This is a genomic window from Nonomuraea sp. bgisy101, from assembly GCF_057708945.1.
Genome location: NZ_JBYITD010000021.1, coordinates 111,829 through 168,021, shown reverse-complemented (window position 1 = coordinate 168,021; position 56,193 = coordinate 111,829). Strand labels below are relative to the sequence as shown.

Sequence of the window (56,193 nt, the reverse complement as noted above, 5' to 3'; positions counted from 1 at the left end):
ACCCTGCCCGCCTTGTGTGGAGATCCCGTGAAGATCGGCTCGGCGGCGGCACTGACGGCGTTCCTCTCTGGGAGATGGCCTCTGGTCATCGTGCGGGGGGTGCACCACCTCGGCTCGGACAGGACAACCGACCCGTGGTCATGTGAAGCCCGATTCCGAAGAGGGGGGGATCTGGATTTCCAGTCAGCTTTCGCCGTGCATTCTTGGCCGCATTTCGTCAGAGCAGCGGAATTGGGGCGAGGCGAACCGCGCCCACACCCCATCCGATGAACCGAGCCTGAACCTCAGCCGCGGCAGGAGAGTACCGAACCGTCCGTGAACTCCGCCGTCGACGTCACGCACACGATGACATCGGAGAAGTCCGCGCCTCCGCCGCAGGCATATGCACTGCCCGCACCCATGAACGTCGCGCCACACAGCGCGACTACCGCCAAAGCCCGGCTGATCATCTTCTTCATTTCCGCTTCCCCCTTAGAAGGATTTATTCGTGCCGAATGTTTCGTTCAAGGATGGCGTGGGCGATGGGCAATTTGAAGATCGACGGGTGGCAAGATACTGCGGAATCGAAGGCAGCATCATGCAAGCCGAACCGGACTTGTCGCAGGGGGCGATGCGGCCGTCCCTGTCATCGGCGACGTCTCGTGAGTCACGAATCCTCGGTGGACAGCAGACGGCCCAGCGTGTCCAGACCGTGGTGGAGCCGCCGGAAATAGGTGGCCCGGCTGATGTGGAGTTGCAGGGCGAGTTGCTGGTGCGTCCGCGGTCGCCCCAGGTAGTAGTGCCGCAGGATCCATCCCGCCTCGGCGTCCTCCGGCGAGTCGCCGTCCTCCAGGGTGCGCACGGCATCCCGCAGCCACTCCTGGAGGTCCATCACCGTCGCTGTACGTGCGCAAGCCAGGAGCGGACTGTCGGCGAGTCCGGCCTCGTCACGGATGCGCGCCAGGGCCCAGCCCACATCCCGGCCCGTCGGGCCCTGGGGAGCGACCCCGTCCGAGACCGGGACGAGCCGCTCCACCCAGTCGGGCAGCGCGTCCCGGCCGAAATCCTGGCTGTAGATCTCGGGCCTGCGTCCGCACCGGTAGATGTCATCGGTGGTCGTACCGTGCCGCCGGAACCGCAGACCACGCAGCAGCCGCTGGTAGTCGGGGTTCGGAGTGGACACCGTCAGCAGCAGGCCGCGCGAGCGGACCTGGTGAAGTAGGTGCCGCAGGAGGAACGCGTGCAGGCCCCGGTCGGGGCAGTAGGCGGCGCCAAGGACCAGGCTGCCTGCGCCCCGAGGCCGGCCGAACAGCCCGTCGGCATGCTCTTGGAGCAGCGACTCCACGCTGGGCACGGTGCGCTCGGCGACGTGGAGCAGGCCGATGAGGCCGGCGGCTCGGCCATCGCCGTCCCTGAGCAGTTGGAAGCCCGACGGATCGTCGCGCAGCCATTGCTCCACCATGCGGTCCGTCCGCCGGGTGTCCAGCCCTCCGCTCCGGGCCCACCAGTGCATCAGCTCGCCTATGTCGTCCGCGTCCCCCGGGTCGGCGGTGTGAACCAGGCCTGTGGAGGAACTCGCGGGGAACAGCGTCTCGCGCACGGCGTCGTCATCGGACAGGGCCATGACGCTCTCGGCGAGGCGACTGCGGTGCTCAGCACTGGGCTCTGTGGCCAGCAGGCGCTTGCGGTAGGCCAGCGCCCGGGTCCGCGTGCCGCGGTGAGCGGTCGGCTGCCGCCACCGGTGAGCCAGCTCGATCACGCTGCGGAACGGCTCGACCACGGCGAGCCCGAGTTCCGTGCGGGCTACGACGCTGAGCCCGCGCAGGGCGTCGAAGACTTCCGGGTCGGCCTGCAGCAGCGCCTCGTCGCCCGACCACATGGTGGCCAGCCGGTCGAGTGTGCCTCGCCATCGCTGTGCGGGCAGTTCACGGGAGAGCCGCTCGATGATCTCCTGAGTGATCTGATCGGCCACCGTCCCCGGAACGTGCGGCGACGCACCCGCGTGCAGCGCCCTGCACGCCGCGCCGGCGATCAGTGGATTGCCTGCGGCGAGGCGGACGACCAGGTCCTGGCTCTGCGGGGCGTGCAGCTGCGCGTCCGCTGCCAGCTTCCTGATCCGCTCGTCCTCCCATGCGGAAACCCTGAGCACCGTGGCCCCCGACAGGGTCCACTTCGGGTGGGCCAGCAGCGAGCGTCTGCTCACGACCAGCACCGGCCTGCCGTCCTGCTGTCGCCGCGCCCGCACGGCTTCCAGCGCGGAAAGCGCGTCCGGGCTGTCCGCGCTGTCGAGGGCCAGCGGTGCCCTGGTGTCCTCGGCGAGCGCGGCCGGTACGGCCTCCAGGGCGTCCGGCTGCGACAGATCCAGAACCGACACCGAGGCCAGGCTCGACACGAGTCGGGACTTGCCGATGCCGAGGGGGCCGGTGAGGTTGACGAGCGGATGCCGGTCCAGTGCCTCCCGCAGAACGTCCGGACTCACCCGCGGCGCCGGCCCGGCGGCTCGTGTTTCTCCCATCAGATCTCCTTGCATTCTCCGGCGAACGGCCATCGCCGCACACGGCGAACACGTCCTCGTCTGTGTGACGCGGCGGGAAAGCGGTCTGCCGCCCTCCGCTGAGACTGTGAGACTCCCGTGAGACTTGGTTTGTTTGCTTCCCGGCTAGTTTGTGCTCCGTGGTCACCAGGCACCGGGACCGAACTCGCGGGGGGAGACATGCAGGGCCGCACCATGTCCGTACTCGGCCTGAGCGGCGCCGAGGAGGATGTCTACCGCTACTTCCTGCGCAATCCACGCACACCCGCGCACGATATCCACGGGATGTTCCCCTTCGGCGAGGGGGGAGCGACGCAGGCGATCTCGCGCCTGCGTGACCTGCGGCTCCTGCACGGGGACGACGAGAGCACGTGGGCGACAGAGCCCGGTGTGGCCGTGCCCCGTCTGATGGAGAAGCAGTTGGCCTCGATGTACCGGACGATACGCCAGCTCACCAACCCTTGGCCCATACTGCGCTCGCTGCAGCGCGACCGGCAGGACCCGCTGCCGGAGCTCTCCGAGACGGCCGACGGCGCGGGCGTGACGTTCCGCCGGCTGGAAGACCCGCGGGAGGTACGCGCCCACATCGACGAACTCGCCTTCAGCGCCCAGGAAGAGGTACTGGCGGCCGAGCCCTACGACACGCTGCCGCAGGAGAACATCACGCACAGGCGGCCCGTCGACGTCCGCTGTCTGCGGCGCGGCGTACGCATCAGGAATCTCGTGCGCACGACCGCCCTGGAAGATCCGCACACCCTGAGCCATCTGCGAAAGCTGCACGCCGACGGTGCGCAGATCAGGGTCGCGAACGAACTGTCGCACCAGATGCTGGTCTACGACAGCCACACGGCGCTGCTCCCGATCGACGTCCACGACACCGCCAGGGGTGCCCTTCTCATCGAGGAGAGCACCCTGGTGGGCGGCGTCGTCAGCCTCTTCGAGAGGCTGTGGGCGGCGGCGACGGACTTCGCCACGCTGACGGCCCCCGGTGCCGGGCGGATCACCCGGCTCTCCGAGACGCAGCAGCGTGTGCTGACCTGCATGTGCACCGTGAGCAAGGACGAGGTGGGCGCCCAGCGGGCCGGCATGTCGCTGCGCACCTACCGCCGGCACATAGCGGACCTGCTGTGTGCGCTCGATGCCGGCAACCGCGCACAAGCAGCGTTGACGGCGCGCGAGCGGGGCTGGGTGTGACCGCATGCGGGGCCTCGCCCATCGTACGTGGTGATCTTGTACTCGACCGCCGTGAGGGAGAGGGTCAGCTCACGGATCCGACGGCGGATGGTGTCGCGATGTTCGAGCAGCACGTCGAGCCGCCATGGCAGCCGGCCTAGATCGGCCGGACCGACGCAGGGACGCCCTCGAAGTCGGCGCTGCGGGCGGTCTCGGCCCACTGCTCGACCTGCTCCAGGCCACGCCGGTAGACACCCGAGATACGCTCGACCGCCTCGCGCCCGAGCGGCAGCCGCAGCGGCACCTCGTCACTGTGCGCGAGGGACACGATGATCTCGGCCGCCCGCGCCGGGTCGCCTTCCTGCAGGCCGTCGGTCCCCGCCATGTCCGCGCGGACGGCGGCGAGCAGGTCGCGGTAGGTCTCGGACGCCTCGGCGAACTCGAGCACGTCGGCCGCGTTGAAGTCGGTCCTGAACCGGCTGGGCTCGACGATCATCACGCGGATCCCGAACGGCGCCACCTCCCCTGCCAGGGCCTCGGACCAGCCTTCGAGGGCGAACTTCGACGCGGAGTACGCCGACACGCCGGGGAACGACATCCGCCCGCCCTGGCTGCTCATCTGCACGATCGTCCCCGTGCCCCTGCCCCGCATCGCCGGCAGCGCCGCTCGGACGAGGGCCGCGGGGCCGAACAGGTGCAGCTCCATCAGCTCGCGCAACCGCGAGTCACTGACCTCCTCAACCGCTCCCACCACGGCCCGGCCCGCGTTGTTGACCAGCACGTCCACCTGCCCGAAGCGGTCGAGCGTGCCCTGCACGAGGTCCGCGGCCGCGGCGACGTCTCGGGCGTCGAACTTCGCGATCAGGAAGGTGTCCGGGTACGCGGCCTCCAGGTCGGCCACGCTCTCGGGCCGGCGCACCGCCGCCACCACGTTGTCGCCCGCCGCGAGCGCCGACTCCGCCAGTGCGCGCCCGAAACCGCGGGACGCGCCGGTGATGATCCAGGTCTGTGTCGTCATGGCGAGAACGCTATGGTTTCGAGCGCGCTCGAACGCAAACCCGCGCGACCACGAACACTGAGACGTCGTCGTGGTGAGCGGGTGGCGAGACGCCGGAAATGATGTCGCCGGGCATTCGGCTGAAGCGTAAGGTGCGGGCGTGCATCCTGCTGATTTCTATACAGGCATCGTCGCCGAGTTATACGGGCCGCTGAAGTCCGTGGCCCAAGATCCAGAGCCCTACGCGGCGTTCGTCCAAGAGGCTGGTTCCCCGGCTCTGGAGCTGGGGTGCGGGGACGGCGATCCATTGCTCGACCTGCGTCGGCGCGGCCTCGACGTCGAGGGTGTCGACTCCTCGGCGGACATGCTGCAGCGGTGCCGTCACCGGGCGCGGAAGCAAGGCGTCGATGTCGTCGTCTACCACCAGCGCATGGAGGCGCTCGATCTGCCACGCCGCTACCGTGCGATCTTTCTTGCCGGGCCGACTTTCAACCTGCTCCCCGACGACTCCATCGCTCTGGCCGCCCTTCACCGCATCCGCGACCATCTCGCCGTGGGCGGCACCGCCCTGGTGCCGCTGTTCGTCCCATCGCCCACACCTGCCGAACGGATCGGCCGGGTGCGCACCGCTACAGCGGACGACGGTGCAGAGTTGCGGGTCTCGGTGGTGTCCGAGGAGCGTAGCGATTCCGCGCGGACGCAGACGACGGTGTTGCGCTACGAGCGGTGCCGCGACGGCGAGAGCACCGTCGTGGACCGCCCCTGGGTACTGCACTGGTACACCCGCTCAGGATTCGAGAGCCTTGCCGCAGCCGCCGGCCTGATCGCGGTCTCGGTCCTGGAGTCGCCAGGCGCCTCCGACCTGCAATTCCAGCTGCAGGCCGCCGGTTAAGCTGCTGTCGAGTTGTCAGGGTTGCCTGCTGGTCGCCGCCCAGTCGAGGAGCGCCTGAGCGGTCTCGAAGCGGCGGCTGGAGCTGCTCTCTCCCAGAAGCACGCCGACCAGCTGACGGCCGTCCCGGTCGGCGGCGAAGGCGAGGGTGTAGCCCGCGGCGCGCGTGAATCCGGTCTTCAGGCCGATGGTGCCCGGCGTGCGGAGGAGGCGATTCGTGTTCCGCCAGGAGTAGGCGCGGTGCTCCGCCGTCTCAGGGATCGAGCGGTGCCGGGTGGAGCCGACCTTCTTGATCAACTGGTTGTTCAGCGCCGCCTGGGCGAGCCGCACCTGGTCGCGTGCGGTGGAGTAGCCGCCGCCCTTGGTGGGCATCCCGTCGACGTTGACGTACAGCGTGTCCTTCATGGCGAGCTCGCGGGCGTTGGCGTTCATCTTCGCCGTGAACGCGTCGACACCAGGCCCGTACGTGCGGGCGAGCGCGTGGGCGGCGTCCGCGCCGGAGGGCAGCATCAGGGCGTACAGCAGGTCCTCCACGGTGAGCCGGTCACCGGCGCGCAGGTACGCCACCGAGGCGCCGCCCCTCGACGCGTAACGCACGTCCTTGGCGGTGACCTCGACCACGTCGGTCGGCTTGGCCTGCTTCAACACGGTGTAGGCGGTCATCACCTTGGTAATGCTGGCCACCGGGACCCGAAGATCGGCCTTCTTGCTGAAGTAGACCTTGCTGGTCTTGGCGTCGATCACATGGGCGGCACGGCCGAGCACCGCGGGGGCGTCAGCGGAGGGGGCGGGAACGTGGGCACGGGGGGCCGGTGAAACGACCGAACCGGCCGGTGGGGCGGCCTGTGCGACAGGGGCGACGGCGGTCACGGCGCCTGCGGTGATGGCGACGCCGAGCAGCGCGCGGCCCAGCCGGTTCTTGAGGTACGTGGGCATGAAGGGGTTGTGCTCCTAGCTTCCATGCCGCCTACCGGGTTAGCTGACGGGTTCGGGCTGGGAAGTGCCCTACGGACGCGGCTGAGCCGGCGTTCGATTCACCCCAAGGGAAGTGGGTCCCCGGTTCCGTGGATACGGATTCGGCGGCCGAGTGTCGTCCTGCGGATGAGCCTCAGGAGACGCGCGGTCCGGGCAATGCAATGGCAACGGACGAGTCGACGGCTCGCTGCACAATGCACTAAAAATAGCCAAACTGCACAAAAGGGGCAAATACTCCACACTCGCTCCTGCCCGATCCGCTACGCGTCGGCGATCGACCCCCAGCCGTCGTTCCAGATGTTGTCCCAGTCGGCCTTCACGATGAGCTTGTACGCGCGGTGATCGCAGCACCGAGCCGGCAAGGTGCGACACCGACCGCCAGCAGGCGGAACCGGCTCGATCCGCGCCCCAGCCGCGTCCGTTGACTCAGCGTCCCCGGTCATGTCGGAGCGGGGACGGTTCGAGGTCGAGCGCGAGGTGGAGTTGGCGCGTCCACCAGCGCAGCTGCGCGGTCGGGTCGCTCGCCGCGACGCCGGTGAGGCCGGCGCTGCGGCGGAAGGCACTCCCGTAGAGAGGCTCCATCGCCATCGCTTGGTGGAGGGCCGCGACCGCGAGCCGCGTGTCCTCGATCGAAGCCGCGGACGGCCGGAGCCTGTGGAGTGCGTCGACAAGCGGGTTCAGCATCCCGTCGCCATGCTCTCGCCAGCCCGCAGCATGCAGCGCGACCGCCAGCTCGCCGTAGCCCTGCCGGTACAGACCTGCGAGTGACTCGACGAGCTCCAGGAGGTCGGCGCCCTGCTCCAGCCACGACGAGAGAACGTCCTGCACAGCGGCTCTCAGTTGGCGTCCACCGTGTCGAAGCAGTTCGCGCAGCAGGTTGTCGCGGCTCTGGAAGTGGTGTGTCACGCCGGCGTCGGTCATGCCGACCCGGGCGGCGACGGCACGCACCTGGACCGCCGCGACGCCTCCGTCGGCGAGCAGCGCTGCCGCGGCGTCGAGGATCAGCCGGCGAGCCTCTTCAGGCGGTCTTCGTGTACGGCGTGTCCCCACGACTCCAACCTTACCTTGACCGGCCAAGGCAGCGGGTCGTATCGTACCTTGACAGCTCAAGGTAAGGGGTGCGGACATGCCTGTGGTCGACCTCACGACGTCGCGAGGGAACGAGGTTCCGGCCTCCCGTGAGGGCCTCGCTCGACGATTCGGTGCCGTCCCTGGCGGCAGGCGCCGGGACGAGCCGGGCTCCGACCAGCGATGACCGAAGTCACCCTCGCCCGAGGAGACGTAACGCTGCGAGGCACGGCCACCGGCATCGGTCCGACCGTCATCCTGCTCCACGCCGGCGCCGAACGTCGCGGTGTGTGGACGCCGGTCGCGGCGGCGCTCGCCCTGTCCGGGCTCCGGACCGTGGCCTTCGACCTGCGCGGTCACGGCGACAGCTCGGGACGGGCAACGACGCTGCGGGCCATCGAGCAGGACGTGACCGCGATGATCTGCCGAGAGCCGGCACCGGTCGTCGTGGTCGGCGCCTCCCTCGGCGGGCTGGCCGCCATCGCGTCCCTCGCCGACCCACGCGCGGCACGACATGTCGCCGGGTTGGTACTCGTCGACGTCGTACCCGATCCCGATCCCGATCGGGTTCGCGCCTGGCTCGATGCCCGTGGCCTCCGCCACATCCACGCCGAGCTCGTCGAGGACATCCTCGAACGCGGTCCCGAGCTTCTGGCGACAGCCGCGAAGATCGAGCTGCCGATCCTGCTCGTTCGTGGCGGGCCGCGCTCACCGCTCATCGACGCTGAGGTGGAGCGCTTCCGCGCCGCCAACCCTGCGGTCACGGTCTCTCAGGTGCCTGCCGCAGGTCACCTGGTAGCTCGTGATGCTCCCGATGAGCTCGCCCGCATCGTCGCGGACCGCGCGTCGACGTGGCTCGCCACCGGGACGACCGCCCGTCGTGCCTTCGCGCTGCAACGCTCGCTGGGCGCCGACCGGCTCGACCACCCAGGTGGAACGCTGCTCGCCCACCTGCACAGGGTGCACGCCCTCACCGTGGCGTGGTCCGCCGCGCCACGCACCCAGCTGGCCGCCATCTGCCACGCGACCTACGGCACCGACGGGTTCCCGCACGCGCTCATGGCGACGACGGAGCGGCGACGGCTCGAACGCGTCATCGGGTCCGATGCCGAGTCGCTCGTCTATCTCTATGGCGCCTGTAACCGATCCCACACCTACCGCGGCCTCGGGCGCCAACCGCTTCCCGTCCGTGATCGCTTCACCGGCGACATCACGCCGATCCATGAGGCCGACCTCGTCGACTTCGCCGTGCTCACCATCGCCAACGAGCTCGACGTCGCCCGCTTCGCTCGTCTTCCACGCACGGCCCTGAACGAGATCCGCCGCCTCGTGGCCGCGCTCGCCGCCTACGCGCCCGTCGAAGCCGCGCGGGCGCTCGACGACGGCGCCCTCGCGTGACCATCGAACAGCCATGGACGCTCGCCGACCCGCCGGGGCTGTCCGGCGTTCGTGCCGGCGACGACCTTGTGGCTCCTCGGCGGCGGCGATCCCCTGCCTAGCCCGTGGTGAGATCGCGGCGGCGCATGCCGTACAGACCGAGGGCCGTCAGCGCCGCGGCGAGTGCGACCAGGACCACCGTGGCCACCGGGGCGAACGCCCCCAACGGGTGCCAGGGAAGGTGGGACAGCACCGACGTGTTCACCAGCCATCCCTGCACCCTCCAGTAGGGCCCCAGGATCTGGACGAACGCGCTGTACACGAGCACGACCCAGGCCGCGCTGATGGCCCGCGGGGCGAGCCCGAGCAGCGCGGCGGGTACGGCGAGCAGCACCAGCACCTCCGGGATGCGGAGCAGGCATGCCCGGACGACCTCGCCCGCGAGGGCGGGGTCGCCGCTCGACGCGGCGGCGCCGGCGCCGAGCGCGAGACCGTACACCGCCAGCAGGACGACCACGGCGAGCGCGGAGACCAGCAGGGACGACCCGAGCCACGTCGATCTGCCGGTCGGCCCGGCCAGCACTGGACCGAGACGGCCGCGCACCTCCTCCGCCCGGAGCCGGAGAACCGACAGGACCGCGAAGACGCCGGTGTAGAGGGACCCGGTGAACACCATGAGGCTGAGCCAGGCCCGCCCGAAGTCCGCCCCGGCGAAGATGGGGAGAGCGGTGGTCGACATTCCACCGGTCATGCCGCCCAGGACGAGTCCCACGGTGACGAACGCGGCTCCCCACCAGCCGATGGCCCCCTGCTGGAGCCTCAGCGCGAGCGTGAACGGCGAGCGCAGCCACGAAGGCGCCGTGGCCCGGCCGGGACGTGGGGCCACGAAGGCGGCAGCGAGATCTCTGCGGCTCGCCAGGGCGTAGGCGCCCGCGACCAGGAGCCCGGCGAGAAGAGCGGAAAGACCGAGCGGCCACCAACGATCGCCGGCCAGCACCCGGGCCTGCTGTGACCAGCCGATCGGCGACAGCCAGAACAGCGGACCGCCCTCCTGGCTCTGCATCGCTCCCGCACCGCGGAGAATCCACGCTCCGAAGAGCACCGCGCCCGCGAGCCCGCCGGCGCCTCTGGCGTACTCGGTGAGCTGTGCGGTGACCGCGGCGACCGCGGCGAACACCAGCCCGGCCGCGGCGAGGGAAGCGCCGAACAGCAGCGCGCCGCCGGTGGGAAACCCGATGCTGATCGCCGCGACGGCGGTGAAGACCGCGAGCGCGGCATCGCCCAGCAAGGCGACGATCAGCGCCGCGGTGAGCTGGGCGTGCCGGCCGACGACGGCCGCGCGGATGAGTTCGGCCCGGCCCGTCTGCTCTTCTGCCCGGGTGTGCCGGGTGACGAGCAGGATGTTCATCAGCGCGGCGGCCAGCAGGAACTCGACCCAGTAGGCGGCGAGGAAGTACTTCTGCGTGGTGACGGCCTCGGCGTCGAAGAAGGGCCCCGCGAGCACCCTCATGAAGGAAACCTGGATCAGCTCCGTGGCTTCGGCCAGGGCCTCCGGCGTCGGGACGACCGCGGTGGTGGCCGCGTAGTAGAAGCGCGGGACCAGGACTGTGATGGCGAGCACCCAGATCGGCAGCTTGATCCGGTCGCGGCGCAGCGCCAGCCGTACCATGGCGCCGGTGCCGGTCAGGTGGCCGCTCGCCGCTCTCGATCCGGTACGGCTGTGCGCAGGGGAGACCGTGGCGGTCATGCCGCCTCCTTGATCCCGTAGTGCCGGAGCATGAGCTCCTCCAGCGTCGGCGGGTGGCTGACCAGCGAGTGGATGCCGAACCTCGTGAGGTGCAGGACAGCCGCGTCGAGGTGTTCGGTGTCCACGCTGAACCGCACGCCGCCGCCCTCGATCTTCGCGTTGTGGATGCCGGGCAGCCGGTCGAGGCCGCTGACCGGTGCGGCGGTCTCGGCCACGATCGTCGTCCTGGTCAGGTGCCGCATCTGCGCCAGCGTCCCCGACTCCACGACCTTCCCCTCCCTGATGATGGTGACCCGGTCGGCGAGGGTTTCGACCTGGGCGAGGATGTGACTGGACAGCAGGATGGTGTGCCCGGCGGCCTTCGCCTCGGCGACGACCTGCTGGAACACCGCCTCCATCAGCGGGTCGAGCCCGCTCGTGGGCTCGTCGAGGATCAGCAGCTCCACGTCGGCGGCGAGGGCGGCGACGAGGGCGACCTTCTGGCGGTTGCCCTTGGAATAGGTCCGCGCCTTCTTCTTCGGGTCGAGCTCGAACCGCTCGATCAGCTCGTCCCTGCGCCTGTTGTCGAGCCCGCCGCGCAAGCGGCCGAGCACGTCGATGGCCTCGCCTCCGGTGAGGTTGGGCCACAGCTCCACATCGCCCGGCACATACGCCAGCCGCCGGTGCAACGCGACGGCGTCCGCCCAGGGGTCGCCGCCCAGCACCCTGGCGCTGCCGGAGGTGGCTCGCATCAGGCCCAGCAGGATGCGGATGGTGGTCGACTTTCCCGCCCCGTTCGGGCCGAGGAAGCCGTGCACCTCGCCGGTGCGTACGGTGAGGTCGAGCCCGTCGAGGGCGCGTGCCGGTCCGAAAACTTTGACGAGTCCGGCAGTGGCGATGGCAGGGGTCATGGGTTCTCTCCGATGGCGGGTCTTTTGCGCATGGCGAGGAGGCGACGGTTCGCTCAGGAAGCGGGGAGGGTCACTCGTGCGTCGAATTCGCGGTCCGGGAGGGACTTCTTGAGGCTGAGGAGATTGTCGGCCTGCCAGCCCACGACGTAGCGGGTGTCAGGCCGGGGCGACTCGACGGCCTCCCTGATCGCCGTCGCGACGACGCCGGGGTCCGATGCCTGGTCGCTCGCGCTCACCGACACCTCGGCGGCGCGTGCCATGGCCTCGGCCATCTGCCGGTAGGCCCCGTTTCCGGAGATCTCCCGCAGTTGCCGGGCGGTCGCGGCCTCGAAATCGGTCCTGATGATGCCGGGCTGGATGACGACGACGTCGATGCCGAACTGTCCGGTCTCCATGCGGAGCGTGTCGGAGAAGGCTTCCAGGGCGTGCTTGGAGGCGTAGTACCAGGCGCCGAGCGGGAGCGCGAGCTCGCCGCCGATCGAGGACACGTTGACGATCGTGCCCGATCGTCGTCGCCGCATCTGCGGCAGGACGAGCTGGATCAGCCGGGCCGGTGCGTACACGTTGACCTCGAACAGGTCTCGTGCCATCGCCAGGGGCGTGTCCTCGACGGCGCCGTGGACGACGCCTCCCGCGTTGTTCACCAGGACGTCGATCCGCTGGTGTTCGTCCAGGATGGTACGGACCACCCGCTGGAGGTCTTCTTCCTTGGTCACGTCCATCGGCAGGGGGTGACCTCCCGCTTCGCTGATCGCCGCCATCTTGTGCACCCGCCGCGCCGCGCCGTACACGATGTGGCCGGCGCGCAGGAGTTCGAGTGCGGTGGCCTGGCCGATGCCGGACGAGGCGCCGGTGACGAGGCAGATCTTGGCAGCCATGCCAGGGTCTCCTGAGATTCGATGGAAGGTGTACGGCCGCCGCGATCGCCACGGCCATCGTTCACGCATCGGGAAAGCTACGACCGCGTTCGAGGATTCAGCAAGGGGCGGACGGTGTCACCGCAGTTCAGGCCGCCTCGATTGGCGCAACGACCTTGCAGGCAAATGCAACAGCCGCCTGCCGTGTCGCAATCAGCCGCGCCCGGCGACATACTTGTGCATCCGCGACGACCGGGAGGAGTCCATGCCGGGAGGCCACCTGACGTACGAGGATCGCCGCAAGATCGCCGAAGGGCTGGCGGAAGGGCTCGCCTATGCGGAGATCGCCCGTCGCCTGGGGCGGCCGAGGTCGACCATCGGCCGCGAGATCGCCCGCAACGGCGGCCCGCACGGCTACCACGCCGCCCGGGCGCAGCAGGCGACCGAGTGGCGGGCCCGCCGCCGGCCGAACCCGCCACTGAGCACGCCCGCCCTCGTGGACGCCGGCGGGCGTGACCCCCAGGCGGTGCGGGAGTACGAGCAGAAGCTCACCGGCCTGATGTCAGGAGGGTGGCCGCCGATGGCGGCCAAGGTGCTTGTCTGCCTGCTCACCAGCGACAGCGGCAACATGACCGTCGCCGAGCTGATCGAACGGCTGCGGGTCAGCCCGGCGTCCATCTCCAAGGCCGTCGGCTCGCTCGAGCAACTGGGGCTCGTCAAACGCGAACGTGACAACCGGCGTGAGCGGTACTTCATCGACGATGAGGTCTGGTACAGGGCGTGGTTGGTCGGCACCCGGTCGATGGCGATGTGGGCCGACACCATCAGGGAAGGCGTCGAGGTCCTCGGCGCCCGGACCCCGGCAAGCACCCGGCTTCACACCGCAAGCCGGTTCTTCCAGCTCCTCAGCTCCGACATGGCGCGGGCGGCCGAACACTACCGGCAAACCTTTTCCGGCACCGGTGACGACACGCACTGACCACACCTCGCGTGGCCTGGCGGCTAGGAGTCGTCGAGGTTCCGCCTGTCGCCGGCGAGCGAGCCACGCCGGCCCAGCCGCCATCCGGCCGCTGTCCAGCACGTTCCCCAGAGCAGGAAGAACGGCGACCACAGCAGCAGGTCCCAGCGCGCCAAGGTGCGGGCCAGCGCGGCGTGCTCGACCGGCGCAGGGCGAACCCCGGTCAGCAGCAGGGCGTCGCCGACGAATCCGAACCCCAGCGCCCCGATCGAGCGCGCGATCATGAAAATGCCCAGGATCCAGGTGATCGCGAGCAGCAGCCGGCGTGGGACGGCCGCACCCCAGGGCCGCACGGTGGCCAGCGCGACGATGACACCGACCACCGCGGCACCGGCCAGCAACCAGTGGCTGGCCACGAACAAGGGATCACGGGCGAGAAGCTGTTCGCGCAGCTGCGGAGGCAGCGGGTCCTTGTCAGCCAGCGCATTGGCCCCCAGCGCCTGGGCGAGCTTCATCGACCCGTAGGCCGCGGCGCACGCCGCCGCCCCGTACGCGCCCACCCGCGCCCGATCAGCCCGCGACATGTCTCGTCGCCGCGGCGTAGGACCGGATCATCTCCAGGAGCAGCCCGATCACCAGGATGCCAAGGACTCCGTGGTACCACTGCCAGCCCACGCCCATGCCGACGAACGCGTCCACGATCATGATCCCCGCGCCGCCGCCGACCGCCAGCGACATCCCGACGAGCACGAGCAGCATCAACGTTCTCGGCACCCTCCGCCCCAGCGCCGTGACCGTGGCGACGGCGACGCAGGCGCCCAACACGCCGGACGCGGTCGCGAGCCACTGTGCGGCGGCCGCGTCCATGAAGTAGCTTCGGGTCTCGGCGGCCGACACGGGTGGGCCGCCGGGGAACCCGAGCCGGTCCTGTAGCGCGAAGGCGGCCTTCCCCGCGGCGTAGCCGAGGAACAGCACCGCCACCGCGTAAGCCGGCCAGCTTCGTGGGCGATCAGCAGCAGTCATGACTGCGACGGTAGAGGCCGCGCACCGGGCATCACTCCCCACAGTGAGGGAGGCGCCTCCCCTCACGGGGGGAGTTCCAGAACCTCCCCCTGGATCGAGTCGGCGCTCGCCACGGCCCGCGGGCTCAGGCCGATCCGGCGCAAAGCGGCCGGGTGAGCCGCGCGGCGCGCTCCGAGCCGGTGAAGCCGATCCCGACTCCGCCGGCAGCGGATCCAGATGACCATCCACCGCGCGCCGGCGTCGGGTTCACCGAGCCTTGATCAAGGCTCTCAGGTCTCCTGTGGGATCTCGACACGGACCGGATCGGTGATGGCGGGAGGCGTTCCTGGGAAGGCGCCGGTGAGCAGGGCGGCGACCGTGTAAAGGTTCCAGGCCAGTGCAGGCTGCTTCACGACAGGTTCGGAGAAGAAGGCCTTCAACGCGTCGCCGCGTACGAGGGCGGTCAGGGCGTCTGCTCGCTCGAGCACGAACTCTCCGAGAAGAGCCGACAGACGGGGCCCCGGGCTGGTACGCCAGTTCCAGGGGTTGCCACGCTTCGGAGCAGGTGGCGCGGAAGTCCTCACGGGCGGCTTGCGCTGCCACCATCGGCGCTGTGCTTTCGCCTGCCCGGTTCGGAAGCGCCATGGCTTGCCCTCGAGTTCGACCTCCTGCAGGCCGGGAGCCAGTCGGCTGGTCAACTCGTGGACGACCTCTTCCGAATGCCGCCATCGCTGATCGAGCGACAGCGCCTCGATCACCACGCGATTGTCGAGGAACGGCTGAACCGGATCCCCGCGCCGCAGGGATCCCACTCTCGCCGCGGCATGCCAACGTCCCACGCGGTACGTGACATACAGGTGGTCGAGCACTTCCCACGGGTTCTCGCCGACTCGCCGCAGCCATGGCTCCGCGAGCATGCGGGCGTGCTCGTTCGCCTCGTCGGTGAACAGCGGTTCGTTCTTGAGGAAGAAGTCACCGACCCTGCGACGCATCGCCCTGTCGGTGGTCTGCCCCTGACCGTAGAGGAAGCCACCCCTGAGGATCTCACCGCTCTGCCCGGACATGGTCGGCATGGTGGAGTATGGCCGGTAGTCGACGATGCTCTCGTACGCCGAGGTCATGCCTTCGCAGGCCCGGATCACCTCATAGGTGCGCACGCTCGGGTGCGGGACGAGCACGGCGTCCTTCGCCTCGGTCTGCACGGGTGGGATGACCGCGTGGTGGATACGCAACCGAGCGGCGAGCTCCCTGGCGATGATCACGTCGGGGTGGGTGTCGAGACCGTTGGTCGTCGCGCGGAAGGGGACATGGCCCGCGTGCAGAAGCGCCGCCATCAACCGGCTGTCGCGCCCGCCCGTCAGCGCCAGGTTCACCGGCTCGGGGACGGCCTGCAACGGCTCGACGGCGGCGACGAGGGCGTCACCCAACCGCCTGATCGACTGGCGTTTGGCTCTCGCCGACGTGGGCGCCGGTAGCGCCGGCGGCAGGGGACGCGAGGCGATCCTCCTGCGACCGTCCTTGATCGTGATCACGGAGGAGGGTCCAAGCGCCGTCACGCCTCGGTATGGGGTCTCGTCGGAGAGGAAGTACCCCTGACGGATCATGGTTTGCAGGGCGACCTCGTTCCAGGCGACCTTTCCTGCGTTCGCCACGAGGTGCACGTGCAGAGCGCGGGTTCCCACCAGGTGGAGGTCGTCGTTCTCGGCGTGGAAGACGGACAGAGCCCTGGTGCTCGCGGTGGCGGCCTGGAGCTCGCCCTCCGTCACGCGGACGACCGAAAGGCAACCGGAAAGATCCGCCATCATCGCGCCCAGATCGGAAGCTTGGATGAGACGCCGTACGTCCCGCTGGGAGGCGAGCGTGCCGCTGATGCCCAAGCCGCGGTGCGACCCCCGCGCGATCAGTGGCGGGCGTCCCTCGGCCCCTTCCTCGTTGGACCAGGCGAGCAACGCGGCGCCCCCGCCGACCCACTCGGCGGCGTCGACGGTTTCCTGCGGCACAGGAAAGACGTCACCGAGAAGCGAACGGGCCAAGGAGAGAGACCGCCTGACATCCACCCCCGGACGCTTCGCGGCCATCCCGAGGAATACGCGCATGGAGACTCCATCTCTACGGGACGAAGGACGTCGGCGCGGACCGTCCCCGCCCGGACGGGTGCCGGACAGGACACCATGGGCGGCGCTCCTGCCGTCCGGGCGGACGAGCGCACGCGCGGCCGTGAAGCCGATCGGCCGGGACCGCGGCCACCAGGCCACCGCCTGAGGTCATGCGCGCCTCTCCATCGTCTGGATCTTCATGACTGATTGCCGCGAAGCGGCGTTCGAGTTCGCGCGGTGGCGGCGAACCGGGGCGCGGCGGGACGAGACCGACGACGAGAGTGGCGTCACTGACAAACAATCTTGTATATCTGGGACCATGGTTGCGCCACTCCTGCCCGGAGACCCTCGTCAACTCGGCTCCTACTGGCCGGCCAGACGGCTCGGCGCGGGCGGCCAGGGCGTGGTCTACGAGGCCTACGACAGCTTGGGCGAGCGGGTGGCGGTCAAGGCGCTGCGCGAGGACTTCATCACCGACGCCTACCGTGACCAGCTGCGCAAGGAGGTGGCGGCGCTCAACCGGGTGGCCCCCTTCTGCACCGCGCGATTGATCGAGGCCGACCTCGACCACGTCCCGCCGTACCTGGTCAGCGAGTACGTCCCCGGGCCCGATCTGCAGAACCGCGTGGACGAGGAGGGGCCGTACCGCCAGGACGACCTGCATCGCCTCGCGGTAGGGATCGCCACCGCGCTGTCGAGCATCCACCAGGCCGGCGTGACGCACCGGGATCTGAAGCCGGCCAACGTCCTGCTCGGCCCGGACGGTCCCCGGGTCATCGACTTCGGCATCGCGCGCACCGAGGAGATGTCGCGGAGCGCGACCGGGCAGCTGAAGGGCACGCCGCGATGGATGGCCCCCGAGCTGTTCCGCGGCCTTCCCGCCTCCCCCGCCGTCGACATCTGGGCGTGGGGCGCCGTCGTCCTGTTCGCGGCCACGGGCAAGCCTCCCTTCGACGGCGACAGCATGCCCGGGCTGATCAACCAGATCCTCCGTCACCGGCCCGGCTTCGACGTGCTGCAGGAGCCGCTGCGGTCCCTGGTGGCACGGGCGCTGTCTCACGACCCTGCCGGGCGCCCCACGCCGGGGCAGCTGCTGGAAGGCCTGATCGGCGGCCGGGGCACGCTCGAGGAGGCCACCGCAGTCGCTGGGACCCTGTCCAGGGCGACGGCACCTCCGTCGCTGGCGCAGCTGGCCGAGCAGGTCTATGCCGGGCTCGCACCCGCCGAGCAGGCGTTCATGCCGCGCGTCCTACTCCGGATGATCTCGGCCGCCCCGGATGCCAGGCACACACTGCGCAAGGTCGCCGCCGTCGAGTTCCTGGACATGGAGACGAGCGAGCAGAGCGTCTGGCGCACCCTCGACAGGCTGGCCCAGGCGGGACTGATGGTCCGCGACGGCGACTTCTTCACCCTCGCCACCCCCGCTCTGGTACGGGCCTGGCCTCGGCTGCGCGATTGGGTCGCCGACGAACGAGAGATCCTCGACGCCCACCACGGGATCGCCGACGCGGCGCGGCGCTGGCAGAGCCGCGGGCACAAGAGCGGCGACCTGCTACAGGGCAGCTCCCTCGACGAGGCGCTCACCCGTGTCGCGACCGGCCGCCGGCACCTCACCCTCAACCTGGTCGAACGCTCGTTCCTCGACCAGTCCGTGCGCGCCGCGCAGCACAGGCGGCGCTACCGTACGCTGCTGAGCGCGGTTCTGGCGGTCCTTCTCGTCGCGACCACCGCGACGGCGGCCATCGCGATCGCCCAGGGCATCGAGCTGGCGGCCACGAACCAGGCCGTCTCCCGGCAGCGGGACATCGCCATCGGCGACCGGGTCGCCAACCTCGCCCTCACGATGCGGCGCGTCGATCCCGCCACCGCCAAGCAACTGGCCGTCGCCGCCGCGACTCTGGCGCCCGACGGTCACGCGGCCAGGAACGCGCTGGCCACCCTCTACAACCAGACGGAGCAGTACACCTACCGGCCACCCGGCGTCGACGGCCGCTGGCGGATGAGCGCGGACGGCACCCGCAGGCTGACGGCCTACGCGCGCGGCCACGAGGTGAAGCTCGCCGACATCGATTCGCGCCGGGTGATACGGACGATCACGTTGACCGGAGAGCCGATCGACGACGGCGCGCTCGGTCACGTCCTGTCCCTCACGGCGGACGGCACGGCCATGTCGCTGGTCAGGAAGGACGGCAGCGTCGGCGTCTGGGACACGGCGACCGGACGGCCACGGCCGGTGACGATCCGCGTCCCCGAACCGTACGCCATGCTCGACCCCATGGGCACCCGCCTGCTGAGCTTCTCGGCGACGCAGGCGATCGTGTGGGACGTGGCGTCGGGCCGGCCCGTGCTCACCATCCCGCACCAGCTCCTGGCCGCGACCTTCACACCGGACGGACGATCGCTGGTCACCCTCCGCGGCGGCGAACTCGAGCACTGGGACATCGTCAAGGGCACGAAGCGGTCCCTGCCCAGGCTCGGCGAGGACGCCGAGCGGATCAGCGGTATGGAGGTCAGCCCGGACGGCCGCCGCCTCGGTGTGATCAAGGGCGATCGGGTGTGGATCGTCCGCCTGGACAAGGAGGACATCAGCCGGCGGCAGCTGCAGAAGAACGACGGCCGCATCGGGATCGCCTTCAGTCACGACGGCAGGTTCGTCGCCGTCGGCGGCACCGTGTGGGGCACCGAGGGCGTCCACGACCAGTCCTCGGACCTCGTGGGCGAACGCAACGAGCCCGTCTTCAGGTACACCGGCGGCTGCGCCAACCCGGTCTTCGGCCCGGCAGACCGCACTCTGCGCTGCGCCGACCACTCCACCGACACCGTCTCCGTCCTCTCCCTCAGCCCCGTCACGGACTCCGTCAAACTCACCGACGCCCTCGTCCTTCCTGCGGCCGTTCTCAGCGAGGACGGCTCGACTCTCGCCATCGAGTCCGGCCATGACCTGGAGATCTGGGATCCGGTACGGCGCGCCAAGCGGGGAGCGCTGCCGCTCAACGGCGTCGAGGGCACCAGCGAATCGCTGTTCACGCTGTCAAGAGACGGAAGACTCCTGGCGAGCAGCTTCCGCAGAAGCGGGAAGGTCGAGATCTGGGAGATCGCCTCGGCGACCAAGAAGGTCACCTTGCAGACCGGTCACGCGATCAGCGACCGGCTGCCTCTCAGGTTCTCGCCCGACGGCCGGACGCTCGCGGTGCTCACCAGCCCCACCCTCGGCTCGACCTCCCTCGAACTGTGGGACGTGGGCTCGGGAACGCTGCGGGTGAAGTCCGCCGGAGCCCAGGTGGATCCCGATCAGGTCATCGTGGGCGAACCGCGTGTCCTGTTCAGCCCCGACGGGCGCACCGTTCTGTCCGGCCCGGACCAGGGCATCGTCGATGTCGCGACCGGCGCGAGAGTCCTGGCGCCCAACCTGGACCTGAGCCCGGCCAAAGCCCGCAGCCGCGACGGGCTCGTCGCCGTGGTCGACAAGGACAAGGTCGGGTTCTGGGACGCGCGGACGCTCCGGCACAGGTACGACGTGCTTCCCGGCGCGGACCTGGGCAACGCCGCCGCCTTCTCCCCCGACGGGAAACTGCTCGCGCTGGCCGACAGGACCGGCCGGATACGGCTGTGGGACGTCGCGAACAGGCGTGCTCTGGGCCTGCCGCTCGCCGGTTTCCTGACGCCCAAGGCCAGGACCGGCCCGGACACGGTCACGGCCATGGCGTTCTCCGCCGACGGCGCGGTGCTGGCCGCTGTCGACGACGCCGGCCGCCACCGCACCCACCTCGTCGCCCCCGGCAAGGTCAAGAGCGCCCTCTGCGGCCTGTTCGGTCCACTGTCCGAGGCTGGCTGGAAGACCTACATCGCGGAGATCCCCTACCGGCGTACCTGCTGACCACCATGGCAACCGTCAAGGACCCAGAGGGGTGCAGTCGAGGATGACGTGTCCGAGCGCGGTCCTGTGAACGCCGGCAAGGTCGAGCCCGGCTCCGGCGGTGAGGGCGATGTAGTCCTCGACGGTGCGCTCGCGACCGCCGCTGAGCACGAGCATGCGCAGGTCCATCTCGGCGAACATGGCCGGGTCGTCGCCGGAACCGCCGTGTGACTCGATCACGACGACCCGTCCGTGCTGCCCGGCCGCGTCGGCGCACCGACGCAGGATCAGCAGGGCGTCGTCGTCGCCCCAGTCGTGCACCACCCGCCTGAGCACGTACACGTCACCCCCGGCGGGCAGCGGATCGAAGAAGCTCTGGCCGACGAACTCGCACCGCGAATCCACCCCGTGCGAGGCCAGGTACCGCCGGCCTCGATCCACGGTGTCCGGCAGATCCACCAGCGTGGCCCGGACATCCGGGTTGTCGCGCAGCACTTCGGCGAGCAGGGCGCCGGTGCCACCGCCGACGTCGACCACGTGCCGCGCACCGGACCAGTCGTACCCCTTGGCCGCATCGGCGAGGTAGTCCGCTCCTGAGGCCATCATCGCGTCGAACGAGGCGCTCATCTGCGGGTTCGCGGCGAGGTAGCGCCAGAACGGGGCGCCGAAGACCGCCTCCCACGCCGGTCGCCCTGTGTGGACCGTGTGCAGCAGACCGGTGAACGCCAGGTCCATCTGCCCGCCGAAGCCACCCAGGTCGAGCCGCGCCCGCATCCCGGAAGGATGGTCGGACGCCAGCAGCGCGGCGGGCTCGTTGACGGCGAACCTGCCCGGCTCCCGTTCGATGAAGACGCCCCGGCAGGCCAAGTGGCGTAGCAACCGGCCCAGCGCGTCCGCGTCGGTGTCGGACCTGCGTGCCAGTTCCTCGACGGGCACCGCGTCGTCGGCCATCAGATCGGTGAGCCCCAGCGAGGCCGCGACCCGCACCGCCATCGGCGTGACCAGGTCCGTGACGGGTGCCAGTACTTCCCATGCCGCTTCCCACGCCGACGTCCGGCCCCGCTCGTCGTGATCGTCTTCGGTCACGACCCCTCCTCTCGCGGGATCAAGGCTGGCCTGCCCGCCCCGACCGAACACTGCCGATCTTGACCGCTGGTGATTCGTCGGGCGGCCGAGCTGTTCACGCTCTCCCGGCCGACGATATACCGCGCCCCCTGCGCGGTCTCCCCCCGTCCGGGCGATCGTCACAGCAGTCCGGCGGCCTTGAGATCCCGGACATGGGCGGCCAGGCGCGATCCGAGGGAGCGCAAGGCTTCGTGATCGCCGTCGATCAGCGGGCCGCTGACCATGGTGGCGGTCGCCGCCACGATCATCTGGCTGGTGAACCGGCCACCCTCGGTCGTGGCTCCGAGGATGTCGGCGACGTGATCCCCCAGACGCCGCTGGAACATCGCGCGGTGCTCCATCGCCTCCGGGCCGGCGGCGTAGACCTCGGTCACGCACAGGCGAGCGTTGGCGGGGTCGTCGGTGAGCGTCTCCAGAAAGGCCGTCATGGCCCGGTCGAAGCGCTCGAGCGGGCCTCCGTCTCCTGCCGCGGCCATGAGGATCCGCTGTTCCAGCAGCGCCGTAGAGCGCTCGAACGCCGCCATGAAACAGTCGAGCTTGGAGGTGAAGTGCTGGTAGAAGCTCTGCCGGGAGATGACGGCGCGCTTGATCACGTCCTCGACGGAGGTCTTCACGAACCCCTTCTCGCTCGTCACCTCGGCCATGGCCGTCATCAGCCGGTCGCGTTGCGCTCTGGCCACCTCGTCGGGAGGTAGTGCGTACCTGCCGCGAGGAAGACGACGGATGGAGGAGCTGTCCATACAGGTCACCCTAACGATCGACAAGCCGGCGCGATCGCCGCGGGCGCCCCTTCGACGGCGCGTGCCGCCTCGCGTCAGCGATGACCGAGCTCGACGCGCGTACCCGAGTGGGGGCCGTCCGCCGCATCGCCGCCGAGGCCGGCCGGCTCCGGGCACGGGACCTCGGCGGTCAGTGTGAACCGGCCTTCGTCCCGTTCCACGGCGAGGCGCCCGCCCGCCTCCTCCAGGCGGCGGGAGAGGTTGGTCAGGCCGGTGCCCTCCCGCAGGGGAGAAGCGGTCGCGCCGTCGTTGGAGACCGTCAGGCGTACGGCGTCGCATACGGTGATCGCGCACCGGGTGGCCCGCGCATGCCGTACCACGTTGGTCACCGCCTCGCGGAGGACGACGGCCATGAGGGAGTCGACCTCGGGCAGCAGCCGTACCGGTGGAAGGTCGACCGTGACCTCGACGCCCGCGGCCGCGAGCATCGAGCGGGCCGTGGCCGCCTCCTCCCGCAGGGAGAGGAGCGCCGGGTGGCCGGTGATGGAGCGAACGTCGACCAGCGCCTGCTCGGCGAGTAGAGGCCTCACCGTCCACGACCACCGATCGGCGGTGGCGCCGCCTGGGAGGGTCCCGCGCCGGCCCCGGGAAGCGCCGGCTCTCCGTCACGCGCTAGGGTTTGCTCATGCAAGCAAAATCTGGCTCGCCCGAGCAGATGACGTTCACCGAGCAGGCTCGACGCGCCCAGATCATCGAGGCGGCCGTCGAGGTGATCGCCGAGGTCGGCTCCGCCGGAGCCTCGTTCGCGAGGATCGCCGAGCGGGCCGGGCTGAGCAGCACAGGGCTGATCACCTACCACTTCGCCAACCGGCAGGATCTGATCGACTCCATCGTCCGGGAGGTCATGACCGCGTTCGCCGGCCACGTCGGCCCGCTCGTCGCCGCCGCACCGACCCCCGCCGCCGCGCTGGACGCCTTCATCGGCGCGAACGTGGATTTCATCCGGTCGCACCGCCGGCATCTGCTGGCCGTACTGGACATCGCCGCCGGTTCCCGCGACACCGGGGACGGGGCCTCCGCCTCCGCGGCGGTCGCGCGCGCGGATCTCGACGCGCTCCAGGAGCTCCTGGAGAGGGGGCAGGCGCAGGGAGAGTTCCGCGCGTTCGACCCCCGGTCCGTCGCGATCGCGATCCGCTCCCTTCGCGACGGGATCCTCGGTGCGCTCACCGTGGATCCCGATCTCGACCTGGACGCCTACGGAAGCGAGCTGCGCACCGTGGTCCGTCTCATGACCGCCGTCCCACCGTACGCACAGGGAGAGACGTCATGACCCGTTCGCCGGACAAGGCCGCACTGGACGCACGCCCGATCCCCGGCTGGTACCAGGACGCGAAGCTGGGCGTCTTCATCCACTGGGGCCTCTACTCGGTCCCCGCCTTCGCCGATCCAGCGGCCGGCGACTTCAACGACTTCATGCGCGACCTGACCGCCATGAAGGACACCGGGGGCGACATGCCCTACGCCGAGTGGTATCTCAACGCGCTGCGCGTGCCCGGCTCACCGACCGCCCGGCACCACCAGGCGACGTACGGCGACGACTTCCCCTACACCCGCTTCCGCGACCAGTTCGACGCCGCCGCCGCAGAGGTCGACTTCGGCGACTGGGCCCGGTTCTTCGCCGGCGCGGGCGCGCAGTACGTGGTCATGGTCACCAGGCACCTGGACGGATACCCCCTGTGGCCCACCAAGGTGGCCAACCCCCACGCGCCCGCCGGATACCGGGCGCGGCGGGACCTCGTCGGCGACCTCACCGCGGCCGTCAGAGCGGAGGGGCTCAGGATGGGCCTCTACTATGCGGGCGGCATCGACTGGACGTTCACCGACAGGCCGATCCGGACCATGACCGACCTCATGGAGCAGCAGGCGCTCGGCGAGGAGTACGCGCGGTACGCCACGGCGCAGTGGCGGGAGCTGATCGACTCCTACCGGCCGTCCATCCTGTGGAACGACATGGGCTGGCCGGCGGAGCAGGACCCGCACGAGCTCTTCGCGCACTACTACGACTCCGTGCCTGAAGGGGTGGTCAACGACCGCTGGATCCAGTCGAAGATGCCCCGCAACCGCCTCGCTCGCGGCCTCTACCTGCGTTTCATGGGGACGATGCTGAAGCTCATGACCCGTGGCGGCAAGGAGCTGCCGACCCCGGTCCCGACGTTCCACTATGACGTCCAGACCCACGAGTACCGCTCGCCCGAGACCGTGCTCCCCCATGCCTGGGAGCTGACCCGGGGCCTGGGCACCTCCTTCGGCCACAACGCGCAGGAGAGCGCCGCCGACCTGCTCACCGGCACCGAACTCGTCCACCTGCTCGTCGACGTGGTCAGCAAGGGCGGCAACCTGCTCGTCAACGTCGGCCCTGACGGACACGGCGGCATCCCCGAGATGCAGCGGCGGCCGCTCCGCGAGCTCGGCGCGTGGCTGGAGACCAACGGCCGGGCGATCTTCGCGACGCGCCCGTGGACCCGGACGCGGACGACCACCTCGGAGGGCCATCCCATCCACTTCACCAGCAAGGACACCACCGTCTACGCCACCGTCCTCGCCGACCGCCTCCCCGGGCCCCTCGTCATCCGTGACCTGACGCTCTCTCCTGGCACGCATGTCCAGCTCCTCGGCGCGGACGGCGATGTGGACGTGGCATGGACGCGGCGCGGAGCCGACGTGGAGATCGCGACGCCGCAGCGGCGATCTCCCGCTCACGTGCTGGCGATGACCACGGCAGGCTGAGAGAGCGAGGGCGTCACCGCGCCGTGCCGTAGCGGCTGAGCAACGGCTTGCTCCTGTCCCAGGGCTCCAGTCGCCCACGTTGCTCGGCCTGCCTCCGCGCGATACCGGACAGGGCCTCCAGAACCACCCTGCTCCCGAGCATCGCCGTCACATCGGCGTGATCGTGACTCGGGGCGACCTCGACCACCTCCACGCCGACGATCGGCAGCTCGTAGGACAGCCTCCGCACCGCGTCCAGCAGCTCGCGCGAGGTGAGCCCGCCGGGTTCGGGTGTCCCCGTGCCCGGAGCCATCCCGGGGTCGACGACGTCGATGTCCACCGACAGGTAGACGCCCGCGCACTCGTCGAGGGCGATCCGCGACGCCTCGGTCAGGCAGACGTCCAGGCCGCGTTCCACGATCTCGGTCATCTCGTACGAGCGCATCCCCTGGTCGGCCATCCACTGGAGGGTCTCGGGGCCGGGCCAGTAGCCACGCAGGCCGATCTGCAGGAACCGGTCACCGCGGACCGCGCCCGACTCGATGAGGCGCCGCATGGGCTGGCCGTGCCCGATGAGCGAGCCGTACGAGCTGTCGCCGGTGTCGGCGTGGGCGTCGAAGTGGAGGACGGAGGCCTGACCCCAGCCGACGCCCCGGGCGACGCCGGTGATGTCGGGCAGCGCGACGGAGTGGTCCCCACCCAGGACGAGCGGGATCTTGCCGGCCGCTGAGACCGTGTGTACCGCCTGCTCCAGCGCCGCGAGGGACCTCTCCGCGTCACCGCTGAACATCATGACATCGCCGGCGTCCATGACCCGCAGGTCGAGCAGGCCGTCGACGCCCAGGGCCAGGGACGGGCGGGTGCCGTCGTGCCCGAGGTAGCAGGCCTGCCGGATCGCCCCGGGCCCGAAGCGGGCGCCGGACCGGTAGGAGGTGCCCCCGTCGTACGGGGCGCCCAGGATGACGACCTGGGCGTCGCTCCAGGAAGAGGGCTGCTCGAGGTCGCAGGAGGGCACACCGAGGAAGGTGATGTCCGGACCGTACATCGCACCGTAACGGGTCATGGCGGATCCTTCATGTTGAGTCGGCGGTGGCATCCTCACAGCCATCGGCGCCGCCCGGAATCCCTCGGCTTTCGACATCGCCTCCATACTGTCTATGGAGCTCTGCGGACAGCCGCTCGACAGCGGGAGGACGGCGGCCGGCGAGAGTGACGAACTGGATGCGGCGCGCCCCGATGCCCTGGACCGTGGCTCGGGCCACGACCTCGTGGCCCTTCTCCAGGGCGAGTTCGGGCACGAGCGCGACGGCGCCGCCGGCGCCCACGAAGCCGTGGATCACGCTGTAGTTGTCGGCTCTGAGCACGATGCGGGGGCGGAAGCCCAGGGAGTGGCAGGTGGCGAAGAGGGTGTGGTCGCTGGGGTCGTAGGAACCGCTCGAGATGATCCAGCCCTCGTCCGCCAGCAGCGCGAGGTCGACGGGCTCCGCTCCCTCCGCATGGCTGTGGCCCGCGGGCAGGAGCAGCCGGTAAGGATCGTCGAAGAGGGTCTCCACGTGCAGGTCGGCACCGTACTGACTCTTCCCTTCGCCGATGCCGTAGGTCAACGCGCAGTGCAGGGATCTGGCGCGCACCTGCGTGAGCAGTTCCAGCGGTTCGGCCTCGGTCAGCTCGATCCGCACGTCCGTGCCTTCGGTGGAGCGCCGCAGGGCGCCGGGCAGCAACCGTGACGCCGCGGTGGTGAACGCGCCGATCCTGAGGGTGGACACCCCGTGCTCGCGCCGGGCCTCGACGTCCGACTCCACGGCCTCGATGCGGTCGAGCACGACGCTCGCGTGCTCCAGTACCAGCGCTCCGATGGGCGTCAGGACGGCGCCGGTCGGGCTGCGCTCCACCAGCGAGGCTCCCAGATGGGCTTCCAGCGCGCCCAGGTGGTAACTGATCGTCGGCTGCCCGTAGTGAAGCTGGCGGGCGGCCCCCGCCAGCGACCCGTTGACGGCGATGGCGCGCAGGACCTGGAACTGACGGAGGTCGATCATCCATACATGCTATGGAGTCTTCGTGAGGAGGGTCTGCGACGCCCCGCGCGTGCCGGAACCCGCGCCGCGGCACCGGAGTCAGGAGGCGGACGACGACCGCGGCTCGCCGATCCCGGCGAGAGCGGCCGCGAAGCGGGAGCGCGGCGCCTCGGCCGCGACGCGGACCGCGTCCTGGAGACGATCCACGTCCGTCAACTCCGGCATGATGGCCACGCTCAGCCCTGAGCGCCGCAGGCGCCGTAGCTGGGCGCTGCCCGTCGTGGGCAGGGACATCGGCACGCCCAGCAACAGTTCCGGGTCGGGACGGCACAGCCCGAGCAGCCAGAAGCCACCGTCCGAGGCTGGGCCGTACACCGCGTCCCTGGTCCTGAGCGCGGCGACCGCGTCGGCCAGCAGGTCCCCGGTCACCTGGGGCGTGTCACCACCGATCAGCACGATGGGCAGCGGGCATCGCCGGTGGGCGTCCTCGAAGGCGGCCGAGAGCCGTTCGTCCAGCCCTCCACCGCGCTGAGGGATGACGGTGAAGCCGTCGCGGAGCCACGAGCCGGGCGGGCCGTCGAAGGCCAGGACCCGTCGGCGCACCCGGACCGCGGCCACGGCGGCCAGCGTGTCCTCCAGCGCCGCCGCCGCCAGGAGGGCGGCCTCCCCTGAGGTGAACGGAGGGGTGAGCCGGGTCTTGACCTTGCCCGGCACCGGCTCCTTCGCGAGGACGACGATCTGCGCGGCGGCCGGCAGGGGCGCGATCACGCTCGGCCCGTCCCGCCCTGCTCGGCCAGAACCCGCCGCATGTCGGCGAGCGCCCGCAGCGTCCCGCGTACGGTGCCGGTGACCTTGGACCGGCCGGCACGGGGAAGGTAGTCCACCTCGGTCTCGGCGATGCGCCAGCCGGCCCCCGCCGCGCGCAGCACCATCTCCAGGGGATAGCCGAACCGCCGGTCGGTCAGCCCCAGTGCCAGCAGGCCTGCCCGCCCGCAGGCCCGCATCGGACCGAGATCGTGCAGCGGGACCCCGGTACGGCGCCGCACCCTCGCGGCCAGCACGACGTTTCCGAGGCGGGCGTGCAGCGGCCAGCGGGCGCCTGCGCGGGCCATCCGGCGGCCGAGCACGAGATCGCACCGGCCCGCCAGAACGGGGCCGGCCGTCCTGGGCAGCTGACGCGGGTCGATGGAGGCGTCGGCGTCCATGAAGCACACCACGTCAGCGGTCGCGGCCAGCAGCCCTGCGTGGCAGGCCGCGCCGAACCCGCGCCGCGGCTCGCTCACCACCAGCGCGCCGAGCGCGGCCGCGACGCGCGCCGAGCCGTCGGTCGAGCCGTTGTCGACCACGATCGGGCGGTAGCCGTCCGGCATCCGCCCGAGCACCCACGGCAGGGCCGCCTCCTCGTCCAGGCACGGCAGCACCACGTCGACGCTCACACCCTTCACGGTAGGACAGGACCGGGCGGTGAACCGTTATGCGGTGGTGACGCGTGTTCAAAGAGTTCCCAGCTCAGAGCAGCCGTGGGCCTACCGTGGGAAGGTGGTCGGGCGTTCCGGGGACCGGCAGGGCACGGCGGGCGAGGCACCTGCCGGGCGGCACGCGGCCGTCCACAGCAGGCGGGTGCGGGTCGCCCTCGCCGTCTGGGCGGCTCTGATCGCGTCGTCCTTCGCCGGGGGTGCGATCCTGCGCGCACGAGGTGCGCTCCCCATCGACCGCCTGGCGCCGCTGCACGCCGACCTCCGTCTCCTGACGGTCACGCTGCTGCCCGCCGCCGCCTTCGGGGCCGTCGCCGTTCTCGCGCTGCCGCCCCTCGTGGCGCGGACGCGCTTCGGCTGGGCCCTGCTCGTGTCGTACGGTTTCGCGCTGGCATGGGCGGTGCTGCTGGCGGTCTCGGCCGACGGCCTGGCGGCCCCGCTCACGCATCCGGCCGACTATCTCGCCGTGCTGCCCTCCGTGGGCGACGACCCGCTGGGCTGGCTGGCGAGCTTCACCGAACGCCTGCCCGGCTACCCGACCCACGTGCGCGGGCACCCGCCGCTGGCCGTGCTCCTGTTGTGGGCCCTGGCGGCCGCCGGGCTGCGCGGGCCGACATGGGCGGCGCTGCTGGTCGTCACGGCCGGCTGCTCGGCCACCGTGGCGATCGCCGTGACGGTGCGGCGGCTGGCAGGGGAGACGGTCGCCCGCCGGAGCCTTCCCTACCTGGCGTTGACCCCTGCCGCGGTCTGGATCGCCACCAGCATGGACGCCCTCTTCGCCGGCGTCGGCGCGTGGGGCGTCGCCCTGCTGGTGCTGGGCCGGGCCTGGATCGGCTTCGGGGCGGGGGTGCTGCTCGGCGCGCTGCCGTACCTCAGCTACGGGCTGATGCCCTATCTGCTGATCCCCGTGGTGGCCGGCGTGGTCGTCAGGGTGCCGCGCGCGACCGTGCTCGCAGCCCTGGCCGGGGCGGCGTCGGTGACGGTGGCCTTCGCCGCGGGGGGCTTCCTCTGGCCCGCAGGGGCGCTCGCGACGTACGCCGAGTGGGCGCCCGATCCTGGCGCCGCCCGGCCGTACCTGTACTTCCTGGTGGCCGACCTGGGCGTGCTGGCCATGGTCACCGGTCCTGCGACGGCGGCCGGCCTGGTACGGCTCGCGCCGGACGGCGTGCGCGCCGTCGTGGCGGCGGCAGGGGTGGCGGTGCTCGCGCTGGACGTGAGCGGAGTGACGCGTGGCGAGGTCGAGCGCATCTGGCTCCCCTACGCGGTGTGGATCGGCCTGGCGGCCGGCATGTCGTCAGGCCGCCGGTGGCTCGCGGCCCAGGTGGTCACCGGGCTGCTGCTGCAGGCCCTGGTCTTGTCGCCCTGGTGAGCCTGGCACCGGGGGGTGTGACGACGCTCCGATCATGGCCGGGGGCGTTGAGCTACAGTTTTTCGAAGGAGGCGACGGTGACCTGCAGACTCTTCGCCGTGTCGGCGCCCGTCGACGCCGTCGGACCGCAGGGCGGCACGCACGACGGGGTGTCCCGTTGAGCACGCGGCCGATCAGCGACTACGCCCTGCTGTCGGACTGCCGGTCGGCGGCGCTGGTCACCTCCGACGGCTCGGTGGACTGGCTGTGCTTCCCCCGCTTCGACAGCCCGGCGATCTTCGCCCGCCTGCTCGACGAGAACGCCGGCCATTGGTCCGTCCGCCCCATCTGCCCCGCCGAGGTCACTCGCAGGTATCTGGAGAACACCCTCGTTCTCGAGACGACCTTCCGCACCCGGGACGGAACCGCGGTGCTCGTCGACACCCTCGCCCTCGGCAGGCGGGAACGCGGGCACGCGCTGGGCGCCTCCTCGCCCGGCGTTCTCCTGCGCGAGGTGACCTGCGTCGAAGGACGGGTGTCACTGGAGGTGACGTACGCGCCACGCCCCGAGTTCGGGCTCGTCCACCCGCTGATGGAAGCGGTCCGCGGCGGCCTGATCGCGCGCGGCGGCGCCAACGTGCTCGTCCTGTCGACCCCAGTGGAGCTGCGGGTGAGCGGCTCCACCGCGCACGCCACCGTCACGCTGCGGGCGGGGGAACGTCTCCCCCTGGCCCTGCAGGCCAGTTGGGGCTGGGCGCCTGAACCGGCCCGCTGTCACCCGAATCGCGTCCACCGCCGTGTCAAGGACACCATCGCGGGCTGGCGGTCGTGGTCCGAGCTCCACGCGGGCTATCGGGGATCCTGGCACGAGCAGGTCAGCCACAGCGGGCGGGTGCTGCGAGCGCTGACGTTCGCCCCCACCGGGGCGATCGTCGCCGCGGCCACCACCTCTCTGCCGGAGAGCGTCGGCGGAGAGCGGAACTGGGACTACCGCTACACCTGGATCCGTGACGCCAGCTTCACGCTGCAGGCACTCACCACCGCCGCGTGCGTGAAGGAGGAGACCGCGTTCTTCGACTTTCTCGCCCGTGCCTCGGCCACCCAGCTCGACCGGGGCGTTGATTTGCAGATCATGTACGGCGTGGGCGGCGAGCGCGACCTGAGCGAACGGCTGCTGCCGCACCTGACCGGCTGGCGGGGCAGCTCCCCCGTGCGCGTCGGCAACGAGGCGTGGCGTCAACGCCAGCTCGACGTCTACGGGGAGTTGCTCGACGCGGCCCATGAGCTCCATCACGACACCGGCCGACTCGACCCCCTCACCCGCTCCTTCCTGGTCGGCGTGGCCGAGACGGCCGCCCGCCGCTGGCACGAGCCCGACCAGAGCCTGTGGGAGATCCGCGGGCCGAGCCGGCACTTCCTGCACTCCAAGTTGATGTGCTGGGTGGCGCTGGATCGCGCCATCTCGCTGGCCTCCGTCCTTGGGGCCGCCGACCGCGTCGCCGGGTGGGAGCGCACCCGGGCGCAGATCCGCGCCGCGATCCTGACGCAGGGCTGGAACGAGCGGGCGGGCGCCTTCACCCAGACGTTCGACACCGAGGATCTGGACGCGTCCGTGTTGATGCTGCCCCTGGTCGGGTTCCTGCCCGGTGACGACCCCCGCGTGCAGGCCACCGTGGACGCCGTGGCCGCGCGCCTGACCGACGCGCGCGGCCTGGTGCACCGCTACCACGCCGCGGACGGCCTGCCTGGCGGGGAAGGCACGTTCCTGCTCTGCACCTTCTGGCTGGCGCAGGCCCTGGCCATGGCGGGCCGGTCCGCCCGTGCCAGGAGCGCCTTCGAGACCGCCGCGTCATACGCCAACGACGTCGGCCTCCTGGCCGAAGAGGTCGACACCGTCAGCGGGGAATCCATCGGCAACTTCCCTCAGGCGTTCAGCCACATCGGACTGATCAACGCCGCCAGGACCATCCACGACACGACATCGGCCGACGTCGCCGCCTCATAGGACAGCGCGGCCCGGCCTGCCGGGCGCCCGGGCCGACGTTCGTGTTTCGTCAAGCCCGAGGTCGTTGGCCACGGATATGCCTGGGTATCGGATAGGTGACATTCCGTTATCGAGGAGGTGCTGATGGCCGACGCTTCGGTCGACGCCGTGACGCTGCCACGGGGCGGTCGCGGCATGCTGGCCTTCATCCGCGTGGCGGTCGCCCTCCTGTGGATCCAGAACGCGGGGTGGAAGACGCCCGGTGACGACTTCGGGAGGATGGCGCGGCGGGGCCTGTATCTGTTCACCGGCTATGCTGTGGAGCATCCCGTCTTCCCGCCGTTCACGTGGCTCGTCGAGCATGTCGTGCTGCCGAACTTCGTCGTCTTCGGCTGGCTGACGCTGCTGGTCGAGACCTCACTTGGAGCGTTCCTGCTCGCGGGGCTGGCGACCCGGTTGTGGGCCCTGGTCGGGATCGCGCAGACGCTCGCGATCACGTTCTCCGTGCTCTACGCCCCGCACGAGTGGCACTGGTCCTACTTCCTGATGCTGCTCGCCCACCTGGCCCTGTTCGCCACCGCCGCGGGCCGGTTCCATGGTGCCGACGGGTTGCTGCGTCCCTCCTGGAAGAGATCGGCGAACCCCATCGCCCGGTGGTTGGTGAGGTTCTCATGAGGGCCGCGGACAGGTTCGCGCTCGCCCTGGGCATCGCGTCGGTGCTGAGCGCCGTCTTCGTCTTCGTCCACGGCGACCCGTGGCAGCTGGTCAAGATGACCGCCCAGGCGGTCCCTGTGGCGATCGTGCTCGGCATCCTGGCCTGCTTGGCCGGGATCCTGCGGCGCCCGCCGATGCAGACGGCCGTGGGCGCTCTGTTCGTGCTCGCCGCCCTGGTGGTTCTCGCGGAGCTCGCCTTCGGATGGTCGCTGACCGGGGGCAGCGCGTCCACGTCGAGCCTGTGGCTGGGATTCGGCATCGGGCTGTTGTCCGCCGGCCGTACGCCACGGGAGCGGTGAGAGGGCGCCACCTGCTCCGCCGTACCATGAAAAGGAGTGACATGGATCTCTCTGACCGTCTCGAACCCGTCCTGGACAGCGCGCGACAATCCGCCAGGGAGGTGGACGCCGACGGCAGCTTCCCGGTCCAGGCGCTTGACGCCTTGCGCCGTTCCGGCCTGCTGGGGCTGACCCTCCCGCCCAGGGAAGGCGGTCTCGGCGGTGGTCCCGAGGAGCTCGTGGAAGTGCTGAGCGCCCTCGCGGCCGTCTGCGGCTCCACCGCGATGGTCTATCTGATGCACGTGAGCGCGGCGATGGCGGTCGCCGCGGCGCCGCCGGCCGGCCACCCGACGCTGCTCCCGCGACTCGCCTCGGACTCGCTGGCGACGCTGGCCTTCAGCGAGGTCGGCTCGCGCTCGCACTTCTGGGCTCCGGTCTCGCGGGCCGGCCGAGAGGGAGACAAGATCGCCCTGCGTGCCGCCAAGAGCTGGGTCACCTCGGCGGGCCATGCGGAGGTGTACGTGATGTCCACCCTGGCCCCGCAAGCCGACGAGGGGGCCGTCGATCTCTACGTCGTCCTCGCGGACAGCCCCGGGGTCGAAGTCGCGGGATCGTGGCGGGGGCTCGGCCTGCGCGGCAACGCCTCCTCCCCCATGCGCTTCGAGCTGCTCGCCCACGACGGCGACCGGATCGGCGAGCCGGGCGGCGGCTTCGATCTGATGCTCCAGTCGGTGATGCCGTGGTTCAACGTGGGCAACGCCGCCGTCTCGCTCGGCCTGGCGCAGGCCGCTCTGGACGCGACCGTCGCGCACGCGAGCGGCGCCAGGTTCCAGCACACCGGCGAGGGCCTGGCCGACCTGCCGACCATCCGCGCGCAGCTGTCGCGCATCGCCTTGGACCTCGCGATGGCCCGCGCCTATGTGGAGAAGGCGGCCCGCAGCCTCGCCGCACCCGATGACTCGACCATGCTGCACGTTCTCGGCGTCAAGGCGGCCGCCAACGACATGGCCCTGCGCGTCACCGACACGGCGATGCGGGTCTGCGGTGGCGCCGCCTTCTCCGAACACCTGCAGCTCGAACGGTTCTTCCGCGACGCCAGAGCCGGTCACGTCATGGCCCCGACCGCGGACGTCCTCTACGACTTCTACGGCAAAGCGATCACCGGACGGGAGCTGTTCTGATGCTGACGATCGGAGCGGTGGCCTACACGCCCAATGTCGTCCCCATCTGGGAGGGCATCCGCGACTACTTCGAGGGCAGCGGCGCCGAGATGGACTTCGTGCTGTTCTCCAACTACGGCAGACAGGTCGACGCCCTCCTCGCCGGCACCGTCGACATCGCCTGGAACACCAACATGGCCTGGGTCCGGACCGTCCTCCAGACCGACGGCGGCTGCCGCGCACTGGCCATGCGCGACACCGACCTGACCTTCGCCAGTGTCCTGGTGGCCCGTGCGGGCAGCGGCCTCGACGGGCTCGACGACCTGCACCATCGCCGCATCGCGCTCGGATCCCGTGATTCGGCCCAGGCGTCGGTCCTGCCTGTGCACTTCCTCACCCGGGCCGGTGTCGCCGATGTCGAGTTCCTCCGCATCGACAGTGACCTGGGCAAGCACGGCGACACCGGCCGCAGCGAGCTGGACGCTATCCGCGCCGTGCTCGACGACCAGGCCGACGTCGCCGCGATCGGCATCACCACATGGGAGGCCATCGGCAAGGACGAGCTCATGCCGGGCGCGCTCGAGGAGGTGTGGCGGTCCGAGCCGTACTGCCACTGCAACTTCACCACCCTCCTGCCTTCCGCGCGCACGGAGCCATGGGTGGAGCACCTTCTCAAGATGGACTGGCACGATCCCGCCCACCGGCGCATCCTCGAGCTTGAGGGGCTGCGCCGCTGGGTCCGGCCCGAGCTGGACGGCTACGCCTCGCTGTTCGAGGCGGTGGAGCGGCAGGGACTCGCGCCGACATGGTGATCCTCGACCTGGTCGAGCGGATGGGCGCGCTCCCCGTCGGGGCGACGGCCGAGGTCCCTCTCGCGGCCGGCGAGGCCGAGCTCGTCGAACGCTGGTGCGCGCGGACAGGGAACGAGCTCGTCGAGATCGGACACGGCGTGGCCGTGGTCAGGCGGGGCCGTCCACCCGACCCCGTGGAGGATCTCCCTGCCGACCGGCGGCCGGGCGCCCGGCTCTGGCTGTACACGAACTTCGACTGCAACCTCGCCTGCGACTACTGCTGCTCGCGTTCCTCGCCGCAGACCGCGCGCCGCGCGCTCGGGCTGGATCGGGTGCACCGGATCATGGCGGAAGCCGAAGGGGTCACCGAGGTCTTCCTCACCGGCGGAGAGCCGTTCCTCCTGCCGGACCTGGACGAGATCGTGCGGGCCTGTACCGACCGCTTCCACACCACCCTGCTGACCAACGGCATGCTCTTCCGCGGCCACCGGCTCGACGTGCTGCGTGCCATGCCGCGCGACCGGCTGGCGCTGCAGATCAGCCTCGACTCGCCTACCCCCGACCGGCACGACAGGCACCGCGGGCGAGGGAGCTGGAACCGCGCGGTGCTGGGCATCAGGACCGCGCTCGACGAGGGGTTCCGCGTCCGCGTGGCGGCCACCATCGCGCCAGGGGAGGACACGGACGCGGACGCGTTCCACGCCTATCTCGACGGGCTCGGCATTCCCGTCCAGGATCGGGTCATCCGCCCGGTGGCCAGGCGGGGATCCGCCGGTGAGGGAGTCACCCTCACCGTGGACACCCTCGTCCCCGAGGTGACGGTGACGGCCGAAGGCGTCTACTGGCATCCTGTGGGCGCCGATCACCTCGACCAGCTGGTCACTCGCGAGATCTTCCCCCTCTCCGCCGCGATCGAGGAGGTACGGCGCCGCTTCGCCGAGTACCGGCGCGGCTCCATGGAAGCGGCCGCGAGCTTCCCCTGCGCGTGAAGCGACGCCCTCGTCTTCACCGATCGGCCTCGCGGCACGGGACGCGGCACGACCGGCCGGAGCCGGTCACATCAGATAGCGGAGCCACAGGTAGGGCGCGACCAGCGCCACCGTCACAAGGGTGACCACCAGTCCGTAGCGGGTGAACTGCCAGAAGCTGATCGGAGTGCCGTTGCGGGCGGCGATTCCCACCACCACGACGTTGGCGGCGGCTCCCACCGCGGTGGCGTTACCGCCCAGGTCTGCGCCGAAGGCGAGCGACCACCACAGCACCTGCGCGGTCTGGTTGCCGCCGCCGGCCTGGACGAGTTCGGACACGATCGGGCTCATCGTGGCGACGTACGGGATGTTGTCGACGATCGCCGACAAGCCGGTCGACACCCAGAGCAGCCCCATCGTGGCCAGACCCAGGCGGCCTTCGGTCGCGCCGACGGCCGCCTCGGCGATCTGTCCGATGACGCCGGTGTTGACCAGCGCCCCGACCATGACGAACAGACCGGCGAAGAACACCAGGGTGGGCCACTCGACCTCCTCGATGGCCTCGCCCGTGGTGACCTTCGTGGCCGCCACCAGCACGCCCGCGCCCAGGATCGCCACCACGGACGGCTCGTAGTGCAGCACGGGATGGAGCACGAACGCCACCATCACCAGGGTGAGCACGGCGAGCGACTGCCACAGCAGGCGGCGGTCGCGGATCGCCTCCCGCTCGTTCAGCGACATGATCTCCGCGGCGCGCTCGGGGTCGTAGACGAAGTACCTGCGGAACAGGAACCTGCACAGCCCGACGAACACCCCCATCAGCACGATGATCATCGGTGCCAGGTGGATGAGGAAGTCGTTGAAGGTCAAGCCTCCCCTGCTGGCGATGATGATGTTGGGCGGGTCGCCGATCAGCGTCGCCGTACCTCCGATGTTGGAGGCCATCGCCTCGGCGATCAGATAGGGCGCGGCGGACAACGCCAACCGTTCACATACCAGGAACGTCACCGGCGCGATGAGCAGCACGGTGGTGACGTTGTCGAGCACGGCCGACGCCGACGCGGTGATGAGCACGAGCAGGACCATCAGCCTGAACGGCTCGCCCCTGGCGCGCTTGGCCGCCCAGATCGCCAGATACTCGAACACACCTGTCTGCTTGAGCACACCGACGATCACCATCATGCCGAGCAGCAGGAAGATGACGTTCCAGTCGATCCCGGTGTCCTTGGAGAAGAACGCGGCACCGGCGTCGGTGGCATGGACGACCAGCATCAGACCGGCGCCGCCGAGTGCCGCGGCCACCCGGTGGATCTTCTCCGTGGCGATGAGCGCGTAGGAACACAGGAAGATCGCCACCGCCAGCCATGCGGTGACGGTCACGTGGAGACCAGCCTGTCCATCAAGGCCTGTAGGGTGACCGCTCCCAGCAGCCTGCCCTCGGCCACGACCGCCACGACCGGGCTGTGGGTGCGCGCCATCAGCGCCGCCAGCTCCAGTACGGTCGCGTCGGGGTCGGCGACCGGCAGCTCCCGCCGCTCCCTGGGCAGAGCCTCGCGCACGGTCCGGTCGTCGAGCACGCGCATGAACCGGTCGGCGTGCGCCTCGTCGACGACCCGGGCGAGCGCGGGGTCGTCCTGGCAGTATCGCGGAACGGCCAGGCGGAGCACCTGCGTGCCGGGCAGGATCGTGTACGGCGCGCCGTCGGCGTCGACGACGATCAGGCCGGGCAGGTTCTGTTCGGCCAGCAGCCCGGCCGCTTCGAGCACCGGCGTGTCGAGTCCCACTGTGGGGAAGTCCTCAAGGAGATCACGCGCACGCATGGGTCCGGCCTCTCTGTCGGAGATGGACACGACATTGCCGACCAGACTTCCCGGCGCACCTGAGAAGAACCTATCAACAGACGCTGAGCATCCGTCCAGGAGGAGACGAGCTTCCCTGAACCGATCCCCGTTTGAGCAGGTGGATCCCATGGCATTACCGAGACTGAAGACCCGGCACGCACTCGCACCAGTGCCCACGACGAGGTAAGGGACCGGCAGCATGGCCTACGACGATCTCAGAGCGCTGTACGTCAACTGCACGCTCAAGAAGAGCCCGGAGCGCAGCCATACCCAGGGACTGATCGACCTCAGCGCGCGCATCATGGAGCGGCAGGGCGTCCAGGTCGACCACCTGCGGGCCATCGACCACGACATCGCCACCGGCGTGTGGCCGGACATGACCGACCACGGGTGGGACAGCGATGAATGGCCCTCCATCTACCGGAGAGTGCTGGCCGCGGACATCCTCGTCCTCGCCGGGCCCATCTGGCTCGGGGACAACAGCTCGGTCACCAAAAGAGTCGTCGAGCGGCTGTACGCCTGCTCCAGCCTGCTCAACGACGCCGGGCAGTACGCCTACTACGGACGCGTCGCGGGCTGCCTGATCACCGGCAACGAGGACGGCGTCAAGCACTGCGCGATGAACCTGCTCTACAGCCTTCAGCACCTGGGCTACGTGATCCCGCCCCAGGCCGACGCCGGGTGGATCGGCGCGGTGGGCCCCGGCCCCTCCTATCTGGACCCGGGCTCGGGCGGACCGGAGAACGACTTCACCAACCGCAACACCACGTTCATGACCTGGAACCTGCTCCACCTGGCCCGGATGCTGAAGGACGCGGGCGGCATCCCCGCGCACGGCAACCAGCGTTCGGAATGGGACGCCGGATGCCGCTTCGACTTCGACAACCCCGAACACCGTTGACTTGTCGATCGCGGCGTTCACGTCCCGATCATGGATGGCGCCCCACGGGCAGGACCATTCCCGCACCTTCAGCGGCATCGTCTCGGCCAGCGTCCCGCAGGCCGAACACAGCCTCGACGACGGGAAGAACCGGCCGACCTTTTGCGAACCCCCTGCCATACAGCTTCGCCTTGTACTCCCTTGGGGCGTGGGCGAGGTCAGCGGCGGGCTCGCCGGCTGGGGGCAGGCCCGGCCTGCGGTGCCGGTGGTGCGGGCTCCGGTACGGCCGCGGCCGGTTCGGGCAGCGTCCGGAACAGCAGCCAGCTCAGGGCGGGCATCACGATCAGCGGCGCGAGGGCCGCCTGCAGGGAGGCGGCGTCGGCGATGCCGCCGAGGAGGGGACCGGCCAGGCCGCCGACGCTGACGGTCAGGCCGAGGGTGATGCCGCTGGCGGTGCCGACCCGCGTGGGGAGGTAGTCCTGGCCGAGCGTGACCTGGAGCGAGAACGGGATGTAGAGGCCGACGGAGGTCAGGGCCACGAACAGGTAGAACGCCGGGCCGGGGACGAACACGACGCCCGCCACCGCGAGGACGGTGATCAGGTACGCCCTGCGCACGGCGGTGACCCGGCCCCAGCGGTTGGCCAGGCCGCCGCCCAGCACCGTGCCCACCGCCCCGCCGAGGTAGAGCACGAACAGCGCGGCGGTGCCCGCCGAGGTGCCGCCCCCGGTGCGCTGCTGGGCGTAGAGCGAGACGAACGTGCTCAGGCCGACGAAGACGATGGACCGGCAGACCACGGCCAGTGACAGCTTGACGAACGAGATCGTGTCGTCGGCCTCCGCCGCGGCCTCGGTGCCGGAGCCGGTGCGTGGTGTCTTGTCCAGCGTGCGCAGGACGGGCAGGCACAGCACGCTGCCGGCGAGGGCCGGCACCATGAGCAGCGGCGAGAGCCGCAGGCCTCCGGTGGCGACAACGGCGGCGACCATGAGGGGCGCGACCGCGAAGCCGAGGTTTCCGCCGAGGGAGAACCAGCCCATCGCGCTGTGGCTTCCCCTGCTGGCGATCCGGGCGACACGGGCCGATTCGGGATGGTAGGCGGCGACCCCGATCCCGGACACCGCCACGAACGCCAACGTCAGGGGGTAGGAGCCGGCGAGGCCGCTCAGTGCGATCCCCAGCCCGCCGAGGAGCGTGCTCACCGGTAGCAGCCAGGGCAGCGCCCTGCGGTCGGTCAGCGCGCCGAACAGCGGCTGCGCGACCGAGGACAGCAGTGACGCGGCGAGCACGACGCCCGAGGCTGCGGCGTAGCCGTAGGCGCGCTCGGCGATGAAGAACGGGACGAGCGAAGCCACGGCGCCCTGGTAGACGTCCACGCACGCGTGCCCGGCCGACAGCAGGATGATCGAGGTGTTCCTTGGCACCTCACCATGCTCACCGCCCGGCGGCCTGTCGCGCTTTCGATAATCTGCCAATCGGTAACGGAAATCCGCCACGCGCCGCGCCGGCCGGACGGCGGCTCGTTTGACACCCGGGCCTGTGCCACCGCCCCGGCCGGCTGATCCGGGCGGTGACGGCATCACCTCCCCATCGACGTTCGGATCGCCGACACCACGCTGCGCGACGGCAGCCGCCTGCCGGAGACGGGGAGCGGCGTGAACGTCAGGAGGCCGCGCACAGCGTGTCGCCCAGCTGGGAGCGTTCGTAGAACACCTCGCGTCCGCTGCGCCGCTTGGTGATCAGGCCGTTTTCCCGCAGTACCTTCAGGTGCTGGCTGACCGCGCCCGGCGCCATCGACAGCCGCCGCGCCAGGATGCGCTGGCGCCCCGGGAACTGCAGGGCACCTACGCCGGTGTCTCCGGGATGAGCTGGGCGGCAGGCGCGGTCCTGTCGCCGCTGATCGGCACGGCGCTGCTGCCGCTGGGACCGGGCGCGCTGTGGGCCGGTGTCGGCGTCGCCGGCGCCGTCTCGGCCGCCGGCGCGCTTCTCCTCGCCGGCCCCGTCGGCCGGCGCCGCCAGCGCTTCCGGCGGATTCGCCAGAGGTGACGCGCAGGAGACGGTCACGTTCCCCGGAGGGGTTCACCTCCGCTTCGTTCGTGGCGCGTACGACCACAGGACGGCCGGGCATGAGCGCCGTCCCGCCTGACCGGGGCTCACGAGTACGGTTCGCACACCGTGAACGAGACTCTCCTGGTGGCCTTCGCCGGGGTCAGGAGGTGGAAGACGACCGTGTGCCTGCCCGGCGAGAACGCGCCCATCGGGTTGCGCTGGTTCTTGTCCGTGCCGTTGGTCACCCAGCTCGTCTTCCACCCTTCGTCCTCGCCGTCCACGACCCACCGGTAGCCGTATTCGGTCTGCTTCCCCGCCGGGCCCTTGAGCAGGGCGACGGGGAAGAGGCTGGGCGACCAGCAGCCCTTTTCGGTCTCCAGCCCGTCGAGCGTCAACGACACCAGCCGGATGCTCGCGGTCGAGGTCGTGGGCTTGACCGGGGAGGTCGTGGGCCTCGCGGTCGAGGGCGTGGGCCTCGCAGGGGAGGTCGTGGGCTTCTTCGGGGAGGTCGTGGGTCTGGACGTCGGCCGCCGCCCCGAGGGCGTGGACGTGGGACGGGCGGTCGCGGGCGGCTTCTCGGAAGCCGGATCGGATGTCCCTGCCGCGACGCCGGAAGAGGCGGTCGCGCCGCCGGACGAGGCCGTCGCGGGGGTGGCGGTCGTCTTCCGAGCGGGCATCCACGCGATCGCCCCGGCCACCAGCGCGGCCGACACCCCCAAGGCTCCGACGCCCGCCAGCACCGCCCTCCCACGCCGCCGGCCCGCCATGCCGCCCGCGGGTCCGGCCGGACGGCCTGCGCGGCCGCCTGCCGTACCTCCTCGGGGGAGCGTGGCTCCCGTCGCGACACTGGGCTGGGCGCCGAGGAGCCGGAGCAGGACGTCCTGCATGGTGGGCCGCGCCGCGGGGTCCTTGGCCAGGCAGGCCAGCACGACCGGACGCAGCGGCCCCGGCAGGTCGCCCAGATTCGGCTCGTCGTGAAGGATGCGGCGGATCACCGCGGGCAGCGAGTCGTTGCCGAAGGGCGGCGTCCCTGTCGCGGCGAACACGATCACCGACGCCCAGGCGAAGACGTCCACCGCCGGACCGATCGGCTCGCCCGCGAGCTGTTCGGGCGCCATGTAGGAGGGCGTGCCGACGATGCTGCTCGTCACGGTCAGCGATTGGCCGGCGGCGCGGGCGATGCCGAAGTCGATGACGCGTGGCCCGTCGCGGCCGAGCAGCACGTTGGCGGGCTTGAAGTCGCGGTGCACCACCCCTGCGCGGTGGATCGCGGCCAGCGCGGTCGCCGTCGCGACCGCCAGCCGCTGCAGGTCGGCGCCACCGTGCCGGCCCGCCTGGTGAAGCGAGGGTCCTTCGACGTACTCGGTCACGATGTACGGCCGGCCGCCCAGCGAAGCGTCGAGCACCTGGGCGATGCAGAACGGCTCGACCCGGCGCGCCGCGTCGATCTCCTTGGCGAAGCGGTGGTCACCCGCCAGCCCGTCCTGCAGGACCTTGACGGCGACCGGCCGCCCGTCGGGCGCCTGTCCCAGGTAGACCACGCCCTGGCCGCCCTCGCCCAGCCTGCGGTGCAGCCGGTAGGGGCCGACGGCCGGGGGATCCTCGGGCAGGAGCGGGGCCGTCACTCGGTGCCGACCGGGCAGATGGTGAACGAGAGCGTCTTCGACGCCGTCGAGGGCGAGGTGAGGCGGAGCGTGACGCGGTGCGGGCCGTTCGGTTCGACGAGCGGGCCGACGAGCTGCTGGGTGTGGGAGTCGGCGATGTAGGCCTCCGAACGCTCCACCACCCGGCCGTCCAGTATCCATTGGTAGCTGAATCTGGTGTGCAGCTTGGTCCCCTCGACCAGGCCGAAGGTGTTGGACTGGCCGATCTGGCAGTCCTGGGTGTTGGCCGTCCTGGCGCCCTGGGCGCGGATCGACACGATGCGGAGCGAACCGCTGCCGGAGGAGGCGGACCTGGTCGGTGCCGCCGATCGGGTCGTCGGGTCGGTGGCGGGTTCCCTCGTCTGGCCGGTGGTCGGCTTCTCGCTCGGCTCGGGTGTGGACGGCGTCCTGGTCCGCCTGGAGCGCTGGCGCGTCGGCGTCGGGCTTGGCTCGCCGGTGGTGGTGATCGCCAGCGGCTCCATGGTCGGGCGCGGCGTCTCGGTGCCGGTGCCGCTCGTGACGCCCCAGATGACGGCCCCCGCGGCGGTCAGCGCCGCCAGGCCGGAGGCTCCCGCGACGACCCGGCCGAGTACCCCGTGACGCGGCCTCGCGGTCCCGTTCCCGCCCCGCGGCCTTCCTGGGACCGTGTCGGGGCCGGTGCGTCCCACGTCGCCCGGACGGCCGGCGCCCTGGCCGCCCAGCAGTCGCAGCAGCACGTCCTGCATCGACGGCCGGTGCGCCGGGTCCTTGGCCAGGCACTCGAGCACGATCGTGCGCAACGGTTGCGGGAGGTCGCCGAGCTGCGGCTCGTTGTGCAGGATCCGGTTGATCACGGCGGGGAGGGAGTCCTCGCCGAACGGGGGGCTTCCCGTCGCGGCGAACACGATCACCGAGGCCCATGCGAACACGTCGGTGGCGGGCCCGGCCGCCGCCCCCGCGAGCTGCTCGGGCGACATGTACGCGGGCGTCCCCATGATGCCGCTGGTCGCCGTCAGCCCCGATTCGACGGATCTGGCGATCCCGAAGTCGATCACCCGGGGCCCGCCGTGCCCGAGCAGCACGTTGGCGGGCTTGAAGTCGCGGTGCACGACACCCGCCTGGTGGATGGCCGCCAGCGCGGTCGCGGTCGCGACCGCGAGCCGCTGCAGGTCGGCGCCGCCGTGGCGGCCCGCCTGCTGGAGTGAGGGTCCTTCGACGTACTCGGTCACGATGTACGGCCTGCCGCTCCGCGAGGCGTCGAGCACCTGCGCGATGCAGAACGGCTCCACCCGGCGCGCCGCGTCGATCTCCTTGGCGAAGCGCTCGTCGGCCAACCCGTCCCGCAGCACTTTGACGGCGACCGGCCGGCCGTCGCGCCCTTGGGCCAGGTAGACGACGCCCTGCCCGCCCGCGCCCAGTCGTCCGAGGAGCCGGTAGGGCCCCACGGCCGCGGGGTCGCCCTCCCGGAGTGGTTCGGCGTGGGGCATGGGACTCCTGTGACGGCTGCTAGGTGATCTTCAGCACGATAGCGGGAAATGTCAGGATTGGTGGGCAAGTCGTGTCAACCAGGTCCGTCTCCCTCTCCTGGCCACGACGTTCGTGCTCCAGGACGTTCCCTGGAGCCTGCCGTTCGTGTCTTGCCGGACCCCGACCCTGATGCCCGGAGGCGGCCGTCGACGCGGCGACCCGCATGGCCATGACGTGCCCCTCGTCGCCGGTGAGAGTGGCGGCGACCGCCGGTCGCCGCGAGTAATGACTTCTTTTCTTTTTACGAGTTTCACCGGGAAACTTCCCGGAGCTTTGCTGGAAGCGTCCGAATCTTGTGAGTCCTTCTTGACTGAAAAGTTCTCCAAGGACGCACCTCACCGCTGCCGGCGCTTGTCCGTCATCACGTGCTCACGACCGAGCGCGAAAACCGCCTGAGGCGATTGTCGGCATGTCGTGAAGGCATGTGCAGGAGGTCGTCATGGCTCGCTCGCGTATCGTTTTCTCGCTGTCGCTCGTCGCGGCCATCGCGCTGGTGGCGCTCGTCATCGGAGTGGTGGGCGGCCGGGCGACGAGTTCGGCAGGCCAGGCGACCGGAGGAGGCGCCGGCGGCGCGGCGAGCGGCAAGAAGATCGACGTGGTCATCAAGGCGAGCGACTCCTCGTTCTGGCAGACCATGATCGCCGGAGCGAAACAGGCGGGCGGCGACTTCGGCATCAAGGTGAGCACCTTCGGCCCGACGTCCGAGACGAACATCGACCAGCAGGTGCAACTGGTGGAGAACTCCATCTCCCGAGGCGCTGACGGGCTGGTCATCGCGCCGAACTCCTCCAGCGCCCTGAACTCGGCGATCGACTGGGCGCGCAAGGCGGGGCTCAAGGTCATCACCGTGGACAGCCGCGTGACCACCGCCTCGGAGGGGTTCATCGGCACCGACAACCTCAAGGCCGGCATGCAGGCGGGCAAGCGCATGTGCGAGCTGCTCAAGGCACAGGACAAGACGAGCGGCAGCGTCATGATCGAGTCGTCGGTGGCCGGCATCCAGTCGCTGCTCGACCGGGACGCCGGCTTCAAGCAGGGCCTCGCGACCACCTGCCCGCAGGTCAAGGTGGCGCTGCAACGCTTCAACAACAACGACATCAACACCGCGGCGTCGCAGGTCAACGACGCGCTGACCGCCAACCCCGACCTGGCGGGTGTCTTCGCCGACAACAACACCTCAGGGGTCGGCGCGGCCCGGGCGATCCAGGACAACAACGCCACCGACACCATCCCTGTCGTGGCGTTCGACTCCGACCCGCAGGAGAACGCCGCGCTGGCCGCGGGCACGATCGACGCGCTGGTCGTGCAGAACCCCTACTTCTTCGGCTATCAGGGCGTCCTGGCCGCCGGGATGGCCACGGTCGGCCGCATCCCGCCGCGTGACATCGATCCGGGGGCGGTCGTGGCCGACAAGAAGAACATGAACGAGCCCGACGTGAAGCAGCTGCTCCACCCGCCGACGATGAAGGCGGAATGATGGTCCAGCCTGTCGTCGAGCTGCAGGGCGTCTCCAAGGCCTTCGGTCCCGTCCAGGCGCTGACGGACGTCTCGCTCCGCCTGGTCCCCGGCCAGGTGAACTGCCTCGCGGGGGAGAACGGCGCGGGGAAGTCGACCCTGATCAGGGTGCTGACGGGCGCGCTGCGCCGCGACAGCGGCGGCTACGAGATCGAGGGCCGGCCGGTCACCGCGCCGACTCCCGCATCGGTGCGCGCGGCCGGCGTCCAGGCCGTCTACCAGGAACTCAGCCTGCTCCCGCACCTGTCGGTCGCGGAGAACCTGTTCATGGGCCGCCTTCCCGCGCGTACGGGGATCATCGTCAGAGGCCGGCTGTACGCCCGGGCCAGGGAGGCCCTCGACGAGGTCGGCCTGACGGACCTCAGCCCCGACGCGATCGTGGAACGGCTCCCGGCGGCCACGCGCCAGCTCGTGGAGATCGCCAAGGTGCTGACCGCGGACTCCGTCAAGGTGATCGTGTTCGATGAGCCGACCACGGCGCTCACCGAGGCCGAGTCGGAGCGGCTCCTCCAGCACATCCTGCGGCTTCGTGAGCGCGGGATAGCGATGCTCTACGTGACCCACCGGCTGGAGGAGATGTTCGAGATCGGCGACTGGGTGACCGTCCTGCGGGACGGGAGCTTGTCCGAGCAGGGGCCGATCGGTGACTACGACGAGGACCGGCTGATCACCGCGATGGTGGGCCGGGAGATCAGCTCGCTCTACCCGGAGACCCACCGGCACGCGGGGACGCCCGCGCTGCGTGTCAGGGGACTGCGCAGGTTCGAGCGCTCGCCGAGCATCGACCTCCACGTCGGGGCCGGAGAGATCCTCGGTATCGGCGGGCTCCTGGGGTCGGGCCGGAGCGGGCTGTTGCTGTCCATCTTCGGCGCCACGCCCGTCGTGGCGGGTGAGCTGGAGGTCGAGGGCAGGCCGGTGAAACCGTCCGGCCCGCGCACCATGATGAACGCCGGGGTGGGACTGCTCACCGAGGATCGCAAGGTGCTGGGGCTGCTGCCGGAGCTTTCGATCAGGGAGAACGTCACCATCGCCAGCCTGCGCAGCGGCTCCCGCCGTGGTCTCCTGCCCGGCCGCGAGCAGGCCGAAGCCGCGGACCGGCTGCTCGACAGCCTGAGGTTGCGGGCCGGCTCCTACGACCAGCCGGTGTCGACGCTGTCCGGCGGCAACCAGCAGAAGGTCCTGCTCGCCCGATGGCTGCTCACCAAGCCGAAGATCCTGATGTTCGACGAGCCCACGAAGGGCATCGACGTCGGGGCCAAGGGCGAGCTGTACACGGTCATCGGAGACCTGGCCGCGAAAGGGCTGGGAATCATCGTGGTCTCGTCGTACCTCCCGGAGCTGCTGGGGCTCGCCGACCGCATCCTCGTGCTGCGCGACGGGGCGGTGGCGGGCGAGCTTCCCGGATCCGCCACCGAGGAGGACGTGCTCCGCCTGGCCAGCGGCAGCGGAGGCGGCGAGATCCCTGCCGCCGAGAGCGGGGCCCCTGCGACCCAGGACAGGGCTCCATCGGTCGTGGACGAGGTCAGCGCGCCTCGGAGCACGACCCCACCGGCGCCGGACGACCCAGGAGGGGTGAGCCGAGATGCCTAAGCTGGTCTGGCGTGAGCCGATCGAGACCACCACGATCACCAACAGACCGCCGGGCGGTGAGGGACCAGGGCCGGAGGCGGGGCTGGAGACGGTGCCCAGGGCCAGGCTGTCGCCCGAGGCGGAGGCCGGGCCCCGCCGGCGGGTCATCACGCTGGGCGACATCGCCGGACGGGAGAGCGGCGGGCTCGTCGTCCTGCTCGTGGCGATCGGCGCTCTCACGCTCGCGAGCGACGAGTTCCTCACCGGCAACAACCTGTCCAACCTCGCCCGTCAGGTCGCGATCTTCGGGATCATCGCGGTCGGCCAGCTTTTGGTCATCCTGACCGCAGGCATCGACCTGTCGGTCGGGTCGATTCTCGGCCTGTCAGGCGCCTCCACCGCGCAGCTCCTGGTCGCCGGGATGCCGATCCTGCCGTCGATCCTGCTCGGGGTGGGAATCGGCACCGGGCTCGGCATCGTCAACGGCCTGCTGGTGACCAAGGCCCTGCTTCCGCCGTTCATCGCGACCCTGGGAATGCTCGGCATCGCCCGCGGCATGGTCCTGCTCAGCACCGACGCCCAGACCATCCAGGGCGTGCCGGAGGCGTTCCAGACCATCGCCAACGGCACGATCCTCGGCATCCCCAACCTTCTCATCATCGCCGCGGCGGTCACCGCCGTGATGTGGTTCGTGCTCACCAGGACGGTCTTCGGCCGCTACATCTACGCCGTCGGCTCGAACCCCGAGTCGGCCCGCCTCGCCGGCGTTCCCGTCCGCATGGTGACGATCTCGGTCTACATGATCTCGGGCCTGCTCGCCGGTCTCGGCGGGGTGCTGCTCGCCTCCCGGCTGGGTGCCGGTATCCCCACCGCGGGCACGGGCTTCGAGCTCAGCGCGATCGCCGCCTGCGTCATCGGTGGCGCGAGCCTGTTCGGCGCGAAGGGCAGCGCGATCGGGGCCGCCACCGGAGCGCTGATCATGGGTGTCCTCAACAACGGCGGCAACCTCCTGGCGATCAACGCCTTCTACCTCCAGATCGCCATCGGCGTGCTGATCCTGGTCGCGGTCGGGTTCGACCAGCTGAACAGCAGGCGGTCGGCCACCGGCGGTTGATCGACGATCCCGCGATCCGGTTCGACGCCGCGGCCCGTGAGGCGGAGACCGCCTCCGGTCGGATCCTGCGCGCGGAGACCGCGGTCCGCTCGTGGTGGGCGAGGGTGTGCTGGGGGCGGCGGTCGCCGTGGGCGACGTGGGCGACGTGGCCATCGGCCCGGCCCTCGCGCCCCAGGCAGGCGAGCCTCCGGGGCGCGTGGGCGCGGGCGGTGTCACGACGTCAGGCGCGCGGAGCGATGCCTTCTATCTCCACCAGCAGGTCCGACCGGCAGATGTCGACGGTGAAGTAGGCGATCTCCGCCGTGTCGGAGAAGGCCTCCTCGCACTTGGCCGCGACGACGGGCACGTCCTCCTCGTGACGGACGTAGACCTTGACGAAGCGGAGGTCCTTCAGGGTCCGGCTGTCATCGATCCCGTTGGCCAGCAGGTTCTCCCTGCCGATGACCGTCGCCATGTTGCCGAAGGTCACGTCGCACTGCTTCTCGACGTCGCCCGCGTGGACCGTCCTGTGGCCGAGGATGCTGGCCGTACCGGCGACGAAGAGGTCTCCGGCGCCGTCGAGGCCGTCCGGAGTGAAGGAGGTGGCGCGGGCGAACTTCGGCGGACGAGGACCGTACCGGGGGGGATAGGAGGGGGCGGGAACCTGAAGAGGGTTCTCGAGGTTGCGCACCCGCCCGGTCCGCGACGCCAGCAGGTACCAGCTGATGCCGCCTCCCAGCGAGCCGATCCCTGTCGCGGCCGGCATGTCCCCGGCTCGCCCAGGAAGGCCGTCCACCGCCTCCGCCCGGCCGAGGCAGAAGTCCCGGTAGATCTCCAGGCCGTCCGCGTTGGCGCGATTGATGTCGTTGATGAAATGCCAGATCCGCAGGACGTTGGGATAGTCGAGTTTGGCGATCAGATCGAAGGCCGCCCGATAGGCGTGACGGACCGGCTCCCTGTACGACCCGGTCCCGGCAACCTGGCCGGCGCAGAAGAGATAGTCGCCGTCGTGGGCGTAGGCCAGGTCCTGGTACATGCCCGACGTGACGGGAGAGTCCGTCTCCCACACTTCGGTGACGAGATCGTTCTCGTCCTTGGCCAGGTGAACTCCTACGCCGGCCACGCCTGCGTGGATCGCGGGAGCGCTGTGGTGGTCGAGGAAGGCGACCCGGCCGAGAACGTGACGTCCGGACGGCGCGGGTACGCCGGAACGGAGTAATCGGCAGCCGAGTCCATGCGTGTGCGTCGCCATGTGCGCTCTCCCCCGCCTGTCAGCCCGCCGCCTGCGTCCGCAGTTGTCGCCGGCTGAGTTTTCCCGTCGAGGTTCGCGGGAGCTCCGCCACGAAGATGATCTCCGATGGCACCTTGTACCAGGTCAGCCGCTCCTTGGCCGAGTCAGCCAGCTCGCCGCGGATCGTGGCGTGACCGCTCTCGTCACCCTTGGCGATGACGTAGGCCAGCAGCCTCGACGTGCCGTCCCCCGCCCGGGTCGAGCAGACCGCCGCCTCGATCACGAGCGGATGCTGCGCGAGCACGTCCTCGATCTCCGCGGGGTGCACGTTCTGCCCGCCGACGATCTCGATGTCGTCCGCCCTGCCGTGGATCCGGATGTAGCCGTCGTCGTCCACGGTGGCCGTGTCACCCGTGGGCCACCACGTGCTCTCGCCGTGCCGCGGGACCTCCGACGGGGAGCCGATGCCGGGAGCGATGGTGGGCCCGGCGACCTGGAGGTTGCCCTCGCCGCCCGCCGGCAGGGGCTCGCCCTCGTCGTCGACCAGCCGCACCCGGAAAGGGGACAGGCAGCGGCCCACCGTGCCCTCCCTCGCTTCCGCCGGGCTGTTGGCGGCGAAGACCTGCCCCACCTCCGTGGTGCCGAGGACGTTGAGCAGCCGCCCGCCCAGCACCTCCCGCAGGTCGGCCTCCAGGGCGGGGGCGAGCACCTCGCCGGCGGTGACGGCCAGCCGCAGGCCGTCGAGCGGCGAGGGGTCGGGCTCGGCGAGGAGCCTGGCGTAGAAGCTGGGCTGGGCGTAGAACACGGTGACGCCGAGGTCGCGGATCGCGGCGAGCGCGGCCACGGGCGCGGGCCGCTCCGGCGCGAGTACGGCTGCGCTCCCGCTGAGCAGCGGATACAGGAGCGTGTTTCCGAGCCCGTAGGAGAAGTACATGCGGGACACGGAGAGACTCACGTCGTCGGGCTTCAGGTCGAGGACCCGGCCGAACGCGGAGTCGAAGACGTAGGGGTCGCCGTGCGTGTGGAAGCACAGACGGGGACGGCCCGTGGTCGTTCCCGAGGTGAGGAGGGCGATGCCGGGGGTGTCCATGTCGCATTCGGCCGCCGCGGGAACCGGAAACCGTCCGGGCTCCGACGGGATCAGAGCCGGGGTGACCGTGGCACCGTCGAAGACGCCGGCGATCCGCGGGTCGGCGACGGTGAGCTTCGGCCGCGCGAGCTCGGCCGTCTGCCGCAGCTCATCGGGGTGGAGGTCGGCGTTGACCAGAGCGACGATCGCTCCGAGACGGAGCGTGCCGAGGACGGTCCAGACCAGGTCGATGCCGTCCGGCAGCGACGCCAGCACCCGGTCTCCCCTGCCGACGCCTGAGGCGGACAGGAACCCGGCCACCCGCTCGGCCCCGGCGAAGACGTCGGCGTACCGGTGGACGGTGCTTTCGGTGAGATAGGCCGGGCGGTCGAGCCACCCCTGATCACGAGCGGTTCGTGCAAGGCGTTCGGCGAGATTGCGGTCGCCCGTCATCGGACATCTCCTCTGAATCGTCAGAACCTGTTCGCTGTCCCACCCCTTTTGTGATCTTCGTGAGCTTTCTACATTGCCTGACTCGGGAGCGTCAATAGTGTTGATGGGGCAGTAACGAGGCGGCGACCGCGCGTGCCCGCTCATGGTCACCCAGGCGAGGCCGCCCGCCGGAATCGCGTTACCGTTGCGCTGTGATCCGCGCCGTGGTGGTCGACATGGACGACACTCTCTGCCTCACCGAGGCGGTGTGTTTCGAGCTGGAGAACGAGGTGCTGACGCGCATCGGCCGCGAGCCGATGTCACGCGGCGTGCACATGTCGACGTGGGGACAGCCCCTGCTCGACGCGATGACACGGCGCTCGCCGGGCGTGGACCTCACGGCCTTCGCCGCCGCCTATCAGGTCGTGCTGCGCGAGTACGTGGGGGACGGCCGGCTGGACGTCGTCGCGCCCGAGAACCTCCGGGCGCTCGACGAGCTCGCCGCCGAGGGCCGCAGCGTCATGCTCCTGACCTCGCGCACCGAAGGGGAGGTGGAGCACCTGCTCGCTCCCGACCACGTGCTCGCCGGACGGCTCAGCGCGGTCTACCACGCGGGCAACACGCGCTTCGGCAAGCCCGATGCCCGCGCCTTCGACGAACTCCTCGCGGCCACGGGACTGCGCCCCCGCCAATGCCTGTACGTCGGCGACTCCCCCGGCGACGCGCAGGCCGCCAACGGCACGGGCCTGCGCTTCATCGCCTCCCTGCAGAGCGGGGTCAGGCGGCGGGCCGACTTCGACGCCCACCACGTCGACGCCTTCATCGACGCGTTCCCCGACCTGGTCGGGGCGGTGGCGCGTCTCGACGGTCAGAGCCCTTGAGGCGCGCTCCCTCATATCGAGGGCGGGCCGGACGCCTCCCCCACGGTGGGCGGACCGACGGCGGCGCGCAGCCGGGCCACCGCCTCGTGAAGTCGCTCCGGGCTGAGCCTGGCGTAGCCGACCACGATCGCGGGGAACGCGGCCCTGCCGTACGCCGACAACGGGGTGGTGGCGATGCCGTGGTCGCTCAGGTGGGCGGCGAGCGCGGCGTCGTCGGTCCCCTCGGGCAGCCGGAGCACGACGTGCAGCCCGGCGGCGATGCCGTACGGACGCCATGAGGGCAACTGCTCGGCCAGCGCGGCGAGCAGCGCGTCGCGCCGCCGCCGATAGGTCGACGTGGTCCTGCGCAGATGCCGGTCGTAGCCGCCTTCGCGGAGAAAGTGGGCGAAGGCCGCCTGCTGCAGGGTGCTGACGCCACGGTCGTGCAGCTCCTTGCGCCTGACGACCTCGTGCCTGAGAGCCGCGGGCACGACCATCCAGCCCAGCCGTACGGCGGGCGCGAGCGTCTTGCTGAGCGTGCCGAGGTAGGCGACATGGGAGGGGGCGAGCCCCTGGACGGCCGACAGGGGCGCGCGGTCGTAGCGGTACTCGGCGTCGTAGTCGTCCTCGATCACCAGCCCTCCGGCGCGCCTGGCCCAGTCGGCCAGCGCACGGCGGCGGGCCGGATGCAGGGCGACGCCCAGCGGGTACTGGTGGGCGGCGGTCACCACGACCGCGCGGCTGCCGGTGCGTTCCAGCGCCTCCACGTCGAGACCGTGCTCGTCGAGCGTGACCGGCTCGACGCCGAATCCGTGCAGTTCCAGGAGGTCGTGCAGGTCCCTGTTGCACAGTTCCTCGACCGCGACCGTGGTGTGACCCCGATCCCTGAGGACGGCGGCCAGCAGGCCGATCGACTCGAAGGTGCCGTGGGTCACCACCACCTCTTCCGGCCCCGCGCTGACCCCGCGCACCCGACCCAGGTAGGCGGCGAGCTCCGCGCGCAGCCCGGCCAGGCCGGCCGGATCGGGATAGCTCAGCTCGGCGTCGGCCAGCCCCGCGAGCCCCGCGCGGGTGGCGGCCAGCCACGCGGTGCGGGGAAAGGCGGCCATGGAGGGCAGGCCCGGTCTCAGCGGGATGAGCTCGCGGCGGGGCCGCGTAGGCGGCCCCTCGCCCTGCTCGGCCAGCGCGACCCCCTCGGCGACCCTGGTCCCTGAGCCGCGCCTGGCCACCAGGTAGCCCTCGGCGGTGAGCTGGTCGTAGGCGGCGGTCACGGTGCCTCTCGCCACTCCGAGCTGGGCGGCCAGGTCGCGGGTCGAAGGCAGGCGGACGCCGCCGGCCAGGCGGCCGGTCCTGACCGCCTCCTTCAGTGCCTGTTCCAGGGCGCGACCGCGGGCCCCGTGGGGCGCGGAGGAGATCGCGGGCAGCAGCAGCGCTCGCGAAGTGGACCAGTCACTCGACACAGGTGTGGACCTTATATATGGGCCACCCTGGGCTCAAGGTGCTGCCATGAGACAAGCATGGATCTCCTTGGCGGTCCTGTGCTCGGGCAGCGCGCTCGGGCTGCTGGATTCCACGATGATGAACGTCGCACTGCCCGCGGTCAGCGCGGACCTGGGAGCCGGGATCGACGAGCTGTTCTGGGCGCTCAACTCCTACCTGTTGACGGCCACCGTGCCGCTGGTCACCTCCGGACGGCTCGGCGACCTCTTCGGCCCCAAACCGCTGTTCCTGGCCGGAATCGTCACCTTCACCCTCGCCTCGCTGGCCTGCGGGCTGGCCACCACCCCCGGGTGGCTCATCGCGGCGCGGGCCGTACAGGGGCTGGGATGCGCGCTGTTCCTGCCGCAGGGCACAACGTTGGTCACCCAGCTCTTCCCCCCGGCCAGGCGTGGCGCCGCCTGGGGAGTGTGGGGTGCGGTCTCCGGCGCCGCGGTCGCCGCAGGACCGGCGATCGGCGGTTTCCTGGTCGAGCCGATGGGCTGGCGCGGCATCTTCCTCGTCAACGTCCCCGCCGGTCTGCTGCTGACCGTCCTGGCGGTCAGGCTGTTGCCGCGCAGGCCCGTCGACCGGCTGCGCAGGTTCGACCTGCTCGGCACGGTGTTACTGGGGCTGGCGCTGTTCCAGATCGTCTTCGCGCTCATCGAGGCCGCGCCGTGGTGGCTGGCCGGCGGCGCGCTCACCCTCGGCGCGTTCCTCCTGGTACAGCGCGCACGTCAGCACACCGACCCGCTGGTGCCGTTCGCCGTCTTCTCCTCACGCACGTTCCGGCTGATCACCCTGGGCCAGACGGCGTTGCCGTTCGGCGTCTCCTCGACGGTCCTGCTGACCCTGCTGCACCTGCAGGCGGGCGCAGGGCTGTCACCCCTGCGGGCCGGTCTGCTGTCCGGGGTCGCCCCCACGGTGTCGATCCTGTTCGCGCCGCTGTCGGGCAGGCTCACCGACCGCTTCGGCGGCGGGTACGTGCTCCTGTCGGGGCTGGGCCTCATGACCGTGGGCTGCGCCGTCCTCGGCCACGCCGTGTGGAGCGGGAACGGCCTGCTGTCCGGGCTGGTCGTCTTCGGGATCGGCATGGGGGTGGTGTTCGCGCCTCCGGGGGTGCTGGCCATGCGTGACATCGAGCCAGGGATGGCCGGTGCCGCCTCCGGCGTCTTCACCCTCAGCGGCAGGATCGGCGGGGTCGTCGGCACCGCGGTCGTGGGAGCCGTGCTCAAGCATCTGCTCCCTGCGGACGCCCTGGCAGGACGGTCGATCAGCGCCGAGGTCAGCCACGCGGTGGCCTTCGCCTACACGCTCCCCGCCGTCGCCCTGGCGGTGGCGGCCGTCCTGGCCCTCGCCGCGGAGAGCCCTTCGCGGCGGCCCGCACGTATGCCGGCCTGACCAGCAGAGTGCCCGCGCTGCGCCGGCGATCTTGACCTTCTGATGTACTTCATACTATATATTGTGTATGGATTCGGAGCGCTCGGTCACGTCAGCGCGCGATGTGGCATACGCGTACCTGCGCAACGGCCTGATGGAGGGGTACCGCCGGCCCGGGGAGATCCTCGACGACGCCACGATCGCCCAGGAGATCTCCGTCAGCCGGACGCCGGTCCGTGAGGCGCTCATCCAGCTGGAGCGCGAGGGCATGGTGACCACCCCGCCCCGCCGCAGGCCCAAGGTGGCCGAGGCGCAGCCCGACGACCTGGCGCTGATCATCGCGCCGCTGGGGACGCTCCACGCCCTGGCCGCCCAGCTCGCCGCGCCGTCCGCGACCAGCGACGACGTGGCCGCCATGCGCGCCCACAACGCCGAACTTCTCCAGGCGGTGCGGGACGACGACTTCGGCAGGGCCCGCCTGGCCGACATGGCCTTCCACCGCGTGCTGGTGCGGAGGGCGGGCAACAGGTTCCTCACCTCCTCCATCGAGTCGCTGGAGATGCACACCAGTCGCGTCGTCTCCCTGTACTTCCACAACCGGGGGCCCGACGGGCAGTCCGCCCGCGAACACGACGAGATCATCCAAGCCGTCGTCGACCACGACGGCGCCGGCGCGGCAAGGGCCACGCGCGGCAACTACCTGCGAGGGCTCAGCCTGGACGGGGAGGACACATGACGGTCCGGTCGGCTGCCCAGGTCGTCGAGCCCATGCGGGGAGACCCGCGCACCGACCCCGACGCTGTCAACCTGTCCCCCGACACCCAGGCCAGACCGACAGACACGATGCGCGAGACCGTCGCACGACCCACCGCCGGAGACGCGCAGACCCGCGCAGATCCGACCATCCTGGCGCTCGAGGAGCGGATCGCAGACCTACGCGAACATCAGACGGCACCCCTCCCACCCGACGCGCGAACCCACACCGAACCGACCACGCAGGCGCTCGAGGAGCGGGACGCGGACCTGCACGAACATCAGGCAGCACCCCTCCCGCCAGCGGGCATCATGCGCGATGAAGTCGCGGTGCGGTCGCACGTGGGCTACAGACACGACGAGATCCTCGCGGAGGCGTCCACGCACCTGATCAACGCTGAAGCCACTGTCGTCGTCCCCGGCGGCGCCCCGCTCCTCACCTCCGGCCCACGGGCGTGGTCGCCGTGAACGAGCTGCCTGGCCGCGTTCTCGTCACCGGAGCCGCGGGCGCCATCGGCCGATCCCTGCGAGGCACCCTCCTGCGGAAGGTCGCGCACGTCCGCCTCTCCGACATCCGCGCCGTCGGCGAGACCGCCGGCCACGAGGAGTACGTCCCGGCCGAGCTCACCGACCTCGACCAGGTCAGAGCCGCCGTGCACGGCATGGACGCGGTGATCCACCTCGGCGGCGTCGCCGACGAGGCTGACTTCGCCTCGATCAAGGGCCCCAACCTCGAGGGCGTCTACAACGTGTTCGAGGCCTGCCGACTCGAAGGAGTATCGCGAGTCGTCAACACCAGCTCCAACCGCATCACCGGCTTCTATCCCGCGGGCCGGACGCTCGACGGGCAGGAAGCCGTCCGGCCCGACGGCCTGTACGGCGCCGCCAAGGCCTTCGGCGAAGCGCTCGCCAGCCTGTACGCGGACCGCTTCGGTCTCGACGTCGTCTCGGTGCGCGTCGGGTCCTTCGAGGAACGCCCGTCCGAGTCGCGTCACCTGCACACGTGGCTGAGCCCGTCCGACGCGGCACGGCTGTACGAGGCCTGCCTGAAGGCTCCGGCAGGGCTGGGCCACGTCACGATCTACGGCGTCTCGCGCAACACGCGCTCGTGGTGGTCACAAAACGCGGCGGCGAGTGCGCTCGGATACGCGCCGAGGGA

General features: G+C 70.8%; 50 protein-coding genes, 1 pseudogene and 1 riboswitch (1 of these 52 only partly in view). Of the genes and pseudogenes, 23 read left to right on the top strand and 28 right to left on the bottom strand.

Annotation, left to right across the window (positions count from 1 at the left end):
• Positions 1-284 precede the first annotated feature (284 nt).
• Together AC3EO4_RS34440 and AC3EO4_RS34435 are read right to left on the bottom strand one after the other, a co-directional pair.
• Positions 285-458, bottom strand: a complete 174-nt coding sequence (locus AC3EO4_RS34440; RefSeq protein WP_379569839.1) for a hypothetical protein — start codon at positions 456-458, stop codon at positions 285-287.
• Between the two features lie 188 nt (positions 459-646).
• Complete coding sequence (locus AC3EO4_RS34435; RefSeq protein ID WP_431899577.1) at positions 647-2,494, bottom strand: hypothetical protein; 1,848 nt, start codon at positions 2,492-2,494, stop codon at positions 647-649.
• Positions 2,495-2,692: 198 nt separating this feature from the next.
• On the opposite strand from AC3EO4_RS34435, the gene AC3EO4_RS34430 reads away from it, so the two are divergent.
• A complete protein-coding gene (locus tag AC3EO4_RS34430) occupies positions 2,693-3,706 on the top strand; it encodes a hypothetical protein (RefSeq protein WP_431899575.1) in 1,014 nt (337 codons plus the stop codon).
• Between the two features lie 136 nt (positions 3,707-3,842).
• Here the strand turns inward: AC3EO4_RS34430 and AC3EO4_RS34425 are convergent, their stop codons facing one another.
• Positions 3,843-4,703: an SDR family NAD(P)-dependent oxidoreductase gene (locus AC3EO4_RS34425; protein ID WP_379569845.1), complete on the bottom strand. Its 861-nt coding sequence runs from the start codon at positions 4,701-4,703 to the stop codon at positions 3,843-3,845.
• A 139-nt stretch (positions 4,704-4,842) separates the two neighbouring features.
• Here AC3EO4_RS34425 and AC3EO4_RS34420 point away from each other — a divergent pair, with 139 nt between their 5' ends.
• Positions 4,843-5,574 carry a class I SAM-dependent methyltransferase gene (locus AC3EO4_RS34420; protein ID WP_379569847.1) on the top strand — a complete coding sequence of 244 codons (732 nt, stop codon included), beginning with the start codon at positions 4,843-4,845 and terminating at the stop codon, positions 5,572-5,574.
• A 15-nt stretch (positions 5,575-5,589) separates the two neighbouring features.
• Here AC3EO4_RS34420 and AC3EO4_RS34415 read toward each other — a convergent pair whose 3' ends face one another.
• Both AC3EO4_RS34415 and AC3EO4_RS34410 read right to left on the bottom strand, forming a co-directional pair.
• Positions 5,590-6,507 (bottom strand): D-alanyl-D-alanine carboxypeptidase family protein, encoded by a 918-nt coding sequence (locus AC3EO4_RS34415; RefSeq protein ID WP_431899573.1) that lies wholly within the window; start codon positions 6,505-6,507, stop codon positions 5,590-5,592.
• Between the two features lie 13 nt (positions 6,508-6,520).
• A riboswitch (cyclic di-AMP (ydaO/yuaA leader) is annotated at positions 6,521-6,663 on the bottom strand.
• A gap of 309 nt (positions 6,664-6,972) precedes the next feature.
• A complete protein-coding gene (locus tag AC3EO4_RS34410) occupies positions 6,973-7,596 on the bottom strand; it encodes a TetR family transcriptional regulator (RefSeq protein ID WP_431899571.1) in 624 nt (207 codons plus the stop codon).
• A 201-nt stretch (positions 7,597-7,797) separates the two neighbouring features.
• On the opposite strand from AC3EO4_RS34410, the gene AC3EO4_RS34405 reads away from it, so the two are divergent.
• Entirely contained in the window at positions 7,798-9,012 is a 1,215-nt protein-coding gene (locus AC3EO4_RS34405) for an alpha/beta fold hydrolase (RefSeq protein ID WP_431899569.1), read from the top strand.
• A gap of 97 nt (positions 9,013-9,109) precedes the next feature.
• On the opposite strand, the gene AC3EO4_RS34400 is transcribed toward AC3EO4_RS34405, so the two are convergent.
• The 3 genes from AC3EO4_RS34400 to AC3EO4_RS34390 are packed head-to-tail and all read right to left on the bottom strand — an operon-like array spanning position 9,110 to position 12,506.
• Positions 9,110-10,738, bottom strand: coding sequence for an ABC transporter permease (locus AC3EO4_RS34400; RefSeq protein WP_431899567.1), 1,629 nt, complete (start codon positions 10,736-10,738; stop codon positions 9,110-9,112).
• Positions 10,735-11,628 (bottom strand): ABC transporter ATP-binding protein, encoded by an 894-nt coding sequence (locus AC3EO4_RS34395; protein WP_431899565.1) that lies wholly within the window; start codon positions 11,626-11,628, stop codon positions 10,735-10,737. Before AC3EO4_RS34395 ends, AC3EO4_RS34400 begins: the two co-directional genes overlap by 4 nt.
• Before the next feature lie 53 nt (positions 11,629-11,681).
• A complete protein-coding gene (locus AC3EO4_RS34390; protein ID WP_379569859.1) occupies positions 11,682-12,506 on the bottom strand; it encodes an oxidoreductase in 825 nt (274 codons plus the stop codon).
• Positions 12,507-12,750: 244 nt separating this feature from the next.
• Between AC3EO4_RS34390 and AC3EO4_RS34385 the strand changes: the two genes are divergently transcribed.
• Complete coding sequence (locus AC3EO4_RS34385; protein ID WP_379569861.1) at positions 12,751-13,464, top strand: helix-turn-helix domain-containing protein; 714 nt, start codon at positions 12,751-12,753, stop codon at positions 13,462-13,464.
• Positions 13,465-13,487: 23 nt separating this feature from the next.
• Here AC3EO4_RS34385 and AC3EO4_RS34380 read toward each other — a convergent pair whose 3' ends face one another.
• The 3 genes from AC3EO4_RS34380 to AC3EO4_RS34370 form a co-directional block, all read right to left on the bottom strand.
• On the bottom strand, positions 13,488-14,027 hold the full coding sequence (locus AC3EO4_RS34380) for a DUF3995 domain-containing protein (RefSeq protein ID WP_379569863.1): 540 nt from the start codon (positions 14,025-14,027) through the stop codon (positions 13,488-13,490).
• Entirely contained in the window at positions 14,014-14,466 is a 453-nt protein-coding gene (locus AC3EO4_RS34375) for a hypothetical protein (RefSeq protein WP_379569865.1), read from the bottom strand. The genes AC3EO4_RS34380 and AC3EO4_RS34375 overlap by 14 nt, the downstream gene beginning before the upstream one ends.
• Before the next feature lie 269 nt (positions 14,467-14,735).
• Positions 14,736-16,445: an asparagine synthase-related protein gene (locus tag AC3EO4_RS34370; RefSeq protein WP_431899563.1), complete on the bottom strand. Its 1,710-nt coding sequence runs from the start codon at positions 16,443-16,445 to the stop codon at positions 14,736-14,738.
• 415 nt (positions 16,446-16,860) lie between these two features.
• Here AC3EO4_RS34370 and AC3EO4_RS34365 point away from each other — a divergent pair, with 415 nt between their 5' ends.
• A complete protein-coding gene (locus tag AC3EO4_RS34365) occupies positions 16,861-20,418 on the top strand; it encodes a WD40 repeat domain-containing serine/threonine protein kinase (protein WP_431899561.1) in 3,558 nt (1,185 codons plus the stop codon).
• A 15-nt stretch (positions 20,419-20,433) separates the two neighbouring features.
• Here AC3EO4_RS34365 and AC3EO4_RS34360 read toward each other — a convergent pair whose 3' ends face one another.
• The 3 genes from AC3EO4_RS34360 to AC3EO4_RS34350 all read right to left on the bottom strand — a co-directional run bounded on the left by AC3EO4_RS34360 (position 20,434) and on the right by AC3EO4_RS34350 (position 22,831).
• Positions 20,434-21,483, bottom strand: a complete 1,050-nt coding sequence (locus AC3EO4_RS34360) for a methyltransferase (protein WP_379569871.1) — start codon at positions 21,481-21,483, stop codon at positions 20,434-20,436.
• 158 nt (positions 21,484-21,641) lie between these two features.
• Entirely contained in the window at positions 21,642-22,262 is a 621-nt protein-coding gene (locus AC3EO4_RS34355; protein WP_431899560.1) for a TetR/AcrR family transcriptional regulator, read from the bottom strand.
• Positions 22,263-22,336: 74 nt separating this feature from the next.
• Positions 22,337-22,831, bottom strand: a complete 495-nt coding sequence (locus AC3EO4_RS34350) for a sensor histidine kinase (protein ID WP_379569875.1) — start codon at positions 22,829-22,831, stop codon at positions 22,337-22,339.
• A 95-nt stretch (positions 22,832-22,926) separates the two neighbouring features.
• Here AC3EO4_RS34350 and AC3EO4_RS34345 point away from each other — a divergent pair, with 95 nt between their 5' ends.
• Positions 22,927-23,571 (top strand): TetR/AcrR family transcriptional regulator, encoded by a 645-nt coding sequence (locus AC3EO4_RS34345; RefSeq protein WP_379569877.1) that lies wholly within the window; start codon positions 22,927-22,929, stop codon positions 23,569-23,571.
• On the top strand, positions 23,568-25,028 hold the full coding sequence (locus AC3EO4_RS34340) for an alpha-L-fucosidase (protein ID WP_431899558.1): 1,461 nt from the start codon (positions 23,568-23,570) through the stop codon (positions 25,026-25,028). Before AC3EO4_RS34345 ends, AC3EO4_RS34340 begins: the two co-directional genes overlap by 4 nt.
• 13 nt (positions 25,029-25,041) lie before the next feature.
• On the opposite strand, the gene speB is transcribed toward AC3EO4_RS34340, so the two are convergent.
• The 4 genes from speB to AC3EO4_RS34320 all read right to left on the bottom strand — a co-directional run bounded on the left by speB (position 25,042) and on the right by AC3EO4_RS34320 (position 28,458).
• On the bottom strand, positions 25,042-26,070 hold the full coding sequence (gene speB / locus AC3EO4_RS34335; protein ID WP_379569881.1) for an agmatinase: 1,029 nt from the start codon (positions 26,068-26,070) through the stop codon (positions 25,042-25,044).
• A gap of 10 nt (positions 26,071-26,080) precedes the next feature.
• On the bottom strand, positions 26,081-27,043 hold the full coding sequence (locus AC3EO4_RS34330) for a LysR family transcriptional regulator (protein WP_379569883.1): 963 nt from the start codon (positions 27,041-27,043) through the stop codon (positions 26,081-26,083).
• A 78-nt stretch (positions 27,044-27,121) separates the two neighbouring features.
• The gene (locus AC3EO4_RS34325; protein WP_379569885.1) at positions 27,122-27,790 is read right to left on the bottom strand and encodes a TIGR04282 family arsenosugar biosynthesis glycosyltransferase; all 669 of its coding nucleotides are present in this window, start codon (positions 27,788-27,790) and stop codon (positions 27,122-27,124) included.
• The gene (locus AC3EO4_RS34320) at positions 27,787-28,458 is read right to left on the bottom strand and encodes a glycosyltransferase family 2 protein (RefSeq protein ID WP_431899555.1); all 672 of its coding nucleotides are present in this window, start codon (positions 28,456-28,458) and stop codon (positions 27,787-27,789) included. The genes AC3EO4_RS34325 and AC3EO4_RS34320 overlap by 4 nt, the downstream gene beginning before the upstream one ends.
• 103 nt (positions 28,459-28,561) lie before the next feature.
• On the opposite strand from AC3EO4_RS34320, the gene AC3EO4_RS34315 reads away from it, so the two are divergent.
• The 7 genes from AC3EO4_RS34315 to AC3EO4_RS34285 all read left to right on the top strand — a co-directional run bounded on the left by AC3EO4_RS34315 (position 28,562) and on the right by AC3EO4_RS34285 (position 35,761).
• The gene (locus AC3EO4_RS34315; RefSeq protein ID WP_431899553.1) at positions 28,562-29,866 is read left to right on the top strand and encodes a hypothetical protein; all 1,305 of its coding nucleotides are present in this window, start codon (positions 28,562-28,564) and stop codon (positions 29,864-29,866) included.
• A 157-nt stretch (positions 29,867-30,023) separates the two neighbouring features.
• Entirely contained in the window at positions 30,024-31,850 is a 1,827-nt protein-coding gene (locus tag AC3EO4_RS34310; RefSeq protein WP_431899551.1) for a glycoside hydrolase family 15 protein, read from the top strand.
• Positions 31,851-31,973: 123 nt separating this feature from the next.
• Positions 31,974-32,504 carry a DoxX family protein gene (locus AC3EO4_RS34305; RefSeq protein ID WP_379569893.1) on the top strand — a complete coding sequence of 177 codons (531 nt, stop codon included), beginning with the start codon at positions 31,974-31,976 and terminating at the stop codon, positions 32,502-32,504.
• Positions 32,501-32,842, top strand: a complete 342-nt coding sequence (locus tag AC3EO4_RS34300) for an Rv1678 family membrane protein (protein WP_379569895.1) — start codon at positions 32,501-32,503, stop codon at positions 32,840-32,842. Before AC3EO4_RS34305 ends, AC3EO4_RS34300 begins: the two co-directional genes overlap by 4 nt.
• Before the next feature lie 41 nt (positions 32,843-32,883).
• Positions 32,884-34,002, top strand: coding sequence for an Rv1679 family acyl-CoA dehydrogenase (gene fadE16 / locus AC3EO4_RS34295; RefSeq protein WP_431899549.1), 1,119 nt, complete (start codon positions 32,884-32,886; stop codon positions 34,000-34,002).
• Complete coding sequence (locus AC3EO4_RS34290) at positions 34,002-34,793, top strand: Rv1680 family SBP-like protein (RefSeq protein ID WP_379569898.1); 792 nt, start codon at positions 34,002-34,004, stop codon at positions 34,791-34,793. The genes fadE16 and AC3EO4_RS34290 overlap by 1 nt, the downstream gene beginning before the upstream one ends.
• Positions 34,787-35,761, top strand: coding sequence for an Rv1681 family radical SAM protein (locus AC3EO4_RS34285; protein ID WP_379569900.1), 975 nt, complete (start codon positions 34,787-34,789; stop codon positions 35,759-35,761). The genes AC3EO4_RS34290 and AC3EO4_RS34285 overlap by 7 nt, the downstream gene beginning before the upstream one ends.
• Before the next feature lie 66 nt (positions 35,762-35,827).
• On the opposite strand, the gene AC3EO4_RS34280 is transcribed toward AC3EO4_RS34285, so the two are convergent.
• A complete protein-coding gene (locus AC3EO4_RS34280) occupies positions 35,828-37,120 on the bottom strand; it encodes an ArsB/NhaD family transporter (RefSeq protein ID WP_379569902.1) in 1,293 nt (430 codons plus the stop codon).
• Positions 37,117-37,560: a CBS domain-containing protein gene (locus AC3EO4_RS34275; RefSeq protein ID WP_431899546.1), complete on the bottom strand. Its 444-nt coding sequence runs from the start codon at positions 37,558-37,560 to the stop codon at positions 37,117-37,119. Before AC3EO4_RS34275 ends, AC3EO4_RS34280 begins: the two co-directional genes overlap by 4 nt.
• 220 nt (positions 37,561-37,780) lie before the next feature.
• Here AC3EO4_RS34275 and AC3EO4_RS34270 point away from each other — a divergent pair, with 220 nt between their 5' ends.
• Positions 37,781-38,482 carry a flavodoxin family protein gene (locus AC3EO4_RS34270; RefSeq protein WP_379569906.1) on the top strand — a complete coding sequence of 234 codons (702 nt, stop codon included), beginning with the start codon at positions 37,781-37,783 and terminating at the stop codon, positions 38,480-38,482.
• 9 nt (positions 38,483-38,491) lie between these two features.
• On the opposite strand, the pseudogene AC3EO4_RS34265 reads toward AC3EO4_RS34270, so the two are convergent.
• The 5 genes and pseudogenes from AC3EO4_RS34265 to AC3EO4_RS34245 form a co-directional block, all read right to left on the bottom strand.
• A pseudogene (locus tag AC3EO4_RS34265) lies at positions 38,492-38,660 on the bottom strand (zinc ribbon domain-containing protein); the annotation flags it as partial.
• Positions 38,661-38,679: 19 nt separating this feature from the next.
• Positions 38,680-39,882, bottom strand: a complete 1,203-nt coding sequence (locus AC3EO4_RS34260; RefSeq protein WP_379569908.1) for an MFS transporter — start codon at positions 39,880-39,882, stop codon at positions 38,680-38,682.
• A gap of 238 nt (positions 39,883-40,120) precedes the next feature.
• Positions 40,121-40,522: an ArsR/SmtB family transcription factor gene (locus AC3EO4_RS34255; protein WP_431899543.1), complete on the bottom strand. Its 402-nt coding sequence runs from the start codon at positions 40,520-40,522 to the stop codon at positions 40,121-40,123.
• An 89-nt stretch (positions 40,523-40,611) separates the two neighbouring features.
• Positions 40,612-42,132, bottom strand: a complete 1,521-nt coding sequence (locus AC3EO4_RS34250) for a serine/threonine-protein kinase (RefSeq protein WP_431899541.1) — start codon at positions 42,130-42,132, stop codon at positions 40,612-40,614.
• Positions 42,129-43,616, bottom strand: a complete 1,488-nt coding sequence (locus tag AC3EO4_RS34245; protein ID WP_379569916.1) for a serine/threonine-protein kinase — start codon at positions 43,614-43,616, stop codon at positions 42,129-42,131. Before AC3EO4_RS34245 ends, AC3EO4_RS34250 begins: the two co-directional genes overlap by 4 nt.
• Positions 43,617-44,095: 479 nt before the next feature.
• Here AC3EO4_RS34245 and AC3EO4_RS34240 point away from each other — a divergent pair, with 479 nt between their 5' ends.
• Genes AC3EO4_RS34240 through AC3EO4_RS34230 form a run of 3 tightly spaced genes read left to right on the top strand, consistent with a single transcriptional unit; the run spans position 44,096 to position 47,854 of the window.
• Positions 44,096-45,133, top strand: coding sequence for an ABC transporter substrate-binding protein (locus AC3EO4_RS34240; protein WP_431899540.1), 1,038 nt, complete (start codon positions 44,096-44,098; stop codon positions 45,131-45,133).
• Positions 45,130-46,761, top strand: coding sequence for a sugar ABC transporter ATP-binding protein (locus AC3EO4_RS34235; RefSeq protein ID WP_431899539.1), 1,632 nt, complete (start codon positions 45,130-45,132; stop codon positions 46,759-46,761). The genes AC3EO4_RS34240 and AC3EO4_RS34235 overlap by 4 nt, the downstream gene beginning before the upstream one ends.
• Positions 46,754-47,854 carry an ABC transporter permease gene (locus AC3EO4_RS34230; RefSeq protein WP_431899537.1) on the top strand — a complete coding sequence of 367 codons (1,101 nt, stop codon included), beginning with the start codon at positions 46,754-46,756 and terminating at the stop codon, positions 47,852-47,854. The genes AC3EO4_RS34235 and AC3EO4_RS34230 overlap by 8 nt, the downstream gene beginning before the upstream one ends.
• 220 nt (positions 47,855-48,074) lie before the next feature.
• Here AC3EO4_RS34230 and AC3EO4_RS34225 read toward each other — a convergent pair whose 3' ends face one another.
• Entirely contained in the window at positions 48,075-49,085 is a 1,011-nt protein-coding gene (locus tag AC3EO4_RS34225; protein ID WP_431899535.1) for an FkbO/Hyg5 family chorismatase, read from the bottom strand.
• A gap of 19 nt (positions 49,086-49,104) precedes the next feature.
• Positions 49,105-50,586, bottom strand: a complete 1,482-nt coding sequence (locus tag AC3EO4_RS34220) for a class I adenylate-forming enzyme family protein (protein WP_431899534.1) — start codon at positions 50,584-50,586, stop codon at positions 49,105-49,107.
• A 191-nt stretch (positions 50,587-50,777) separates the two neighbouring features.
• On the opposite strand from AC3EO4_RS34220, the gene AC3EO4_RS34215 reads away from it, so the two are divergent.
• Positions 50,778-51,446: an HAD family hydrolase gene (locus AC3EO4_RS34215; protein WP_431899533.1), complete on the top strand. Its 669-nt coding sequence runs from the start codon at positions 50,778-50,780 to the stop codon at positions 51,444-51,446.
• Positions 51,447-51,457: 11 nt separating this feature from the next.
• Here the strand turns inward: AC3EO4_RS34215 and pdxR are convergent, their stop codons facing one another.
• Entirely contained in the window at positions 51,458-52,885 is a 1,428-nt protein-coding gene (pdxR, locus tag AC3EO4_RS34210; RefSeq protein ID WP_431899531.1) for a MocR-like pyridoxine biosynthesis transcription factor PdxR, read from the bottom strand.
• 46 nt (positions 52,886-52,931) lie between these two features.
• Between pdxR and AC3EO4_RS34205 the strand changes: the two genes are divergently transcribed.
• From AC3EO4_RS34205 to AC3EO4_RS34190, 4 genes are all read left to right on the top strand, one after another.
• Complete coding sequence (locus AC3EO4_RS34205) at positions 52,932-54,302, top strand: MFS transporter (RefSeq protein WP_431899529.1); 1,371 nt, start codon at positions 52,932-52,934, stop codon at positions 54,300-54,302.
• 67 nt (positions 54,303-54,369) lie between these two features.
• A complete protein-coding gene (locus AC3EO4_RS34200; protein WP_431899528.1) occupies positions 54,370-55,017 on the top strand; it encodes a GntR family transcriptional regulator in 648 nt (215 codons plus the stop codon).
• Entirely contained in the window at positions 55,014-55,502 is a 489-nt protein-coding gene (locus AC3EO4_RS34195; RefSeq protein WP_431899526.1) for a beta-eliminating lyase-related protein, read from the top strand. Before AC3EO4_RS34200 ends, AC3EO4_RS34195 begins: the two co-directional genes overlap by 4 nt.
• A protein-coding gene (locus AC3EO4_RS34190) for an NAD-dependent epimerase/dehydratase family protein (RefSeq protein WP_379569938.1) crosses the window boundary here: on the top strand, positions 55,499-56,193 show its 5' portion. Its footprint extends 121 nt past the window's final position; 695 of the gene's 816 nt are visible here — the first part of the coding sequence; the start codon lies at positions 55,499-55,501; its stop codon lies beyond the right edge, outside the window. The genes AC3EO4_RS34195 and AC3EO4_RS34190 overlap by 4 nt, the downstream gene beginning before the upstream one ends.

What these genes read in the sequence shown, in the direction of transcription:
- AC3EO4_RS34440 (WP_379569839.1), bottom strand. Translation starts at nt 458, where the DNA reads ATGAAGAAGATGATCAGCCGGGCTTTGGCGGTAGTCGCGCTGTGTGGC.
- AC3EO4_RS34435 (WP_431899577.1), bottom strand. Translation starts at nt 2,494, where the DNA reads ATGGGAGAAACACGAGCCGCCGGGCCGGCGCCGCGGGTGAGTCCGGAC.
- AC3EO4_RS34430 (WP_431899575.1), top strand. Translation starts at nt 2,693, where the DNA reads ATGCAGGGCCGCACCATGTCCGTACTCGGCCTGAGCGGCGCCGAGGAG.
- AC3EO4_RS34425 (WP_379569845.1), bottom strand. Translation starts at nt 4,703, where the DNA reads ATGACGACACAGACCTGGATCATCACCGGCGCGTCCCGCGGTTTCGGG.
- AC3EO4_RS34415 (WP_431899573.1), bottom strand. Translation starts at nt 6,507, where the DNA reads ATGCCCACGTACCTCAAGAACCGGCTGGGCCGCGCGCTGCTCGGCGTC.
- AC3EO4_RS34405 (WP_431899569.1), top strand. Translation starts at nt 7,798, where the DNA reads ATGACCGAAGTCACCCTCGCCCGAGGAGACGTAACGCTGCGAGGCACG.
- AC3EO4_RS34400 (WP_431899567.1), bottom strand. Translation starts at nt 10,738, where the DNA reads ATGACCGCCACGGTCTCCCCTGCGCACAGCCGTACCGGATCGAGAGCG.
- AC3EO4_RS34395 (WP_431899565.1), bottom strand. Translation starts at nt 11,628, where the DNA reads ATGACCCCTGCCATCGCCACTGCCGGACTCGTCAAAGTTTTCGGACCG.
- AC3EO4_RS34390 (WP_379569859.1), bottom strand. Translation starts at nt 12,506, where the DNA reads ATGGCTGCCAAGATCTGCCTCGTCACCGGCGCCTCGTCCGGCATCGGC.
- AC3EO4_RS34385 (WP_379569861.1), top strand. Translation starts at nt 12,751, where the DNA reads ATGCCGGGAGGCCACCTGACGTACGAGGATCGCCGCAAGATCGCCGAA.
- AC3EO4_RS34380 (WP_379569863.1), bottom strand. Translation starts at nt 14,027, where the DNA reads ATGTCGCGGGCTGATCGGGCGCGGGTGGGCGCGTACGGGGCGGCGGCG.
- AC3EO4_RS34375 (WP_379569865.1), bottom strand. Translation starts at nt 14,466, where the DNA reads ATGACTGCTGCTGATCGCCCACGAAGCTGGCCGGCTTACGCGGTGGCG.
- AC3EO4_RS34365 (WP_431899561.1), top strand. Translation starts at nt 16,861, where the DNA reads ATGGTTGCGCCACTCCTGCCCGGAGACCCTCGTCAACTCGGCTCCTAC.
- AC3EO4_RS34355 (WP_431899560.1), bottom strand. Translation starts at nt 22,262, where the DNA reads ATGGACAGCTCCTCCATCCGTCGTCTTCCTCGCGGCAGGTACGCACTA.
- AC3EO4_RS34345 (WP_379569877.1), top strand. Translation starts at nt 22,927, where the DNA reads ATGCAAGCAAAATCTGGCTCGCCCGAGCAGATGACGTTCACCGAGCAG.
- AC3EO4_RS34340 (WP_431899558.1), top strand. Translation starts at nt 23,568, where the DNA reads ATGACCCGTTCGCCGGACAAGGCCGCACTGGACGCACGCCCGATCCCC.
- speB (WP_379569881.1), bottom strand. Translation starts at nt 26,070, where the DNA reads ATGACCCGTTACGGTGCGATGTACGGTCCGGACATCACCTTCCTCGGT.
- AC3EO4_RS34330 (WP_379569883.1), bottom strand. Translation starts at nt 27,043, where the DNA reads ATGATCGACCTCCGTCAGTTCCAGGTCCTGCGCGCCATCGCCGTCAAC.
- AC3EO4_RS34305 (WP_379569893.1), top strand. Translation starts at nt 31,974, where the DNA reads ATGGCCGACGCTTCGGTCGACGCCGTGACGCTGCCACGGGGCGGTCGC.
- AC3EO4_RS34300 (WP_379569895.1), top strand. Translation starts at nt 32,501, where the DNA reads ATGAGGGCCGCGGACAGGTTCGCGCTCGCCCTGGGCATCGCGTCGGTG.
- fadE16 (WP_431899549.1), top strand. Translation starts at nt 32,884, where the DNA reads ATGGATCTCTCTGACCGTCTCGAACCCGTCCTGGACAGCGCGCGACAA.
- AC3EO4_RS34290 (WP_379569898.1), top strand. Translation starts at nt 34,002, where the DNA reads ATGCTGACGATCGGAGCGGTGGCCTACACGCCCAATGTCGTCCCCATC.
- AC3EO4_RS34285 (WP_379569900.1), top strand. Translation starts at nt 34,787, where the DNA reads ATGGTGATCCTCGACCTGGTCGAGCGGATGGGCGCGCTCCCCGTCGGG.
- AC3EO4_RS34275 (WP_431899546.1), bottom strand. Translation starts at nt 37,560, where the DNA reads ATGCGTGCGCGTGATCTCCTTGAGGACTTCCCCACAGTGGGACTCGAC.
- AC3EO4_RS34270 (WP_379569906.1), top strand. Translation starts at nt 37,781, where the DNA reads ATGGCCTACGACGATCTCAGAGCGCTGTACGTCAACTGCACGCTCAAG.
- AC3EO4_RS34245 (WP_379569916.1), bottom strand. Translation starts at nt 43,616, where the DNA reads ATGCCCCACGCCGAACCACTCCGGGAGGGCGACCCCGCGGCCGTGGGG.
- AC3EO4_RS34240 (WP_431899540.1), top strand. Translation starts at nt 44,096, where the DNA reads ATGGCTCGCTCGCGTATCGTTTTCTCGCTGTCGCTCGTCGCGGCCATC.
- AC3EO4_RS34235 (WP_431899539.1), top strand. Translation starts at nt 45,130, where the DNA reads ATGATGGTCCAGCCTGTCGTCGAGCTGCAGGGCGTCTCCAAGGCCTTC.
- AC3EO4_RS34230 (WP_431899537.1), top strand. Translation starts at nt 46,754, where the DNA reads ATGCCTAAGCTGGTCTGGCGTGAGCCGATCGAGACCACCACGATCACC.
- AC3EO4_RS34225 (WP_431899535.1), bottom strand. Translation starts at nt 49,085, where the DNA reads ATGGCGACGCACACGCATGGACTCGGCTGCCGATTACTCCGTTCCGGC.
- AC3EO4_RS34220 (WP_431899534.1), bottom strand. Translation starts at nt 50,586, where the DNA reads ATGACGGGCGACCGCAATCTCGCCGAACGCCTTGCACGAACCGCTCGT.
- AC3EO4_RS34205 (WP_431899529.1), top strand. Translation starts at nt 52,932, where the DNA reads ATGAGACAAGCATGGATCTCCTTGGCGGTCCTGTGCTCGGGCAGCGCG.
- AC3EO4_RS34200 (WP_431899528.1), top strand. Translation starts at nt 54,370, where the DNA reads ATGGATTCGGAGCGCTCGGTCACGTCAGCGCGCGATGTGGCATACGCG.
- AC3EO4_RS34195 (WP_431899526.1), top strand. Translation starts at nt 55,014, where the DNA reads ATGACGGTCCGGTCGGCTGCCCAGGTCGTCGAGCCCATGCGGGGAGAC.